The sequence below is a fragment of the Ferrovibrio terrae genome, from assembly GCF_943372915.1.
In the GTDB taxonomy this organism is placed as follows: domain Bacteria; phylum Pseudomonadota; class Alphaproteobacteria; order Ferrovibrionales; family Ferrovibrionaceae; genus Ferrovibrio; species Ferrovibrio terrae_A.
The window spans coordinates 1-56,361 of sequence record NZ_CALSAN010000007.1; the positions used below are offsets into that span (position 1 = coordinate 1).

53 protein-coding genes (1 of these 53 only partly in view) are annotated in these 56,361 nt (G+C 62.7%); 15 read left to right on the forward strand and 38 right to left on the reverse strand.

Going from position 1 to position 56,361, the window contains the following annotated elements:
* Positions 1-517 (reverse strand): thiamine phosphate synthase (locus tag AAG821_RS06590; RefSeq protein ID WP_341916236.1); only part of this gene is annotated, 517 nt, incomplete at its 3' end.
* 89 nt (positions 518-606) lie between these two features.
* Between AAG821_RS06590 and AAG821_RS06595 the strand changes: the two genes are divergently transcribed.
* Positions 607-1,317 carry a YggS family pyridoxal phosphate-dependent enzyme gene (locus AAG821_RS06595; RefSeq protein WP_341909526.1) on the forward strand — a complete coding sequence of 237 codons (711 nt, stop codon included), beginning with the start codon at positions 607-609 and terminating at the stop codon, positions 1,315-1,317.
* Here AAG821_RS06595 and blaOXA read toward each other — a convergent pair.
* From blaOXA to AAG821_RS06615, 4 genes are all read right to left on the reverse strand, one after another.
* A complete protein-coding gene (blaOXA, locus tag AAG821_RS06600) occupies positions 1,314-2,069 on the reverse strand; it encodes a class D beta-lactamase (RefSeq protein WP_341909525.1) in 756 nt (251 codons plus the stop codon). The two genes, AAG821_RS06595 and blaOXA, sit on opposite strands and share 4 nt — an antisense overlap.
* Before the next feature lie 61 nt (positions 2,070-2,130).
* Positions 2,131-2,400, reverse strand: coding sequence for a hypothetical protein (locus AAG821_RS06605; RefSeq protein WP_341909523.1), 270 nt, complete (start codon positions 2,398-2,400; stop codon positions 2,131-2,133).
* Positions 2,401-2,490: 90 nt separating this feature from the next.
* Positions 2,491-4,065 carry a phosphoglycerate dehydrogenase gene (gene serA / locus AAG821_RS06610; RefSeq protein ID WP_341909521.1) on the reverse strand — a complete coding sequence of 525 codons (1,575 nt, stop codon included), beginning with the start codon at positions 4,063-4,065 and terminating at the stop codon, positions 2,491-2,493.
* Positions 4,066-4,150: 85 nt separating this feature from the next.
* A complete protein-coding gene (locus AAG821_RS06615; RefSeq protein WP_341909519.1) occupies positions 4,151-5,323 on the reverse strand; it encodes a phosphoserine transaminase in 1,173 nt (390 codons plus the stop codon).
* A 217-nt stretch (positions 5,324-5,540) separates the two neighbouring features.
* On the opposite strand from AAG821_RS06615, the gene AAG821_RS06620 reads away from it, so the two are divergent.
* Positions 5,541-7,499, forward strand: coding sequence for a sulfatase-like hydrolase/transferase (locus AAG821_RS06620; protein WP_341909518.1), 1,959 nt, complete (start codon positions 5,541-5,543; stop codon positions 7,497-7,499).
* A gap of 10 nt (positions 7,500-7,509) precedes the next feature.
* Here the strand turns inward: AAG821_RS06620 and AAG821_RS06625 are convergent, their stop codons facing one another.
* From AAG821_RS06625 to AAG821_RS06635, 3 genes are all read right to left on the reverse strand, one after another.
* Entirely contained in the window at positions 7,510-8,049 is a 540-nt protein-coding gene (locus tag AAG821_RS06625; protein ID WP_341909516.1) for a hypothetical protein, read from the reverse strand.
* Between the two features lie 175 nt (positions 8,050-8,224).
* Positions 8,225-9,202, reverse strand: a complete 978-nt coding sequence (locus tag AAG821_RS06630) for a tripartite tricarboxylate transporter substrate binding protein (protein ID WP_341909514.1) — start codon at positions 9,200-9,202, stop codon at positions 8,225-8,227.
* Between the two features lie 145 nt (positions 9,203-9,347).
* Positions 9,348-9,935, reverse strand: a complete 588-nt coding sequence (locus AAG821_RS06635) for a TMEM165/GDT1 family protein (protein WP_341909512.1) — start codon at positions 9,933-9,935, stop codon at positions 9,348-9,350.
* A gap of 359 nt (positions 9,936-10,294) precedes the next feature.
* Here AAG821_RS06635 and AAG821_RS06640 point away from each other — a divergent pair, with 359 nt between their 5' ends.
* Positions 10,295-11,842, forward strand: a complete 1,548-nt coding sequence (locus AAG821_RS06640; protein ID WP_341909510.1) for a YifB family Mg chelatase-like AAA ATPase — start codon at positions 10,295-10,297, stop codon at positions 11,840-11,842.
* 54 nt (positions 11,843-11,896) lie between these two features.
* Here AAG821_RS06640 and AAG821_RS06645 read toward each other — a convergent pair whose 3' ends face one another.
* From AAG821_RS06645 to AAG821_RS06655, 3 genes are all read right to left on the reverse strand, one after another.
* Complete coding sequence (locus tag AAG821_RS06645) at positions 11,897-12,400, reverse strand: chemotaxis protein CheW (protein WP_341909508.1); 504 nt, start codon at positions 12,398-12,400, stop codon at positions 11,897-11,899.
* Positions 12,400-14,241, reverse strand: coding sequence for a methyl-accepting chemotaxis protein (locus AAG821_RS06650; protein WP_341909507.1), 1,842 nt, complete (start codon positions 14,239-14,241; stop codon positions 12,400-12,402). Before AAG821_RS06650 ends, AAG821_RS06645 begins: the two co-directional genes overlap by 1 nt.
* A gap of 244 nt (positions 14,242-14,485) precedes the next feature.
* Positions 14,486-15,358 carry a bile acid:sodium symporter family protein gene (locus AAG821_RS06655; RefSeq protein WP_341909505.1) on the reverse strand — a complete coding sequence of 291 codons (873 nt, stop codon included), beginning with the start codon at positions 15,356-15,358 and terminating at the stop codon, positions 14,486-14,488.
* 231 nt (positions 15,359-15,589) lie between these two features.
* On the opposite strand from AAG821_RS06655, the gene AAG821_RS06660 reads away from it, so the two are divergent.
* Positions 15,590-16,498, forward strand: coding sequence for an EamA family transporter (locus AAG821_RS06660; RefSeq protein ID WP_341909503.1), 909 nt, complete (start codon positions 15,590-15,592; stop codon positions 16,496-16,498).
* Between the two features lie 4 nt (positions 16,499-16,502).
* Here AAG821_RS06660 and AAG821_RS06665 read toward each other — a convergent pair whose 3' ends face one another.
* Positions 16,503-16,985 (reverse strand): PAS domain-containing protein, encoded by a 483-nt coding sequence (locus AAG821_RS06665; protein WP_341909501.1) that lies wholly within the window; start codon positions 16,983-16,985, stop codon positions 16,503-16,505.
* 331 nt (positions 16,986-17,316) lie between these two features.
* Here AAG821_RS06665 and AAG821_RS06670 point away from each other — a divergent pair, with 331 nt between their 5' ends.
* Positions 17,317-18,354, forward strand: coding sequence for an NAD(P)/FAD-dependent oxidoreductase (locus AAG821_RS06670; protein ID WP_341909499.1), 1,038 nt, complete (start codon positions 17,317-17,319; stop codon positions 18,352-18,354).
* Here AAG821_RS06670 and AAG821_RS06675 read toward each other — a convergent pair.
* The 6 genes from AAG821_RS06675 to AAG821_RS06700 all read right to left on the reverse strand — a co-directional run bounded on the left by AAG821_RS06675 (position 18,351) and on the right by AAG821_RS06700 (position 27,019).
* The gene (locus AAG821_RS06675; RefSeq protein WP_341909497.1) at positions 18,351-19,907 is read right to left on the reverse strand and encodes an acyl-CoA synthetase; all 1,557 of its coding nucleotides are present in this window, start codon (positions 19,905-19,907) and stop codon (positions 18,351-18,353) included. The two genes, AAG821_RS06670 and AAG821_RS06675, sit on opposite strands and share 4 nt — an antisense overlap.
* 1 nt (position 19,908) lies before the next feature.
* Positions 19,909-21,441: a long-chain fatty acid--CoA ligase gene (locus tag AAG821_RS06680; protein WP_341909495.1), complete on the reverse strand. Its 1,533-nt coding sequence runs from the start codon at positions 21,439-21,441 to the stop codon at positions 19,909-19,911.
* 132 nt (positions 21,442-21,573) lie between these two features.
* Positions 21,574-22,443 carry a GNAT family N-acyltransferase gene (locus tag AAG821_RS06685; RefSeq protein ID WP_341909493.1) on the reverse strand — a complete coding sequence of 290 codons (870 nt, stop codon included), beginning with the start codon at positions 22,441-22,443 and terminating at the stop codon, positions 21,574-21,576.
* A gap of 166 nt (positions 22,444-22,609) precedes the next feature.
* Positions 22,610-23,995 (reverse strand): AmpG family muropeptide MFS transporter, encoded by a 1,386-nt coding sequence (locus AAG821_RS06690; RefSeq protein ID WP_341909491.1) that lies wholly within the window; start codon positions 23,993-23,995, stop codon positions 22,610-22,612.
* 3 nt (positions 23,996-23,998) lie between these two features.
* The gene (locus AAG821_RS06695; RefSeq protein ID WP_341909489.1) at positions 23,999-25,900 is read right to left on the reverse strand and encodes a propionyl-CoA synthetase; all 1,902 of its coding nucleotides are present in this window, start codon (positions 25,898-25,900) and stop codon (positions 23,999-24,001) included.
* 129 nt (positions 25,901-26,029) lie between these two features.
* Positions 26,030-27,019 (reverse strand): nitronate monooxygenase family protein, encoded by a 990-nt coding sequence (locus AAG821_RS06700; RefSeq protein WP_341909487.1) that lies wholly within the window; start codon positions 27,017-27,019, stop codon positions 26,030-26,032.
* Between the two features lie 151 nt (positions 27,020-27,170).
* Between AAG821_RS06700 and AAG821_RS06705 the strand changes: the two genes are divergently transcribed.
* Positions 27,171-28,127 carry an alpha/beta hydrolase gene (locus tag AAG821_RS06705; protein ID WP_341909485.1) on the forward strand — a complete coding sequence of 319 codons (957 nt, stop codon included), beginning with the start codon at positions 27,171-27,173 and terminating at the stop codon, positions 28,125-28,127.
* Here the strand turns inward: AAG821_RS06705 and AAG821_RS06710 are convergent.
* The 4 genes from AAG821_RS06710 to ribA all read right to left on the reverse strand — a co-directional run bounded on the left by AAG821_RS06710 (position 28,103) and on the right by ribA (position 32,276).
* Positions 28,103-29,254 carry a hypothetical protein gene (locus AAG821_RS06710; RefSeq protein ID WP_341909483.1) on the reverse strand — a complete coding sequence of 384 codons (1,152 nt, stop codon included), beginning with the start codon at positions 29,252-29,254 and terminating at the stop codon, positions 28,103-28,105. The genes AAG821_RS06705 and AAG821_RS06710 overlap by 25 nt on opposite strands.
* A 40-nt stretch (positions 29,255-29,294) precedes the next feature.
* Positions 29,295-29,801: a L,D-transpeptidase family protein gene (locus AAG821_RS06715; protein WP_341909482.1), complete on the reverse strand. Its 507-nt coding sequence runs from the start codon at positions 29,799-29,801 to the stop codon at positions 29,295-29,297.
* A gap of 52 nt (positions 29,802-29,853) precedes the next feature.
* The gene (locus tag AAG821_RS06720) at positions 29,854-30,942 is read right to left on the reverse strand and encodes a hypothetical protein (protein WP_341909480.1); all 1,089 of its coding nucleotides are present in this window, start codon (positions 30,940-30,942) and stop codon (positions 29,854-29,856) included.
* Positions 30,943-31,163: 221 nt separating this feature from the next.
* On the reverse strand, positions 31,164-32,276 hold the full coding sequence (gene ribA / locus AAG821_RS06725; protein WP_341909478.1) for a GTP cyclohydrolase II: 1,113 nt from the start codon (positions 32,274-32,276) through the stop codon (positions 31,164-31,166).
* Here ribA and AAG821_RS06730 point away from each other — a divergent pair.
* The 5 genes from AAG821_RS06730 to AAG821_RS06750 all read left to right on the forward strand — a co-directional run bounded on the left by AAG821_RS06730 (position 32,275) and on the right by AAG821_RS06750 (position 38,540).
* Positions 32,275-33,297: an alpha/beta hydrolase gene (locus AAG821_RS06730; protein WP_341909477.1), complete on the forward strand. Its 1,023-nt coding sequence runs from the start codon at positions 32,275-32,277 to the stop codon at positions 33,295-33,297. The two genes, ribA and AAG821_RS06730, sit on opposite strands and share 2 nt — an antisense overlap.
* An 84-nt stretch (positions 33,298-33,381) precedes the next feature.
* Positions 33,382-35,859 carry a patatin-like protein gene (locus AAG821_RS06735; protein ID WP_341909475.1) on the forward strand — a complete coding sequence of 826 codons (2,478 nt, stop codon included), beginning with the start codon at positions 33,382-33,384 and terminating at the stop codon, positions 35,857-35,859.
* A 95-nt stretch (positions 35,860-35,954) separates the two neighbouring features.
* Complete coding sequence (locus tag AAG821_RS06740; RefSeq protein ID WP_341909473.1) at positions 35,955-36,833, forward strand: peptidylprolyl isomerase; 879 nt, start codon at positions 35,955-35,957, stop codon at positions 36,831-36,833.
* A gap of 26 nt (positions 36,834-36,859) precedes the next feature.
* Positions 36,860-38,095, forward strand: a complete 1,236-nt coding sequence (argJ, locus tag AAG821_RS06745; protein WP_341909471.1) for a bifunctional glutamate N-acetyltransferase/amino-acid acetyltransferase ArgJ — start codon at positions 36,860-36,862, stop codon at positions 38,093-38,095.
* Positions 38,076-38,540 (forward strand): (deoxy)nucleoside triphosphate pyrophosphohydrolase, encoded by a 465-nt coding sequence (locus tag AAG821_RS06750; RefSeq protein WP_341909470.1) that lies wholly within the window; start codon positions 38,076-38,078, stop codon positions 38,538-38,540. The genes argJ and AAG821_RS06750 overlap by 20 nt, the downstream gene beginning before the upstream one ends.
* Here AAG821_RS06750 and AAG821_RS06755 read toward each other — a convergent pair.
* Positions 38,537-38,971, reverse strand: a complete 435-nt coding sequence (locus tag AAG821_RS06755; protein ID WP_341909468.1) for a VOC family protein — start codon at positions 38,969-38,971, stop codon at positions 38,537-38,539. The two genes, AAG821_RS06750 and AAG821_RS06755, sit on opposite strands and share 4 nt — an antisense overlap.
* A gap of 87 nt (positions 38,972-39,058) precedes the next feature.
* Here AAG821_RS06755 and AAG821_RS06760 point away from each other — a divergent pair, with 87 nt between their 5' ends.
* A complete protein-coding gene (locus AAG821_RS06760) occupies positions 39,059-39,667 on the forward strand; it encodes a TetR/AcrR family transcriptional regulator (protein ID WP_341909466.1) in 609 nt (202 codons plus the stop codon).
* On the opposite strand, the gene AAG821_RS06765 is transcribed toward AAG821_RS06760, so the two are convergent.
* Positions 39,664-40,560, reverse strand: a complete 897-nt coding sequence (locus tag AAG821_RS06765; protein ID WP_341909464.1) for a methyltransferase domain-containing protein — start codon at positions 40,558-40,560, stop codon at positions 39,664-39,666. The two genes, AAG821_RS06760 and AAG821_RS06765, sit on opposite strands and share 4 nt — an antisense overlap.
* Before the next feature lie 34 nt (positions 40,561-40,594).
* Between AAG821_RS06765 and AAG821_RS06770 the strand changes: the two genes are divergently transcribed.
* The gene (locus AAG821_RS06770) at positions 40,595-41,686 is read left to right on the forward strand and encodes a patatin-like phospholipase family protein (RefSeq protein ID WP_341909461.1); all 1,092 of its coding nucleotides are present in this window, start codon (positions 40,595-40,597) and stop codon (positions 41,684-41,686) included.
* A 1-nt stretch (position 41,687) separates the two neighbouring features.
* Here AAG821_RS06770 and AAG821_RS06775 read toward each other — a convergent pair whose 3' ends face one another.
* The 9 genes from AAG821_RS06775 to AAG821_RS06815 form a co-directional block, all read right to left on the reverse strand.
* Positions 41,688-42,323, reverse strand: a complete 636-nt coding sequence (locus AAG821_RS06775) for a 2-dehydro-3-deoxy-6-phosphogalactonate aldolase (protein WP_341909459.1) — start codon at positions 42,321-42,323, stop codon at positions 41,688-41,690.
* Positions 42,320-43,210: a 2-dehydro-3-deoxygalactonokinase gene (locus AAG821_RS06780; protein ID WP_341909457.1), complete on the reverse strand. Its 891-nt coding sequence runs from the start codon at positions 43,208-43,210 to the stop codon at positions 42,320-42,322. Before AAG821_RS06780 ends, AAG821_RS06775 begins: the two co-directional genes overlap by 4 nt.
* Positions 43,211-43,222: 12 nt before the next feature.
* Positions 43,223-44,296 carry a sn-glycerol-3-phosphate ABC transporter ATP-binding protein UgpC gene (gene ugpC / locus AAG821_RS06785; RefSeq protein ID WP_341909455.1) on the reverse strand — a complete coding sequence of 358 codons (1,074 nt, stop codon included), beginning with the start codon at positions 44,294-44,296 and terminating at the stop codon, positions 43,223-43,225.
* Positions 44,297-44,336: 40 nt separating this feature from the next.
* The gene (locus AAG821_RS06790) at positions 44,337-45,179 is read right to left on the reverse strand and encodes a carbohydrate ABC transporter permease (RefSeq protein ID WP_341909453.1); all 843 of its coding nucleotides are present in this window, start codon (positions 45,177-45,179) and stop codon (positions 44,337-44,339) included.
* Positions 45,176-45,970, reverse strand: coding sequence for a sugar ABC transporter permease (locus AAG821_RS06795; protein ID WP_341909451.1), 795 nt, complete (start codon positions 45,968-45,970; stop codon positions 45,176-45,178). Before AAG821_RS06795 ends, AAG821_RS06790 begins: the two co-directional genes overlap by 4 nt.
* Positions 45,971-46,076: 106 nt before the next feature.
* Complete coding sequence (locus AAG821_RS06800; RefSeq protein WP_341909450.1) at positions 46,077-47,471, reverse strand: ABC transporter substrate-binding protein; 1,395 nt, start codon at positions 47,469-47,471, stop codon at positions 46,077-46,079.
* Positions 47,472-47,644: 173 nt separating this feature from the next.
* Positions 47,645-49,423 carry an IlvD/Edd family dehydratase gene (locus AAG821_RS06805; protein WP_341909448.1) on the reverse strand — a complete coding sequence of 593 codons (1,779 nt, stop codon included), beginning with the start codon at positions 49,421-49,423 and terminating at the stop codon, positions 47,645-47,647.
* A 28-nt stretch (positions 49,424-49,451) separates the two neighbouring features.
* Entirely contained in the window at positions 49,452-50,348 is an 897-nt protein-coding gene (locus tag AAG821_RS06810) for a DMT family transporter (RefSeq protein WP_341909445.1), read from the reverse strand.
* A 2-nt stretch (positions 50,349-50,350) separates the two neighbouring features.
* Positions 50,351-51,058: a GntR family transcriptional regulator gene (locus tag AAG821_RS06815; protein ID WP_341909443.1), complete on the reverse strand. Its 708-nt coding sequence runs from the start codon at positions 51,056-51,058 to the stop codon at positions 50,351-50,353.
* A 140-nt stretch (positions 51,059-51,198) separates the two neighbouring features.
* Here AAG821_RS06815 and AAG821_RS06820 point away from each other — a divergent pair, with 140 nt between their 5' ends.
* The gene (locus tag AAG821_RS06820) at positions 51,199-52,146 is read left to right on the forward strand and encodes a sugar kinase (RefSeq protein WP_341909441.1); all 948 of its coding nucleotides are present in this window, start codon (positions 51,199-51,201) and stop codon (positions 52,144-52,146) included.
* Positions 52,147-52,151: 5 nt separating this feature from the next.
* Here the strand turns inward: AAG821_RS06820 and AAG821_RS06825 are convergent, their stop codons facing one another.
* From AAG821_RS06825 to AAG821_RS06845, 5 genes are read right to left on the reverse strand one after another with little or no spacing between them, the layout of a single operon-like run.
* Entirely contained in the window at positions 52,152-53,000 is an 849-nt protein-coding gene (locus AAG821_RS06825) for a fumarylacetoacetate hydrolase family protein (RefSeq protein WP_341909439.1), read from the reverse strand.
* A gap of 20 nt (positions 53,001-53,020) precedes the next feature.
* Entirely contained in the window at positions 53,021-53,770 is a 750-nt protein-coding gene (locus AAG821_RS06830; RefSeq protein WP_341909680.1) for an SDR family oxidoreductase, read from the reverse strand.
* A gap of 19 nt (positions 53,771-53,789) precedes the next feature.
* Complete coding sequence (locus AAG821_RS06835; RefSeq protein ID WP_341909437.1) at positions 53,790-54,998, reverse strand: UxaA family hydrolase; 1,209 nt, start codon at positions 54,996-54,998, stop codon at positions 53,790-53,792.
* Positions 54,995-55,303, reverse strand: a complete 309-nt coding sequence (locus AAG821_RS06840) for a UxaA family hydrolase (RefSeq protein WP_341909435.1) — start codon at positions 55,301-55,303, stop codon at positions 54,995-54,997. Before AAG821_RS06840 ends, AAG821_RS06835 begins: the two co-directional genes overlap by 4 nt.
* Entirely contained in the window at positions 55,290-55,955 is a 666-nt protein-coding gene (locus AAG821_RS06845) for a hypothetical protein (RefSeq protein WP_341909433.1), read from the reverse strand. The genes AAG821_RS06840 and AAG821_RS06845 overlap by 14 nt, the downstream gene beginning before the upstream one ends.
* Before the next feature lie 158 nt (positions 55,956-56,113).
* On the opposite strand from AAG821_RS06845, the gene AAG821_RS06850 reads away from it, so the two are divergent.
* A protein-coding gene (locus AAG821_RS06850; protein ID WP_341909431.1) for a hypothetical protein crosses the window boundary here: on the forward strand, positions 56,114-56,361 show its 5' portion. Its footprint extends 580 nt past the window's final position; 248 of the gene's 828 nt are visible here — the first part of the coding sequence; the start codon lies at positions 56,114-56,116; the stop codon falls past the right edge of the window.

Here is a 56,361-nt window from a genome sequence, read left to right on the forward strand (position 1 = left end):
TGGCGGCGGTTCCTTTTTGGGGGATATGCCGCAGCCGTCTGGCGCTGGCAGTGGTAATGCCGCCCAGCGCATAGACCATCAGCCCCCGGTGTCGTGCGAGCGTGGCCAGAGCGGCGAAGCGCAGCACCCCCAGCCCTGCCGCACCCGGATGGCTGGCAGTGGCAAAAACCGGCGAAATCAAAACCGCATCCACACCTGTGAGTGCTGCCCGCCGCACTGCACCGGCATCATGGGCCGCGGCGGTCACCTGCCCCAGGCCGGCACGCCGCGCTGCTGCCGTCCGGCCAATCAGCCCCTGTGGCAAATGCAGGCCATCGGCATGCACGGCACGGGCGAGCCGCACATCCCCCGCGATCAGCAGCACCAGGTCCTGACGGCGGCATAGCGCAGCGACCTGCCGGGCCAGCGCCAGCCGCCGGGCCGGCGCCAGTTCGTAATGGCGGAACAGCACGCCTTCGCCCCGTCGCAGGCGCCGGATCGCCGGCAGCGGATCGGGTAAACGCCTGGCATCTGTCACCAGCCAGCGCAACGGCCAGGCCTCAGGCTTTCGCCGTGATGCGGGGGTTGCTAGCGTGCGGCCCTGTTGTTTCATTTTTACAGCGTGCCATGCCCCAGTCTCCATCGGAAGCATCTGACCTTGCCACCACCCTCGACGGGCGCCTGGCCGCCATCCGGCAGCAGATCGCTGCAGCTGCCGAGACGGCGCAACGTAAGCCCGATGCCGTGACCCTGATCGCGGTGGCAAAGACCTTTCCCGCCGAAGCGGTAATCGAGGCACTGGCCGCCGGCCAGCGCCATTTCGGCGAGAACCGCGTGCAGGAAGGCATGGCCAAATATCCAGATCTGCGGCCATCGCATCCCGACCTGGTTCTGCACCTGATCGGCCCGCTGCAGACCAACAAGGTGAAACAGGCCGTGGCCCATTTCGACGTGATCCACACGCTGGACCGCCAAAGCCTGGCTGAGGAACTGGCCAAGGAATTTGCCAAGAGCGGCCGCCGCCTGCCCTGTTTCATCCAGGTCAATACCGGCGAGGAACCGCAGAAAGCCGGTTGTGGACCGAAAGAGGCCGACGCCTTCATCGCCGCCTGCCGCGCGCTGGACCTGCCAGTGGTCGGCCTGATGTGTATCCCGCCGGCTGAGGAAGAACCGGCCCCGCATTTCGCCCTGCTGAACAAGATCGCCCGGCGCAACGGGCTGGATCAGCTCAGCATGGGCATGAGTAGCGATTTTGAAACCGCCGTGATGCTGGGGGCCACCCATGTGCGCGTGGGCAGTGCCATCTTTGGCGGCCGCAGTTACCCGCCCGCAGGTTAGCTTCCGGCGAGCTTTGGCAGATCGACGAGCAGGCTGTCGCGTGCCTGCGGACCTGCGCCCATTGCAGGGCCACCATCCAGCCTTCTTAGACGGGCGAAAACCACAGTTCGCTCTCCCGGCTTTTCGGCCCAGCCGACGAACCAACCAAAGGGCTGCATGCGATCCACATTGCCGCCGATGCCTCTCTGGTAGCCGCTGCCGGTCTTACCGCGCAGGGTCCAGCCATCAGCAGTGAATACCGGCAGGCTCGTCATTGCCTTCTCCTGCGCTGCCCGCGACGCCGGCAGCCTGCGATCCAGAAGCCTGCGCAGGAAAACAATCTGCTCGCGTGGCGAGATCTGCAGCGAGGAATAACCGAGCCACGCCTGGGTCAGGCCGTTCTTTTTGCCCGGATCGCCGGAGAGGTCACGGTTGCCGTAATCGAAACCATCGACATAGCGTTGGAAGGCCGGCATGCCGAGCTTCAGGGTCAGCTGCTGCGAATACCAGACGATGGATTCCTTCAGCCAGTATGATGGGTTGGCATCCTGCCGCGCCTCTTCCCGTGACACGCGATACTCCCGGCGATATGGCCATACCGGTTTGTGAGTATCTTGCAGGATGCCTGCATCGAAGCCCATCACCGCCAGCGGCAACTTGAAGGTCGATGCCGGGCTGATCCGCGATGCACAATCGCCACTTTCATGCAGCACATTGCCATCGATGGCATTCACCACCAGCGTGCAGATAGCAGCCGCCGCCGCATTGTACATGCCAAACAATACCAGGCCGCATACAGCAGCCAGAGCCTTTAACATCGGCAGTCGTGTGGCGTCAGTTTTTCTTGGTGGTGCCACCGGATGCCAGCGTGACACTGTCGCCGGTGATGACGAAGGTGACCGAGCCATCGCTGGTCTTATAGGTCCACTGTTCCAGCGGACCCAGCTTCTGCAATTCGGTCGGCTTGCCGAGCGCCTTCTCCAGCGCCGCCTTGGTCTTGGCCGGCTCGGCCTTCTTCAACGCCTCTTCGGTCGAAGGCGGCCCACAGGCGATCAATGCCAGCGGCAGGGCAAGCGTGAAAGCTAAGCGGGCCAAGCGAGCCATGATCATACTCCTGAAATAAAAGGGGGCCGGGTTAGTTAAACGGCCAACCCGGCCCACGTAAAGCAGTAAAGGATTGTTTTAGGGCTTGACTTAGAACTGCAACGGCGTCGCCTGCCGGACGCCCGGGATCGCCTTCACCTTGTCAGCCACCGCCGCCGGGATCGGGCCATCGACCTCGACCAGGCAGATCGCTTCCTGGCCGCGCGCGGCGCGACCGAGATGGAAGGTAGCGATGTTGATGCCGGCATCGCCCAACACGGTGCCCAGCCGGCCGATGAAGCCCGGCTTGTCCTCGTTGGTGACGTAAAGCATGTTCGGGCCGAGTTCGGCATCGATGTCGATGCCCTTGATCTCGACGACACGCGGATTCTTGTTGGCGAACAGCGTGCCCGAGAGATGGCGCACCTTGTCGGCATGGATGGTGACGCGCATCAGGGTCTGATAATCGCCCTCGCGGTCATGCTTGACCTCGGAGACCTCGATATTGCGCTCCTTGGCCACCAGCGGTGCGTTGACCATGTTGACGCTGCTGAGCTGGCGGCGCAGCAGGCCTTCCAGCACGATGGCCGTCAGCGGACGCGTATTCAGCGTCGCGGCATGGCCTTCGTATTCGATCATCACCTTGGTCAGGTTCGCCTCAGCCAGCTGGCCGACGAAGCTGCCGAGCTGCTCGGCCAGCTTCATATAGGGGCGCAGCTTCGGCGCATCCTCGGCCGAAACCGACGGCATGTTCAGCGCGTTGGTGACGGCGCCCGACAGCAGGTAATCGGCAATCTGTTCCGCTACCTGCAGCGCAACGTTTTCCTGTGCTTCGTTGGTCGAGGCACCCAGATGCGGGGTGGCGATAAAGCGCTCATGGTTGAACAGCGCGTTTTCCTTCGCCGGCTCGGTGACGAAGACGTCGAAAGCAGCACCGGCCACCTGGCCGCTGTCCAGCGCGTCCTTGAGCGCTGCCTCGTCGACCAGCCCGCCGCGGGCGCAGTTGATGATGCGAATGCCCTTCTTGGCCTTGGCCAGCGCCTTGGCATCCAGGATGTTCTTGGTCTGCTCGGTCAGCGGGGTATGCAGGCTGATGAAATCGGCACGCGCCAACAGTTCGTCCAGCTCGACTTTCTCGATGCCCAGCGAAGTCGCACGTTCCGGCGTCAGGAAGGGATCATAGCCGATGACGCGCATCTTCAGACCCTGGGCGCGGTCAGCGACGATGGAGCCAATATTGCCACAGCCGATCAGGCCGAGCGTCTTGCCATAGAGCTCGACGCCCATGAAGCGGTTCTTTTCCCACTTGCCGGCCTGGGTGGAGCGGTCGGCCTGCGGGATTTCGCGGGCCAGCGCCATCATCATGGCAATGGCATGCTCGGCGGTGGTGATCGAATTGCCGAATGGGGTGTTCATCACGCAGACGCCGCGCGCGGTGGCAGCCGGAATATCGACATTGTCGACACCGATGCCGGCCCGACCGACCACCTTCAGCTTCTTGGCGGCTTCCAGCACCTTGGCCGTCACCTTGGTGGCGGAGCGAATGGCCAGGCCATCATAATCGCCGATGATGGCGAGCAGTTCCTCGGGCTTCAGGCCCGTCTTGATATCAACCTCGACACCGCGCGACTTGAAGATGTCGACGGCGGCGGGGCTCAGTTCGTCGGAGATCAGAACCTTGACCATGGGATAGTCCTCAGATTTTCAAAAATGGGGAAGAGGAACGGGCGCAGCCCAGAAAGGCTTCTTGGAACTGCGCCCGTGAATGGGTTCAGGCGGCGACGGCCGGCTTGTAGGTCGCCTTCACTTCCGCGAAGGCCCAGTCGAGCCAGGGGCAGAGCGCGGCCACATCGGCGGTCTCCACCGTGGCGCCACCCCAGATGCGCAGGCCCGGCGGGGCATCGCGATAAGCGGCGATGTCCATGGCCACACCTTCCTTCTCCAGCAGAGACGCGATCTGCTTGGCGGCAGCTTCCTGGTTCTTGGCATCCAGCGCCGTAAACCAGGGATCGACCACCTTGAGGCAGATCGAGGTGTTGGAGCGCACGGCGACGTCACCGGCGAGGAAATCGACCCAGGCGGTCTTGGCAGCCCAGTCGGTGATCGCCTTCAGGTTGGCTTCCGAGCGGGCGATCATGCCCTTCAGGCCACCGACGCTCTCGCCCCATTTCAGGGCATCGAGAATGTCTTCGACGCAGAGCATGGACGGCGTGTTGATGGTTTCGCCCTTGAAGATGCCTTCGATCAGCTTGCCATCCTTGGCCATGCGGAAGATCTTCGGCAGCGGCCAGGCCGGGGTATAGCTTTCCAGGCGCTTCACGGCGCGCGGGCTCAGCACGATCATGCCGTGCGCCGCTTCGCCGCCGGTCGCCTTCTGCCACGACCAGGTGGTGACATCCAGCTTGGCCCAGGGCAGATCCATGGCGAAGACGGCCGAGGTGGCGTCGCAGATTGCCAAACCCTGGCGGTCATCGGCGATCCAGTTGCCGTTCGGCACCTTCACGCCAGACGTCGTGCCGTTCCAGGTGAAGACAACGTCGCGGGTCCAGTCGACCTGTTTCAGGTCGGGGATTTCGCCATAGCCGGCCTTGAGTGTGCGAACATCCTTGAGCTTCAGCTCCTTGGCGATATCCGAACCCCAGCCGGCGCCGAAGCTTTCCCAGGCCAGCACATCGACGCCGCGCTCGCCCAGCATGGACCACAGGGCCATCTCGACGGCACCCGTGTCGGAGGCCGGCACGATGCCGATCTTGTAGTCGGCCGGAATGCCGAGCAGCTTGCGGTGATTTTCAATCACGTCCACCAGGCGCTGCTTGCCCTCTTTCGAGCGATGCGAGCGGCCGACCAGGGCGTTCTTGAGGATTTCGGGGGTCCAGCCGGGGCGCTTGGCGCAGGGGCCGGAGGAGAAATGCGCGGAATTGGGGCGCAGAGCAGGCTTAGTCATCTGTCTATCCTTCCAGATAGTAAGCGCCCCGTTGGGGGGGCGTGTCCCGCGGCCCTTCTACCCGGAGTCGGGGGGCGGGCGCAACGGTTGAATCCGTCCTTGTGTGGTGATGCGGAAAATGTGCCTCGCTTTCACAGGGTTAGCGGGTCGCGGCCTGCAAGCTGGCTGTAAGGCCTGCATGATCTAACCGGGCGTCCCCTCCCAGAACCGGTTGGTCATGACCCCTGCTTTTTCCCCGCCGCGCCTGCGTTTCTGGCTGCTGTGTATTGGCATCTTCATCGGCTTGGCCGCCGCCGTCCGCATGGTGCTGACCATCTGGGTGGCGCGCGACACCCCTGACTCCATGCTGTCATTTGTCACCGTCTGGCTGATCGGCTTGCTGGACGACACTGCCACCGGCATCCTGCTCGGCCTGCCGTTCCTTGCCGGGCTTTATCTATTTGCCCGCCCGCTGAAATGGCGTCCCGGAAAAATCTTCGCCCATCTGCTGTTGATCCTGCTGCTTGGCGTGGCCGTTTTCAGTGCCGTCGCCGAGCTGTTCTTCTGGGAAGAATACAACAGCCGCTTTAACGGTATCGCGGTCTACTACCTGATTTTCCCCAAGGAAGTGATCGGCAATATCCGCGAGTCCTTCGACTTACGCTATTACCTGCCACCGATCGGCATCATCGTGCTGGTCGTCTATGCCTTTCTCTGGCGTCGCCTTAATCGCGCGCTTGATGCCCCTTTCATAGCCAACGAGCGCCGCCGCGGCCTTACCCTTGCCGCCATAGCGACGGCAGTGGCGGTTCCCTTCATCATATCCGGTCCCTATGAACCAGTAGCAGCGCGAACCGCCAACGAACTGGCGGTGAATGGCATACACAGCATGCTGAATGCCTATTTCACCAATGACAGTAAATACGACGGCGTCTATGCCGGGATCGACGAGGCAGAGGCGCTTCCACTGGTTCGCGAGATGGTGCAACAAAACAATACCGTCAACCTCGCCGCACCGGGCGAGCGCAGCCTGCGCCGTCGCGTCGACAACGGACCGACACCAGCCAAAAAGCTGAATGTGGTGCTGATCCTCGAAGAATCCTTCGGCTCGGTCTACTTCGAGGACGTTTACCAGGACAAGCAGCGCGACTACTGGAAAACGATCTCGCCAAACTGGCACCGCCTGGCCGAAGATGGCCTGCTGTTCACCAATATCTATGCCACCGGAGATCGCACCGTGCGCGCATTGGAGGCAATCTTCACCTCCTTCCCGCCCATTCCTGGTATTTCGACGGCGCGTCGTGACGGTTCGGAAGGCATGAATTCACTGCCATTTCTTCTGAATAAGTTCGGCTACCGCACGGCCTTCCTGTACGGGGGGCCGACCACTTTCGACAACATGGGCTATTTCTGGAAGACCATCGGCTTCGATCAGGTGCTGGGCCAGAGCGATATCGCCGACCAGGGCTTCAAGACGATCTGGGGGGTGGCCGATGAGTTCATGTTCAAGGAAGCCCTCGCACGCATCGACCAGATGGCGGCAGAACCGGGGCCGTTCTTTTTCGCCAGCCTGACTGTCAGCAATCACCGCCCATTCATGTATCCCCAAGGCCGGATCGACCTGAAACCCGCCCCTAACAAGCGCGATCATGCTGCCGCCTATGCCGACTGGGCACTGGGCCAGTTCATCGATGCGGCCCGCAAGAAACCTTGGTTCGACGACACCATTTTCGTGATGATCGGCGATCACGGCCCCAAGGTCTGGGGTGCGGCGCAGATTCCTGTACAGGCCTTCCGCGTACCACTGATCTTTCTGGCGCCGAAACACATCATGCCACAGCGCAACCCGGTCCTCGGCTCAAGCATGGATGTCGGCCCCACCCTGCTCGGCCTGCTTGGCCTGAGCTACGACAGTCCGTTCTTCGGCGTCGATCTGCGCCGGGTGCCGCCGCGTGGCGGGCGCATCGCCATGGCACATAATTTCGATGTCGCATTCGGCGACGGAAAGAATGCCGTGGTGCTGACACCGAAGGGCGCTCTGCGTCCCTATAGCATGCAAACCGGTCCGTTCCAGCTGGACCCGGTCACGCCGGAAAATGTGCCGCCGCTGATCCTGAAACAGGCGGTGGCGCAAACCCAGACCGCGCATCGCATGTTCTATGCGCGGCAATATCACGAATTGTCTGCAGGTCAGTAAACAGACCGGCTCAGGTCAGGCGCGCGTTGGCATCTGCTGCCAGTTCCATCAGGCGCGGCGCGCGATCGGAGACCTCGCGCAGGATGGTCTCGGCCACCACAAGGCGCTTACGCGCATCCTCGTCCAGCACGCCTTCGATATGTTCGCGATCGATGCGAGCAACGGTTTCATGCAATTCCCAGATGGTGGCCAGGAAGACTTTCTGGGTGCCGACCGGCAGCACCTCGGCGCCTTCGAGTGCCGGGAAAACCCGCAGCACCACATCGATCTTCATGCGCAGCAGGTCGACAATCAGCTGGCTGTGATACTCGCGCAGCTGGACTGCGGCATCCTTCTCCGCATTCTCCATGCGGTCTTCGATCAGCACCAGCACGCCCTCAATCTCGGTGAGCGCGTCGCGGTATTCGTAATAAGGTTCGTAGGTGGCCTTGCTGATCCGCTGGATGGCATCTTCGGCCATCCTGCGCGCACGCTTGGTCTGGCGTTTCAGCGCATCGAGCAGGGTCTCGATCTCGGGCTTCCGGTAGCTCTTGCCGGCAATCTTGGTCATCGTCTGCGTTCTCTTGCCCGCGACCCCATGGCGGTCGGCGCGTGTCTGCATACTAGTCGAATCACCGGACGCGCAGCCACCGGCATATTCGTGACAGTTCATACAAAAACGGTCGCCCGAGAATGTCGGGCGACCGTGACGTCAGAATCAGCAAGATTCCAGCGCGTATTTGCGGTCAGTCAATGCGCGCACCAGACGCCTTGGCCACTTCAGACCAGCGCTTGATCTCGGTGCCGAGGAAGCTGCCGAAGGCGGCACCCGTCATGTTGGGCACCTCGGAACCGTTGTTCTTCCAGATCTCCTTCACCTCTGGCGTGTTCATTGCTGTGGTGACTTCCTTGGCCATGCGATCCACCACCGCAGCCGGGGTACCCTTTGGCGCCCACATGGCATACCAGGTCGAGACCTCGTAACCATCGAGGCCGGCTTCCTTCGCAGTCGGGACATCGGGGAAAGCGGCCGAGCGCTTGGCCGATGCCACCGCCAGCGCCTTGATGCGGCCGGCCTTGATCTGCGCTGCCGAGGATCCCAGGCCATCAAAGATCATCTCGATACCCTGGCCGCCGACGAGATCCTGCATGGCCGGACCGGCGCCACGATAGGGCACATGGGTGATGTCGGTTTTGGTCAGGATCTTGAACAACTCGCCGGCCAGATGATGCGAAGTACCATTGCCGGCCGAACCGTAGCTCAGCTTGCCCGGCTTGGCCTTGGCCTCGTCAATCAGCTGCTTCAGCGTCGTGGCCGAGGTGCGGCTGGTATTGATCACCACCACCTGCGGCGGCTGCGCCAGCAGCGCGACCGGCACGAAATCCTTCTCGATATCGTAATCCAGCTTCGGATAGACCGAAGGCGCGATGGCATGGTGCGCACCGCCGATGAAGAAGGTGTAGCCATCCGGCGCCGCACGCGCCGCTACGCCGGCACCCACGGTGCCGCCGGCGCCGCCGCGATTGTCGATCACCACCTGCTTGCCGAGCTGGTTGCCCAGATGCGCCGCCAGCGGTCGGGCGAAGGCATCGGTGCCGCCGCCGGCCGGGAAGGGCACGACAAAGGTGATCGGTTTCTCGGGCCATGCCTGCGCCTGCACGCCATGCGCGCCGAAGGTCGCTGCGGCCAAGACCGCCACCGTTAACGTCAGAATCTGCCGCATAATGTCTCTCCCTTCCAAGCGAGCCGGTTCAATCCGGCTGTCGCGCGTTTCCTCAGGATCAAGACTCTTAAGGCAAAGCTGCCGGCAGACCAACAATTTCGTTGGACCTGCAACCGTTTTGCACTGCACACCGATGCCGAAATTTTCACCCCGCCAGCAACACCGCCAGCGCAAGCAGGACAAAGGCGCCGGCAGCGATGTAGCGGACCTGGACCAGCGGCAGTCGGCGCAACAGGGCTTCGCCAAAGAAAACCACCGGCACATTCGCCAGCATCAGACCCAGGGTGCTGCCGAGGGTGATCACCAGCACGGCATCGAAACGCGCCGCTAATGCAGTGGTGGCCAGCTGTGTCTTGTCACCGATCTCGGCCAGAAAAAACAACACCAGCGTGGTGAGGAAGGCACCCCAGCGCCCGGCCTTGGGCGCGGCATCATCATCCAGCTTGTCCGGGATCAGAGTCCAGACAGCCATGGCGACAAAGGACGCAATCAGCACCCAGCGCAGCACGCGTGGTTCCAGCAGGCCTTCGATCCACACGCCAAGCGCCGCAGCCGCAAGATGGTTGGCAATTGTGGCCGCCAGGATCCCGGCCATGATCGGCCACGGCTTTTTAAAACGCGCGGCCAGCAGCAGCGACAGCAACTGCGTCTTGTCGCCGATTTCGGCGATGGCGACCACGCCGGTGGTCGTGAGGAACGGGCCGGCGAAATCTGGGGCAATGTCTGAAAACACGGGGCAGCTCGAAACGGACCGGGCGGCGATACTGGCCATAGGCTGTCCCGTCGCCGCCCGGTCCGGGATGCAACGGTACAAGCCTAAGGTCTCGCCATACCGAAGTGGATTCGGTCCGAAAGCGCCAAGGCAAGAGGGCTGGTCTCCGCTCGCCTAGTCTGTTGACGCTGTCCCCGCTCATCTTCTGCAAGACGGCGGACGGCTACTCCCCAAAGGGTGCGGTGCAGGTGTAGCGCGAATACTCCGCGCTGCCAAGATATGCGGTGGCGCATACGCCTCTATTCGCTTCGCGCGAGAAGAAAGCCCGCAGCGCAATCGGAAGTATTGGCGTTCCGCGGAACAAACGATAAACTGCCGGAATGGTCGCACGCTGCCGTACCGTCGCATTCCAGGGCATCGAGGTGATGCCGGTCGAGGCGCAGGTGCAGCTTGCCAACGGCCTGCCGGCTTTTGCCGTGGTCGGCCTGGCCGACAAGGCGGTGGCGGAAAGCCGCGAACGCGTGCGCGGCGCCTTGGGTGCCATCGGGCTGGCCCTGCCGCCCAGGCGCATCACGGTCAATCTCGCGCCGGCCGACCTGCCCAAGGAGGGCAGTCATTACGATCTGCCCATCGCGCTGGCTCTGCTGGCCGCCATGGGCGTGCTGCCGCCCGATGCCCTGGACGGCTTTGTGGCCCTGGGCGAACTTGGTCTCGACGGCGCCATCGGCCCGGTGACCGGCATTCTGCCTGCAGCCCTTTCCGCCCATGCCAATGACCGCGGCCTGATCTGCCCGCAGGCGCAGGGTGGCGAGGCGGCCTGGGCCGGCGATGCAGCCCGGGTGCTGGCTGCACCATCGCTGCTGGCCCTGATCAATCATTTCAAGGGCAGCCAGGTGCTGCCCACGCCACAGGCCGGCATCGCGGCGGAAGACGACCGCGCCCTGCCCGACCTGCGCGACATCAAGGGACAGGAAAGCGCAAAGCGAGCGCTGGAGATCGCCGCGGCCGGCGCCCATAACCTGCTGCTGATCGGCCCGCCGGGTGCGGGCAAATCGATGCTGGCGCAACGCCTGCCCGGCATCCTGCCGCCGCTCGATTCCGCCGAGATTCTTGAGGTCAGCATGATCGCCTCGCTGGCCGGTCAACTGGCCGAGGGCAAGCTGACGCGGCGGCGACCGTTCCGCGCGCCCCATCATTCGGCGTCAATGGCAGCCCTGGTCGGTGGCGGCCATCGCGCCAGGCCGGGCGAAGTGAGCCTTGCCCATCTGGGCGTGCTGTTCCTCGATGAGCTGCCGGAATTCAATCGCCAGTCGCTCGATTCCTTACGCCAGCCACTGGAAAGCGGTGAGGCCGTGGTGGCGCGTGCCAATGCGCATGTCAGCTATCCGGCCCGCGTGCAGCTGGTGGCCGCGATGAATCCGTGCCGCTGCGGCCATCTCGGCGATCCGGCACAGGCCTGCAGCCGGGCACCAAAATGCGCCGGCGACTACCAGGCGCGCCTGTCCGGCCCGCTGCTCGATCGCATCGATCTCACGCTGGAAGTGCCGGCCGTCAGCCCCGATGATCTCAGCGCACCGCCACCTGGCGAGAATAGCGCCACCGTCGCTGCCCGCGTGGCGCAGGCCCGTGCCATCCAGCGCGACCGCTACTCCCGCACCGGCAGCGGTGGATTGTCGAAAGACGGCCGCAGCGTGATCCGCACCAATGCTCAGGCCGATGGCCAACTGCTGGAGCTGATTGCAGCCCCCGACGATGCCGGGCGCAACCTGCTGACCGAGGCTGCCAAGGCGATGCATCTGACGGCGCGCGGCTATCACCGCGTGCTGCGCGTGGCCCGCACGCTGGCCGACCTGGATGGCAGCGACAGCGTGCGCCGGAGCCACGTGGCGGAAGCGCTGAGTTATCGCAGGCTGGGGTTTGTGAGGTAAGAAAAAGGGCGCCGTTGCCGGCGCCCTTTACAGGTTTTGCTCACGACGACTCCGTCATGCCGCGATTTTTTCCGTCTCACGAATATGATCCGGAATGCGGGAGCCAACCAGGATATCCAGATCGAGGAACGAGACCATTCGCGACTCGCGTGCAAGAAGCGCAGTCAGAAATGCGTTCTCATCCTCCATCCCCGTTTGCGGCACCGGCTGCAGCTCGCCCGCTGTCGCGGAGAGAATATCCGAGACGGCATCGACCAGCAGGCCATAGAAACCAGCAGCGGCCTCAACCACAATCACAACATGTGTGGCGGTCGGCGAACTGCGCTCGGCCCCAAGCCGGATACGCAGATCATAGATCGGCACCACCTGGCCCCGCAGATTGATGACACCCCGAACTGCAGGCGGGCAATTCGGCAGCGGATTTTCCACTGTCCAGCCGCGGATTTCACGGACGGCCAGAATGTCGATGCCATATTCCTGGCCGGCAGCTGCGAAAGTGAGATACTCCCGCTCGGCATGACTGAGCATGCCACCGTCAGAAGCGACAACCGCGCCCATCAGAATTGCTCCCACGTGCTGTCCTGCGGCTTGACCGCAGCATTGCCATTGGTGGCGACCACTTTAATCACTTTGGCCATCTTCTGGGCCGGGCGCTTGTCGGCCGATTTTTGCGGCAACCGGGTAACTGTGGCAGAAGTACTACGCTGCACGGAACCTGCTTCAGCACTCTGGCCGTCGATCTTGTAGCGCTGCACAAGCTCAGCCAGTTCCTGCGCCTGGCTGGAAAGCGACTGCGCCGAGGCAGAAGTCTCTTCAACCAGAGCGCCATTGCGCTGGGTCATCTCGTCCATACTGCCGACCGCCGTGTTGATCTGCTCCAGGCCCGTCGACTGCTCACGGCTGGCCGCCGCAATTTCAGCCACGATGTCAGACACCTTCTTGATCGCGCCGACAATCTCGGTCAGCGATCCCCCGGCCTGATTGACCAGGGCGGCACCGGTCTTGACCTGCGTATTGGAGGCCTGGATCAGCGCCTTGATGTCCTTTGATGCATTGGCCGAACGCTGTGCCAGCGCACGGACTTCCTGGGCGACCACAGCAAAGCCCTTGCCGGCTTCGCCGGCGCGGGCGGCTTCCACCGAAGCATTGAGCGCCAGCAGGTTGGTCTGGAAGGCAATCTCGTCGATCAGGCCGATGATGTCGCTGATCTTCTGTGCGCTTTCCTCAATGCGCGTCACTGCCACAACGGCGTCCTGCACCACAGAACCGCCCTTCTCGGCCGTATCGCGGGCCGCAGAGGCGAGCTGATTGGCAGCCTGGGCATTATCGGCGTTCTGCTTCACAGTCATGGTCACTTCATGCATCGACGCGGCGGTCTCTTCGATGCTGGCGGCCTGTGATTCAGTACGGCTGGCCAGATCCTGGCTGCCCGTGGAAATCTCGTTTGAAGCGGCGGCGATGGTGTTGGACGCCTCACGAATGCTGCTGATGATCGTGGTCATAGCGTCGACCAGATCGTTGACCCCCGCGCACAGCGAACGGATTTCGCCGGTCTTGCCATCGAGATCGATCCTCTGGGTCAGATCGTTGGCCTTCGTTGCATCGACCACGTCCTGAACCTGCTGCACTGCGAGCTGGGTCATCTGCGCCAGACGGGTCTGTGCCGTGATGTCGGTGGCATACTTCACCACTTTGTACGGCCGGCCATTGGCGTCCATGATCGGATTATAGCTGGCCTGAATCCAGACTTCCTTGCCGCCCTTGCCAATGCGCTTGTATTGCGCGGCATCATACTCGCCACGACCGAGCTTGGCCCAGAAGTCACGGTATTCCTGGCTCTCACGCAACGCCGGCTCGACGAACAGGCTGTGATGGCGCCCCTTCACCTCATCGAGCGTATAGCCAAGCGTGTTCAGAAAGTTCTCGTTGGCATGCAGAATCTTGCCGCTCAAGTCAAACTCGATCACCGCCTGCGCCTTGCTGATGGCGCTGAGCTGGCCTTCGTAGTTGGCCATCAGCATTTTCTGCTCGGTGATATCAGAGGCGAATTTCACCACTTTATAGGGCTTGCCGCTGCTGTTGAAGATCGGGTTGTAGGTGGCCTGGATCCAGATTTCCTTGCCGCCCTTGCCGATGCGCCTGTACTGCCCCGCATCGTATTCACCGCGCCCCAGCTTGGCCCAGAAGTCACGATACTCGGCGCTGGCACGATAGGCCGGATCGACGAACAGGCTGTGATGCTGGCCCTTCACCTCGTCCAGGGTATAGCCGAGCGCATTCAGGAAGTTCTCGTTGGCATGCAGGATCTTCCCGGTCAGATCGAACTCGATCACCGCCTGCGCCTTGTTAATGGCATCGAACTGGGCCCTCAGATCACTTGAGCTGGGCCCCTTGGACATTCCGAACATTTTCCACCTTTAGGCTTTTGATGCCGGATCCCTCCCGGCTAGGTGGAAGCATCAAGCCTAAAAATGTCGGGTGTTTCGAATTACAAACCTGTAATTATTGGCGGATTATCAGGAATTAACATCATTAGCGAATCACTGCCATTCCTTCGTAGCGCCCGGTCGCATGTCTACTATAGCGCGCGCTGTGGCCATGCGGCGGACGCACTGAGTTAGAGAAGCCGGGTTAGTGCGCTGACTAGGTATTGTGGACCTCGGTAAAGCGCCGCATGCCAAAAGCGAAGACCAGCCCGCCGGCATACATCAGCACGCCATAGAGGCCGCCGGGTATCGCCAGCGCATCATCCTGCAGCACGGTGCTGGCAATCACGATGGCGAGTGTCGCATTCTGGATCGCGGTCTCGATCCCCAGCGTGACCGACTGCCGCCGCGACAGCTTTGCCAGTCCGGCGACTGCGAAGCCGCAGGCCAGCATGACCAGGTTGAGCGTGAGGGCAAAGCCCGCCAGACTGCCGAGATTGTCGCGCAGCAGAGCCCAGTTCTTGGCCACCGCGCCCAGCACGATCAGGATGAACAGGATCGCCGCCAGCCGCGTCGCCCGCGGTTCCCAGCGCAGCGCGCCGGCCGACCAGCGATGACGCACCAGCATGCCGAGTCCCACCGGCACGCCCAGCATCAGGAAGATCTGCCCCATCATCAGGCCGACCGGAACGGAAACGGTCTGCGCAGCGCCAGAAAAATGCTGCATCGACCAGATCACAATCGGCGGCAGCGTGAAGATCGTTGCCACACTGGCCACCGCCGTGAAGCTGACCGCCAGCGCCACATCGCCGCGCGCGATATAGGTGAGCAGGTTGGAGGTGGTGCCGGTCGGACAAGCGGCCAATATCATGAAGCCGATGGCGAACGTGCCGCTCAGGCCGAAGGCCTTGATCAGCAGGAAGCAGATCACTGGCAGCAGTATGAAGTGGCACAGCACGCCCACCAGCAGCGCGCGCGGTTGGCGCACGATGCGGACAAAATCGGCCAGCGTCAGGCCCAGCCCCAGCGTGAACATGATGAATGCGAGAATGGCCGGCAGCAGAATGCCGGTAACGATATCGCCGTCCATGGCGCTCCCTCCCTGCCGTCTATAGCGGCATTGTGCGGGCGGTGTCGTGGCACCGCTCGCATCACGATACGCGATGCAGGATGCGGTTTCCACGCCTGCCTTGGCGCATTGTCGGGGTGCAATCGCAGGGTCGCAATGCTTCGGCCGACACCGTAGCATTGGCCGATGCCTCCGCCCGACCGGCATGCCATGGTGCGGCCGAAGCCCAGATATCCAGGATCAGTATCTCTCATGACCGTTGCCGCCGCAGTCCAGCCCCGCCCATTGATGATCGAATTCCTGCTGCTGGCCACGCTGGCGACGCTGTGGGGTGCGTCCTACACCTTCATCAAGCTGGGCGTGCAGACCATTCCGCCGGTGACTCTGATCGCCGCCCGCACGGTGATTGCTGGTGGCCTGTTACTCCTGATCCTGCGCCTGCGCGGGATCGGCCTGCCGCGCGATGCCGCCACCTGGCGCCATCTGGCGATCCAGGCCTGCATCAACTCGGTGCTGCCGTTTACCCTGATCGCCTGGGCCGAGACCCGCATCGAGGCCGGCCTTGCAACGATCCTGAACGCCACGACACCGATCTTCGCCTTCCTGATCACCTGGGCGGTCACCCGGCATGAGGCCGTATCGGCACGCAAGCTGTTCGGCACCATCATGGGACTGGGCGGCGTCTGCCTGATTATCGGTGTCGGCGTGTTCACCGATCTGGGCAGCGACCTGTGGGGCCAGCTGGCCATGCTGCTGGCCTCGCTATCCTATGGCGCCGCGGCCATCTACGGCCACAATTTCAAGCATCTCGATTCGATGGTGCCGGCAACCGGATCGCTGCTCTGCGGCGCTGTTGTGATGGTGCCACTCAGCCTGATCATCGATCAGCCCTGGACGCTGCAGCCGTCGCAGGCCTCCCTGCTGGCGCTGATTGGCCTCTCGGTGTTTTCCACCGCACTGGCTTTCGTGATCTACTTCCGCCTGGTACGCACGCTGGGTTCGGTCGGCACAACTTCGCAGGCCTATCTGCGCATCCCGATCGGGGTTGGCATCGGCGTGGTGTTTCTGGGTGAGAGCCTGGCCGGCTCAGCCTGGATTGGCCTGGTGTTCGTGATCGTCGGCGTGGCGGCCATGTCGCTGCCGGCGCGCAGCAAGGCGTGACAATTCACGCGGCTTCGGCGGTATCCGACAAGTAAAGTGCGCCGAGAATCTTGGTCACGGCGCCACCTTCCATCAGCGGCAATGCCAACTTGTCGACCTGCAGATATTCACGGGCCGAAGGGCTGATGCGCGAGGCATAGACCGGTGCGCCGACACGCACCACCTGGCGATACTCGTCCAGCGGCTTGTCGCCGATCCGTCCCGCCGCATCGCTGACCGTCTTGCCCGTCAGGTCGAAACCGAAAATGCCGACCAGTGCCGTACCATAGAGGCGATAGCGGTATTCATAATTGTCGAGGCAATCGAGCAGCATCAGATGTCCAAACCACGGCCGCAATTCTTCCAGCGTGAAATCGCTGCGCGGCGGCGCCTGTCGGCTGCCCCGTTTGGCATTCCACAAATCGTAAAGCGCACGCAGTTTGGGATGGGTGATGGCGACATCGGTCATGTCGTCATGATAGGTGAAAATCCGGCGTTTGAACTGCATGAACATCGGAGCGCCTCGGTTGCTCGCTGAATCAGATGCTTGGCGTCGGTTCTGGACAGCAGAGCGGAGGGTGAATGACTGTACCCAGTGGTTTTTCGATTAGATCACAGCCTGCGCGCGAAAAATTTGGTAACCGTCCGCTCAGCCAGCGAACCTCGACTTTGAGCCGTCAGGGGGGCGTCTGCGGCATCAAAGCCAGAGCCCGGCCCCGAATCGGCCGTTTTCCGGCCTGCCGCAGGGTAGCCCTACCGCCCGGAAGCCGCTAAATAACCTGCCTCACCCTCGGCGCCCGGGCCCTGGGCCCGTCAACGGCACGGATACGTCCGCAGCAATGGCCATTCAGAAAACAGATGTCGCAATCATCGGTGCCGGCCCTGTCGGCCTGTTTGCCGTTTTCGAATGCGGCATGGTGGGCCTGAGCTGCCATGTGATCGATGCGCTGGATGCCCTCGGCGGCCAATGCAGCGCCCTGTATCCTGAAAAGCCGATCTATGACATTCCCGGCTTCCCACGTATCAGCGGCGCCGGCCTGGTGGAACAGCTGGAACAGCAGAGCGCGCCCTTCAAGCCGGTCTACCATCTGGGCCAGTGCGTGGAAAAAGTCGAGCAGCCGCACGGCAACGGTGGCGGCTTCCGGCTGACCACATCGAAGGGCGGCGTGATCGAGGCCGGTGCAGTCATCATCGCGGCGGGCGCCGGCGCTTTCGGCCCCAATCGGCCGCCACTGGATAATATCACCGCCTTTGAAGGCCAGCCCGGCGGCACCGGCGTGCATTACCTGGTGCGCCGCGCCGAGGATTTCCGCGCTCGCAGGATCGTGATTGCCGGCGGTGGCGACAGCGCGGTGGACTGGGCACTGGCCCTGCATGGCATTGCCAGGCAGATCTGGTTTGTGCATCGGCGCGACCAGTTCCGCGCCGCGCCCGACAGCGTCGCCAAGCTGCGCGCGCTCAACGGCCATGGCATTGATATCGTCGTGCCCTATCAGCTGGACGCACTGGAAGGCAGCAATGGCGTGCTGACCGGTGTGACCGTGAAATCCCTGGAAGGCGATAGCCAGCGGCTGCCCGCCGATGCCCTGCTCGCCTTCTTCGGCCTGAAGAGCGATCTTGGCCCTATCGCGCAATGGGGCATTGCGCTGGAGCGCCATCACCTGCCGGTCGATCCGGCCACCTGCCAGACCTCGGTGCCCGGAATCTTTGCCATCGGTGATGTGGCGACGTATCGGGGCAAATTGAAACTGATCCTGACAGGCTTTGCCGAGGCCGCATCAGCCGCCCATGCCATCTATCCGCTGCTGCATGGCGGCCAACCGCTGCATTTCGAATATTCGACCTCGAAGGGCGCGCCCGGCAATCCCAAAGCCTAGACGATCCGGCTGGTACGATTGCCCCAGTAGCGGTCCTTGATCAGACGCTTGTACAGCTTGCCGGTGGCATGGCGCGGCAGGGCTTCCTCGAAATCGATCGAGCGCGGGCATTTGATGCTGGCCAGATGCTGGCGGCAATAGGCCAGCAGTTCCTCGGCGAGCGCCGGCCCGGCATCCGCCATGGTGACCGGCTGCACCACGGCTTTCACCTCTTCACCGAAATCCTCATTGGGCACACCGATCACCGCCACATCGGCAACCTTGGGGTGCTCGATCAATACATTCTCGGCTTCCTGCGGATAGATATTCACGCCGCCGGAAATGATCATGAAGGCCTTGCGGTCGGTCAGGTAGAGATAGCCTTCCGCGTCGAGATAGCCGACATCGCCTAGCGTGCTCCAGCCCTTGTCGTTGAAGGCCTGCTGCGTCTTGCCGTCATCGTTGTGATAGGTGAAGGGCTGGCCATTGGCGAAATAGACCAGACCGGACTCGCCGACACCCAGCTCCGCGCCGCTTTCGTCATCGACGATATGCAGTTCGCCGATGATAGCGCGACCGACCGAGCCCTTGTGCCCCACCCATTCCTGGCTGGTGATGAAGGTCATGCCATTGCCTTCGGAGGCGGCGTAATACTCAAACAGTACCGGTCCCCACCAGTCGATCATCTGCTGCTTGGTGGCAACCGAGACCGGCCCGGCGCCATGGATGGCGACGCGATGCGAGCTGAGATCGTAGCGGCTACGCAGCTCTGGCGGCAACTTCAGCATGCGCACGAACATGGTCGGCACCCAGTTGCTGTGCGTGACCTTGTACTTTTCAATCAGGCGCAGGGACTCCTCGGCATCGAAGCCCTGCATGATGACCAGCGTGCCGCCGACCTTCGACACCAGCATGCAGTAGCGCAGGGGCGCTGCATGATACAGCGGTGCCGGCGACAGGTAGACCATGTCTGGACCATAGCCATAAAGGCTGTAACCGTTATCGACGAAATAACTGCGTGCCCCGACCGGATCGCCATTGATCGGCCGCTTGATGCCCTTGGGCTTGCCTGTGGTCCCCGAGGAATAGAGCATGTCGCGGCCCTGCATCTCGTCAGCAATCGGCGTTGCCGGCATGGCCGCCACGGCAGCTTCCCAACTGTCGTAGCCCTCTGCCAGGCCGCCGATCATGAAGAAGTGCTCGACGCCCTTGCACTGGGCGCGCAGTTCCGCCGCCATGGCCTGAAAGTCGCTGGTGATCACCAGAACGCGGGCACCGGCGTCGCTGACGACATAGGCGATCTCAGGCGCGCTCAGGCGGGTGCTGATCGGTGTGTAATAGAGCCCAGCGCGGTCGGCGCCGAAACAGACTTCGAAAAACTCCGGCCGGTTCTCGATCACCAGTGCCATATGGCTGCGATGGCCGAGCCCGAGCTTGCGAAACAGATGGGCGGCACGATTGGAGGCGGCTTCCAACTGACCGAAGGTTGTCACCTCTCCCGTCTCAGCGATGATGATCGCGGGCTTGGCAGGTGTCTTCTTGGCATGCTCGGTGATGTAGACGAGATTCGACAATTCAAGCTTCCTTCTGCAACACGGCACGCAACTCGGTCTTCAGCACCTTGCCATAGTTGTTTTTTGGCAGCGCCGGCACAAATCGATACTGCTTCGGGCGCTTGAAGCGGGCGATATGGTCTAGGCAGAGCGCGTCGAGTGCCGCCGCCGTCGGCGCCGCACCACGACGGGCGACCACGAAAGCAATCACCTCCTCGCCCCAGTCGGCATGCGGCTTGCCCACCACCGATACTTCATCGACATCGGGATGGCGCAGCAACACCTCTTCCACCTCGCGCGGATAGATGTTGCTGCCGCCGGAAATGATCATGTCCTTGGAGCGATCCTTGAGGGTCAGGAAGCCGTCATCGTCGAAACTGCCGACATCCCCGGTATGCAGCCAGCCACCGCGCAACGCCTGCGCGGTGGCGTCCGGATTGCGCCAGTAGCCGGCCATGACCACCGGGCCGCGGCAGATCACCTCGCCCACTTCGCCGTTGGGCAGCGGGTTATCGTCGGCATCAACCACACGCACCTCGACATCGGTGCGCACCGTGCCGGCCGAACCGAGCCGGGCCAGATAGCGCGGATGGCCATAATCGACATGCATGCGCTTGTCCATGCCGGTGATGGTCATCGGCGCCTCGCCCTGGCCATAGATCTGCGCCAGCTTGGGCCCCAGCACACGCATGGCCTCCTGCAGGTCGGCGACATACATCGGTCCGCCGCCATAGACGATGGTTTTCAGATTGGCGGTATCGGCACCGGCGATCTGCGGCGCATGGATCAGGCGATGCACCATGGTGGGCGCAAAGAAGAAGCTGCAGCCCGGCCAGTGCGCGATCAGATCAAGCGTCTCGGCCGGATCGAAGCCGCCGGATTCCGGGATCACCTGATTGGCACCGCGCGCCACATGCGGCAGGCCATAAAGGCCGGAGCCATGGCTGATCGGGGCGCAATGGATGATGCAGTCCTGCGGGTCGATATGATCGACATCGGCGAAATAGTTCATCACTGCGGCCCACAGATTGCGATGGGTCAGCATGGCGCCTTTGGGGCGACCGGTGGTACCTGACGTGTAAAACAGCCAGGCCAGATCGTCGGGCGTTACCTCGGCCATCGGCGTGGCTGCTGCATCATACAGCGCGGTATAGGCCGGTGTTTCCAGAACGATCAGGCCATGCAGGCCCGGAATATCTTTTGTCAGCCGCGCCAGGTCATCGGCCAGGGCGGCGGAGACGACCGCCAGCTTCGCCTCGGCATTCTCGATGATCCAGGCAACCTCGCGCGCATGCAGCTTGGCATTCACCGGCACGGCGGCAATGCCGGCATGCCAGAGCGCAAACATCAGCTCCCAGTATTCGGGACAATTCTTGAGCAGCAGCGCCACACGGTCGCCGCGCTGTAGCTTGCCGGCTGCGACCAGCCCGGCAGCCAGCCGAGGCACCCGCTGGCCCATCTCGGCGTAGCTGAGCCGCACAGCACGGCCGACGGACAAAGCCGGTCGTTCGCCCCAGATTTTGGCTGCCCGATGCAGCAGATGCGCCAGATTCATGGTCGCCCCGGACTGTTTCCTCCGGGCTATGTTACGCAAACAGCCCCGGGGCCAACAGGCCCCAGCGGGCTGCACAAACAAAAGCGGCGCCGGTAGACGGCGCCGCGGGTATCGATCCGGTATTTACGCCGATCAGGCGTGGTATTCGGTCACGATCAGGCCTTCGTCAGCCGAGAAGCGGTTCTGGTATTTCGGGGCGATGCGATCCACCGGCAGCAGGATGAACACATCGGTGGTGCCGAACTGGTGGTCGATCACAGCGCCATCGCCGATATAGGCGCCCAGCCGCAGATAGCCTTTGATCAGGGGCGGCAGCGCATGCAGTGCAGCGCGCGGGCTGACCTGATCGGCCGGCATCAGATTCATTGAGACGAACCGCTCCGGCAGGGCACGCACACGCCATTCCTGCGGCGGCAGATGGTTATGGTGCAGGTAGCTGAGCGCCAGCGCATGGTCTTGCGGGTTGGTGCCCGGGAAGGAGGCACAGCCGAACATGAAGCTGATGCCATGATCGGCGACATAGGTGGAAATGCCGCGCCACAGCAGCTGGATGGTGGCGTTGGTGCGATAGTCGCGATGCACACAGGAGCGGCCGAGTTCCAGCAGGCCGCCGCCGACACCGACATAATCGAGCATGATCTGCAGGTCATATTCCGACGCGGAATAGAAGCCGCCATGCAATTCGGCAAACTGGCGCCGCAACAGACGATAGGTGCCTACAGCCTGTTCGCCTTCGGGGCGGCGACGGTCGAACACCATGAGGTGATCGCAAAGGCGATCGAACTGATCAAAGTCAAGACCAAGACGGGCCATCTCCGGCGAAGGCTCCGCTGCCATTTCCTCATAGAACACCTGATAGCGCAGACGCTGGGCCGCGGTGATATCTTCGGGGCTGCGCGTAAGGCGCACCTCGAACCGGCCGTCGGCAGACGTGCACTGCCAGCCGCTGCGTGAAGCGCGGGGCTGTGGGAGGGTCGACGGGACGGAGAGAGGCAACTGCATGTTCATACTCCGACTATCGCTATACACGATGATGCAATAGTGTCAAATCTATGACACATATATTAAAACGCGTATTCAAGGGAAATATGTTGCGGTCACACAGCGACTGCAACCCCTAAATATAGCGTCTGCCTGTGAAGCGGCGCCGAAGCGATTCGGCTGCGGATCAATCCTCGGCTGCGGCGGTGACACTGCCGGGCCGGCGCGTATCCAGCCGGGTTTCAGCGCCACGGCGGGTGAGCCATGCCAGCAGGGCAAGACCCGGCAGGGCGGCCAGGGTGGTCAGCACAAAGAAAAGCGGCCAGCCGAAGGCGCCGGCCAGGAAGCCGGCATAGGATGACAGCAGGGTGCGGGCCACCGCGGTCAGCGAAGACAGCAGGGCGTATTGCGTGGCCGTGTAGGCAACGTCGCAGAGCGCCGAGAGATACGCGACCAGCACTGCCGTACCCATGCCGCTGGCCAGATTTTCCACACCCACCGTCAACGCCAGGAACCACAGATCGTGACCCCGCATGGCCAGCACGGCAAACAGCAGATTGGAGCCCATCTGCAGCAGGCCGCAGACCCAGAGCGCGCGGTAAAGCCCGACCGCCTGCATCAGCCAGCCACCGAGAAAAAGCCCGAGCATGGTGGCGCCAAATCCATAGAGCTTGCCGATCTCGGCGATCTCGGACTTGGTGAATCCGATATCCAGATAGAAACTGGTGGCCAGCACGCCCGCCAGGCTGTCACCCAGCTTGAACAGCATGACGAACAGCAGGATACCGACCCAGCCTTTGCGCGACATGAACTGCAGGAACGGCCCGGCGACGCTGGCATAGAGCCAGGCCATCGCGCCGGCGAGCGGCCCCGACAGATGCGGTCGGGTCGCCAGCCAGGCCTGCGCTTCGGCAAACCGACGCTCGGCATCGCCGCGCGGTTGTGCCTGCGGCTCGCCAACCAGCAACACCGTCACCGCGCCGATCACCAGCAGCGCAGCCATGGCGAGATAGACCAGCGGCCAGGCGAACTGGTCGGCGAGATACAGCGCACCGGCCGAGGACACCAGCATGCCGATGCGATAGCCAAACACGATGGAGGCCGCACCAGCGGCAAGCTGGCGTTGCTCCAGGATTTCGACGCGCCAGGCATCGATGACGATATCCTGGGTCGCCGAGGCAAAGGCAACAGCGACGGCGCAAAGGGCCGTGACGGCTAGCGCCTGGCCGGGATTGCTGAAGGCCAATGCGACGATTGCGGCCATCAATATGGCCTGCGCGAAGATCAGCCAGCTGCGCCGCCGGCCCAGCCAACGCGTCAGAAGCGGCAATGGCAGCCGATCGACCAGGGGGGCCCAGAGGAATTTCAGCGTATAGGGCACGCCGACCAGCGCGAATAGCCCGATCGACTGCAGTGAAACGCCGGATTCCTTCAGCCAGGCCTGCAGTGTCTGCCCGGTCAGCGCCAGCGGCAGGCCGGAGGCGAAGCCGAGGACCAAAATCGCCAGCACGCGGCGGTCGCGATAGACCGCCAGAGCCGCGAGCGAAGCAGAAACACGCGTGCCCAGCGTCACCGATCAGGGCCGCTTGGCATAGCCGAGCGGCTGCAGCACCTCGGAGATCTCGCCGAGGATGGCGGGATCGTCGATGGTGGCAGGCATGCGATAGTCCTGCGCGTCGGCGATTTTCTGCATGGTGCCACGCAGTATCTTGCCCGAACGCGTCTTCGGCAACCGTTTCACCACGGCGGCCTGCTTGAAGGCAGCCACCGGCCCGATTCGGTCACGCACCAGTTGCACCAGCTCGCGCAGGATCTGGTCCTCCGGCTTGGTCACGCCGGCCTTGAGCACCACGAAGCCGAGCGGCACCTGGCCTTTCAGCTGGTCGGCCACACCCACCACGGCACATTCGGCGACATCGGGGTGCGAGGACAGCACTTCCTCCATGCCACCGGTAGACAGGCGGTGTCCGGCGACGTTGATGATGTCGTCAGTGCGGCTCATGATGAAAATATAGCCATCCTCATCGATGAAGCCGGCATCGCCGGTGTTGTAGTAACCGGGAAACCGCGCGAGGTAGCTTTTCTTGTAGCCCTCGTCGTTCTGCCACAGTGTCGGCAGGCAACCTGGCGGCATCGGCAGCTTGATAACGATATTGCCGATATCACCAGCCTTGACCGGATGGCCGTCGTCATCCAGCACCTGAACATCGTAGCCCGGCACGATGCGCGTCGGCGAACCATGCTTCACCGGCAGAACCTCGATACCCATGCAGTTGGATGCTACCGGCCAGCCTGTCTCGGTCTGCCACCAGTGATCGATCACCGGCTTGTGCAGATTGTCCTCTGCCCATTTCACCGTATCGGGGTCAGCGCGTTCGCCAGCCAGGAACAGGGTGCGGAAGTGGCTGAGATCATACTTCTTCAGCAGCTCGGCTTTTGGATCTTCCTTCTTGATTGCACGGAAGGCCGTCGGCGCCGTGAACAGCGCCACCACCTTATGCTGCTCGATCACGCGCCAGTAGGCGCCGGCATCCGGCGTGCCGACCGGCTTGCCTTCGTAGAGCAGCGTGGTGCAGCCATAGAGCAGCGGCGCGTAAACGATGTAGGAATGCCCGACCACCCAGCCGACATCCGAGGCGGCCCAGAAAACCTCGCCGGGATTGATGCCGTAAATATTTTTCATCGACCAGTGCAGTGCCACCATATGGCCGCCATTCTGGCGCACGACACCCTTGGGAATACCGGTGGTGCCAGACGTATAGAGCACATAGAGCGGATCTGTGGCCTGCACCGGGACGCAATCGGCCGGCTGCGCTTTGGCGATTTCGGCATCGAAATCGAAGTCGCGGCCCGCCGTCATCGGCCCGGCATATATCGGCCGCTGGAACACCAGGCAGGCGGCTGGTTTATGCGCGGCCATATCGATGGCCTGATCGAGCAACGGCTTGTATTCGACCACGCGGCCAGCTTCCAGGCCGCAGGAGCTGGCAATCATTAACTTCGGCTTGGCATCGTCGATGCGGGTGGCCAGTTCACGCGGCGCAAAGCCGCCAAACACCACGGAATGCACCGCGCCGATCCGGGCGCAGGCCAGCATGGCCATCGCCGCTTCAGGCGTCATCGCCATGTAGATGATGACGCGATCGCCCTTCTGCACGCCATGCGCCTGCAGCACACCGGCCAGTTTGGCCACCTTGTCGCGCAGTTCCAGCGTGGTGAAGCGGCGGATCGTATTGGTGACCGGTGAATCGTAGATCAGGGCGATGCGCTCGCCATGGCCGTCCTCGATATGGCGATCAAGCGCGTTGTAGCAGGTGTTGCATTCAGCGCCGGCAAACCAGCGGTAAAACGGCGGATTGGATGCATCCAGCACGCGGTCCCAGGGCTTGGACCAGCGCAGGGCCTTTGCTGCCTCGGCCCAGAAACCCTCAGGGTCAGCTTTTGCTGCTGCGTAAACCTGTTCGTAGCGGCCAGACATCCGCCCCTCCCTGCTTTTGTTCTTTGCACGATCTATAGCAGATCGTGCCCATCGCAGGCCATGGGGGCAGGGTTAAGACCCTCGTCTAAGTCGGACGGTCCGGTAGCGAGGCGCTATTCTGCCGTCGGCTTATTCGGCAGCCTGCGCAGCACGGCTGCCGCCGACCAGCTCGGCCTTGGCGCTATCGTATTCGCGTTTCAGGCGGGCGACCAGATCGGCAACGCTGGGCACATCCTCGATCAGGCCGACGCCCTGGCCCGCACCCCAGATGTCACGCCAGGCCTTCGACTTGGAGCTGCCGCCGGAACCGAAGCTCATGGTGCTCTTGTCGGCTTCCGGCAGGTTATCGGGGTCCATGCCGGCGGCGATGATGCTTTTTTTCAGGTAATTGCCATGCACGCCGGTGAACAGCGAGGAATAGACAATGTCGCCGGCCGCCGAGTCGATCAGCATCTGCTTGTAGCCCGGCACCGCATTGGCTTCCTGGGTGGCGATGAAGCGCGTGCCCATATAGGCGAAATCGGCACCCATCGCCTGCGCGGCCAGGATATGGCGGCCATGGGCGATCGAGCCCGACAGCGCCAGCGGACCGTCGAAGAACTGCCGCACTTCCGAAACCAGCGCAAACGGGCTGAGCGTACCGGCATGACCGCCGGCACCGGCGCAAACCAGAATCAGGCCGTCGACACCGGCCTCCAGCGCCTTCTTGGCATGGCGGATATTGATCACGTCATGCAGCACGATGCCGCCATAGGAGTGAATGGCGTCCACCACTTCGTTCGGCGCGCGCAGGCTGGTGATGACAATCGGCACCTTGTATTTGACGCACATCTCGACGTCATGCTGCAGCCGGTCGTTCGACTGGTGCACGATCTGGTTGACGGCAAACGGCGCCACCGGTTTGTCCGGATGCCGGGCGCGATATTCGTCCAGTTCGGTGGTGATGCGCTGCAGCCACTGTTCCAGCACTTCCGCCGGCCGTGCATTCAGCGCCGGGAAGGAACCGACGATGCCAGCCTTGCACTGGGCGATCACCAGTTCGGGACCGGACACAATGAACATCGGCGAGCCGATGACCGGCAGCGAAAGACGGCCCTGAACGACGGCAGGTAGGGTCATGGGTTTCCTCCAAGGAAATTCGTTGGCTGGATGATCGGGCAGGCCCGCGGTGCCGTCAATCCGGTCAAGTGCGAATCCCTCACATTGACGTTACGGCAGTCATCCATCCGGCTACGCCAGCCGTACAAGCTGACAAACGGCAAAGGTACAAATGCTTACAGCCCTGATCCTTCTTGGTGTCGCCCTGTTCGGCCTGGGGGCCACCAGCGAACACCTGACGGCACAGGCAGAACAGGATTTCCCCCCAACCGGCCGGCTGATCGAGGCCGGTGGCATCCGCCAGCACATCATCGAGCGCGGTGAAGGTGCGCCGCTGGTGATGATCCACGGTGCCTATGGCTTTGCCGAGGATTTCGCCATCAGCCTGATGCCGCAGACGCAGCAGCATTACCGCTCGATTGCGATCGATCGTCCAGGCCATGGCTATACCGAACAGGGCAATCCCGATTATGCCGCTACGCCCGATGGCCAGGCGCGCTATCTTCACGCCGCGCTGAACACGCTCGGCGTGAAAAAGCCGATTCTGCTCGGCTTCTCCTATGGCGGCGCGGTTGCGCTGAGCTATGCGCTGCAATACCCCGATGCGGTTGCGGCACTCGTGCTGGTCAGTCCAGCCTCGCATCCCTGGCGACAGACGGCCGCCCTGCCCTTCGGCATTGCCGATGCGCCATTGATCGGCCCGGTGCTGAAACACACCATCGTCGCACCGGTCGGCGCCATGCTGAAGGAAAGCGCAGTGGACTCGGTATTCGCACCCGAGCCGGTACCGGGTGCATTCCGCAAAACACCAGTGGCCCTGAGCCTGCGGCCGGCTGATTTTGCCGCCACGGCGCGCGAAGTGCGCGCGCTGGATGATTTCCTGCGCGGGCAGGCCCCGCACTATTCCGGTCTGCGGTTGCCCGTGGTGATTGTCGTCAACGATGCCGACCGTTCGGTGTCATCGTTTATCCACGGTCGCCCGCTGGCAGCCGCGATCCCCGGGGCTGAACTGGTGGTGACCAATGGCGGCGGGCACCCGTTGCATTTCTCACGCCCGGCCGCCGTTCTGGCCGCCATCGACCTGGCAGCGACCAAAGCCGGTTATCAGTCGGCCACCCGCAGGAAATAGCCGGAATTCTCGGCGGCGCCGGGCCGCGACCGGTCGATACGAATCACTTTGAGGCGATCATCGGGTTCCATCTCGAAACGGAAGGTGATGTTGCCCGGTCGCTCATAGGCTTCCCCTGCCGGTACCAGATCCATCGCGCTGGATTCCGGTTTGTCACCGTTGATACCCTTGCCGAGCAAGTATTCGGCCCGCAATCCGCCCGCCCGCGATGCAATCGCCATGGCAGCAAAGCGACCCGATTTCCAGGTACCCTGCCAAAGACCGGTGAAGGGCGTGTCTGCCGCCGGCACAGCCTTCGGCAGTTTGATACCGAAGACTGCAGCACTGGCATGACCAGTTTCGGTGCAGCTCGGCTGTCGCCCGGTTTCGAAGAAATGGTCCAGGCAAGGGCCATAACGGCGCGCGAATTCCCAGCCCAGCCCGCCAAAATGCGACTGCATGTTGGCATAGGCTGGCTGGTCGATGATGAAATTCGGCACGCCCAACTCGGTCAGCCGCCTGGCAGCATAGGGCCCGCGCACATGCGGTTGCTTGGTTTCATACCAGTCATCACCGGTGAAAAATCCGGCAGCCACCCGGATGCCAGTGTCCTTGTAGGGCTCCCAGAGCGTGCGGATATAGAAATCGTTCTGGCGCCAGTCACTGGAACGGCCGTAATCGCCAAAGCCGGCCGGAGCCAGTGGCAGGATACCGAGGATATCGGCCTTGTAGCTGCCGGTCTGGATCGAAGCGAAAGCACCGCGCGACTGCCCGAACAGCAAGATGCGGCGATACCCCATCGCCCTGGCGCGCTCGATGCTATGCAGCATCACCACCGGCACCTGGCCGCCAATCACGTTGGTATGGCGCCGTAGATTGTAGGCGTCCCAGCCCGCCTCGGCGAAATACTGCACAATCGGCGGTACCTTCTCGAGCGCCATCTTGCTGGAGTCGTAGCCGCCATTCCAGATCACCAGGCCGCGCGCCTTGTCGGGCCCACGCGGATGATCCTTCGGCGCATGGTCGCCGGGAAACACTGCCGGTTCGAACCAGTAATGCGTGCCTTCGACGAAACTCTGCGCAAAGGTCGTTGCTGTCAGCAGCATGAATGCCGCAATACCAACCGCAATCGCTCCCGCCAGACGCATGCCCTGCCCGCCCTGCTTTGCCGGATCAGCTTAGGCGATTCTACGCGCGCAGGTACAGATGGGTTGTCGGCTTGACCACCGCCAGCAGGGCCAGCAGGTCCGGCAGTGCCAAAGCGACACAGCCTTCTGTGCCACTGTAATCGGGCCGCGCGACATGCAGGAATATGGCGCTGCCCAGGCCCGGCACCGGCGGGTCATCATTATGCCCCATCACGGCAATCACGTCGTAGACATGATCCTCGCGCCAGAGTTTTTCATGACTCGCGGCATAGGGCAGCGTGACAAACCGATTATAGGCCGGATCGGCAGGGTCGTCGCACCAGCCGTCCTGCCGGGTCAGTGCCTGCAGCGGCAGGCGGGTCTCGGGTGGCGCCAGGCGATCAGCCCGATAAAACACCTGGCGGATCGGGTAGCGGCCGAGCGGTGTCGCACCATCGCCCTCGCGCTTGTCGGCCTCTGGCCGCACACCGCCCTTGCCCAGCGCACAACGAAAGCGCAGACCGCCGAATTGCAGGATACCGTCAGGGGTGACGAGAATGTCGCTCATGCCGCGATCAAGCGGTATTCAGAGCAACGATGCAAGAGGCTGCAGCCTTGGCTTATTGAACGATGCCGGCACGGCGGTTCTTCTGGTCCTGCATCTCGAAATACTTCTGATAGGCTTCGCTGGCACGGTTCGCCCATTCGGCCTGTGGATCGCTGCTCTGCTGGATCTGGGCGGCGGTTGCGGCAGTGGCGGCCTGCGGCGAGGCCGCATAGGACGCACCGCGGGTGATGCCAAATTTCGAGGCGCCATTCTGTTGCGTCACCGGCGAAGTGCCGACAGCGCGGCTCGGTGCCGGCGCACCGCTGCCCACCGTCGGGAAGGCCGGGAACCAGGTGCGGCCATCAGCCGTGCGGATGGCATTGTCAGGCATGGGGCCGGCATTCGAGTTGGCAGCCGCAGTGTTGGTCTGCATCGGCCCGGCATTGCGCGACTGGGACGGCTGCTGCAGCAGCACCTGATTGGCTGTGGCGGTATTTGCGGCGGTGGACTGCGCATTCGCCTGCTGGGTCGCCGCAGTCTGCTTGAGGGCCTGGAACAGATCGGCGGGCAATTCCACCGGTCCGTTCGGCCGCGGCGCCGACTGGCCTGCAGCATTATCTGCCAACTTGCGGCCACGCCCATCATCGGCCGTCACGCCAAGCTTGAGATCCTGGGCGGGCAATGCCCCGGTCACTCCCTGTGCCTGTGCGGCCTGCAACTGTGCACCCTGCGCCTGCAACCCCGCCAATTCGCCCTGCGTCATGCCATTGGGCGGCTGCGTTGCATCTGCCAGTGCCGTTGCCAGCACATCCTGGTTGCCCGGCCCGATATTGATACCCAGCGCGGCCAGGGCATGTTCACCCGGATCCTTGCCGGTGGTCTCTTCAACCATGCCGCTGACCATCGAGACGGCCAGACCGATCGGACCGCCGAACAGGCCACCACCGATAATGCGCGCGCCGGCATCGATCTTGTCGCCGGTGATGGCGCGATAAACGGTCGAAACGACTGGGATATGCTGCAGCGGATTGATGATGTCGAGCAGGTCCCCGAAGGTGAATCCGTCCTTGCCAAACAACGGACGGCTGTCTTTGGCCTCGGTGGTGCTGTTTTCGCTGCTGACCTGAGACGCCGCGGTCGGCACTGCACCCAGAACTTCCATATCCTGGCCCGACGCACCCTGCGCAAACCGATCCCGCGCCGGGGGCCTAAAGGCCGTCGGCTGGGGCACCGGGGGGGTGCTGTAGGCGGTTGCAGGGATCGGGCTTGGCATCATGGTCCTTCCTCGGACCCAAGATTTGCAAGCCGCGGGCCAAGATTCAGCCGAGAGAATTCATATAGTTAACGGCTAAATCGACGTAGCCCGGCAATTCCTGCCGGGCGTCAGAGGTAATGGCCGGAGCGTTTGCGCTTGGCGGCCAGATAGGCCTCGTTATGGGCATTGGAGGGAAATTTGTGGGGCACCCGCTCGGCCACGTCGATCCCGCAGGCGGCCAGGCCCGTCACTTTTTCCGGGTTATTGGTCAGCAGCCGCACCCGGTTGAAGCCAAGCCGCTGCAGCATGCGGGCAGCCGGCAGGAACCAGCGCTCGTCGGCATCGAAGCCAAGCCGCTGATTGGCATCCACTGTATCGAAACCCTGGTCCTGCAGCTGGTAGGCGCGCAGCTTGTTCACCAGGCCGATGCCGCGGCCCTCCTGGGCCAGGTACAACAGCACGCCGCCGCCGGCCGCGCTGATGGTGCGGATGGCGCCACGCAGCTGCTCGCCGCAATCGCAACGCAGGCTGCCCAGCAGGTCGCCGGTGAAGCATTCCGAATGCAGCCGCGTCAGCACAGGTGAGGAAGGATCAGGCGCCCCGATCACCAGGGCAAAATGCTCCTGCCGGCCATCGGCCGGGCGGAAGGCGAAGAGCTGGGCATCCTCGGCATCCATCACCGGCAGGCGCGCCTGGCTGACCGGGACCAGGGTTTCCGCTGCAGCCATGTCGTAACCTGCCACAGCCTCGGCCGGCAGGCTGTGAATATCGGCAGGCGGCACGGCATCGGCGGGCAATGCGATATGAACAGCGGCCGGCAGCAAATAGGCGGTCTTGGCCAGTTTCACCGCCAGACGCGCGGTTTCCGGCGCCGCCGCCTTGAGCCGCGTGAACGGGCCACGCAGCGGCGCCGCCAGATCACGGCTGGCATCGGCCAGATCGCGGATGAGGGAAGCCTGTTCCTCTGGTGCAGCCGGCAGGTCACGCAAGGGTAACAGAAGCATGTCATGCCCGGTGGGGCCGATATGCAGCACGGCGGCGCGCGAGGCAGGCAGCACCAGGGCCGCTGTATTGTCCCACTGCCGCAGTTCGGCCAGAGTCGGTTCGGTCAGGGTTTCGGCGGCCAGCACGATGGCGCGCTCGCCCAGGCTGCCGGTCAGCAGCACCGGACGCCCACGACGCAGTTCGTGGCCGGCGCGATCGACGGCAATGGTGGCAGCGGAAGGGGAAAGAGCAGTCATGACCGATCCGATGTACGACTCTGGCGGCAGCCGGGCAAGCCACCGGACCAAGGATGAGCCCCGGGGTGATGCCGGTTACACCGATCCACTGCCGCCGGGAAATGCCGAATTCGCCCCCTGGGTCGCCCCCAGCCTGCAGGCCCGCCTGATCGCCCGCGGCCTGCGCCGTTTGATCAAGCCACGCCGCGTCAACCGCATGGATGTGCCGCTGATCCGTGCGCTGATGGGGGCACTGACCCGCAGCCGCCCCCTGCCCGGCATCACGGTGGAGCGGGTCAAAAATCCCGTGCATGGCGAATGGCTGCGACCACGGCAGGCCCGGCGTGGCCGTGCGCTGCTTTATCTGCATGGTGGTGGCTACATCGCCGGCAATCCGCGCACCCATCGGGCCATCACTGCGCGCCTGGCCCATCGGCTGGGGGTTGCCGTCTTCGCCCTGGATTACCGCCTGGCACCCGAGCATCCCTATCCCGCAGCACTGGACGATGCTCTGGCCGCCTGGCGCTGGCTGTTGGCCGAGGGCTGGCGGGCCGACCGTCTGTGGCTGGCCGGAGACTCGGCCGGCGGCGGCCTGGCCCTGGCGTTGATGCAGGCCTGCAAGCAGCAGGGCCTGCCGCTGCCGGCCGCGGCGACACTGTTTTCACCCTGGACCGACCTGACCTGCAGCAGCCCCGCAATCACCGAGAATGCCGCGCGCTGCGCCTGGTTCACCGCCGATCACCTGCAGTTTGCCGCCGGGCTCTATGCCGGGAGCCATGATCGCGCGGAGCCGCTTCTCTCGCCACTCTATGGCGATCTGGCTGGCCTGCCGCCCCTGCAGCTGCATGTCAGCGATAGCGAGTTGCTGCGTGACGACTCCCTGCAACTGGCGGTGAAGGCCCAGGCGGCTGGCACACCGGTGCGCCTGCGGATGTGGCACGGCTTGCCACATGCCTGGCCGAACTTTGCCGGCCTGATGCCCGAAGGCGATGCCTGCCTGGAGGATGCCGCCAGCGCCCTGCTCGCTCTCTCCGTGTCATGACGAGTCGCCGCTTGAGCCCGGGGCCATAGCAAGGCAGACTCAAGGCTGTAGCCGCGCAGCCGCGGCAGGACCGGGGAGACCTGCTTGCAGGAAAAGGAACTGCGCCTCGCGCTGGTATGTTTCGGCGGCGTCTCGCTCGCCATCTACATGCATGGCGTGACCAAGGAAATTCTCAAGCTGGTGCGCGCCTCGCGGGCCTATCACGCATTGCCCAAGGGCGCGGCGCGGGAAACCGCCAGCTTCGCCGATCATGTGCATCCCAGCGATACCGAGTATGACAGCGAGCATGCCTATTTCGAGCTGCTGCAGGAAATCGGCAAGCATGTCGATTTGCGCGTTGTCGTCGATGTGATCGCCGGCGCCTCGGCCGGCGGCATCAATGGCCTGATCCTCGGTCGCGCGCTGGCACATGACCTGCGCATCGACCATTTCCGCAACCTGTGGCTCCGCGAAGCCGATGTCGAACGCCTGCTCGATACCGAGAAACGTGCGAGCCAGTGGAGCAAGGCCTACATGCGGCCCTTGCTATGGCTGGCGGCGCGCTCGCGTTTCGGCCGTCTGCTGCTTGGCGATACCGAAATCTTCAACAAGATTTCCCTGTTCACCCGCTCCCGCTGGTTCCAGCCGCCTTTCGACGGCACGCATCTGCTACGCCAGCTGATGGCTGGCCTGGAGGCCATGGGCGATCCGGCGAAACCCGGCGACTCGCTGATGCCGACCAATCTGGCACTCGACCTGCTGGTGACACTGACCGATTTCTACGGCTTCCTGCAGCATATCCCGATCCACGATCCGCCCTATGTGCGCGACCGCGAACATCGCCACACCTTGCGCTTCGGCTACCGCCGCTGGCCGAGCGGCGAAGAACAGTCCGATTTCACTCGCGCCGATGCACCGGCGCTGGCCTTTGCCGGCCGCGCCACCTCGGCATTCCCCGGTGCCTTTCCGCCGGCACAGATCGGCGAGGTCGACCGGCTGCTGGCCGAACAGGGCCGGCAATGGGAGAATCGTACCGCCTTCATCGCGCGCAATTTTGCAGATTATCTGCGCGCCGATCTCGACCCTGAGCTGACCTCCTTCGTCGATGGTGGCGTGCTGGCCAACAAGCCGTTTGCGGCGGCGATGAAGGCGATCCGTGGCCGCCCGGCCTATCGCGAGGTCGATCGCCGCCTGGTTTACATCGATCCGCAACCGTTACGCCCCGCGCCGCCACCGACCGGCCGCATCCCCGGCTTCTTCCGTGTGTTGAAAGGGTCACTCAGCGATATCCCGCGCAATGAGCCGATTGCCGATGAACTGATCGGCGTCAGCCGTTTCAATGAACGCGTGCGCCATCTGCGTGGCGTGATCGAGGCGACGCAGCCGCAGATCGCGGAACTGGTGGAAGAAAGCGCGCCGCAGCATCTGGATACGCCGCTCAGCGAGATGGAAATCCGACTCTGGCGCATGCAGGTGAGCGAGCGCGCCGTGCGCGAAGCCGGATTTGCCTATGAAGGCTATGTGCGCCTCAAGCTGGGCGCCGTGCTGGACTTTGTCACGCGCCTGGTCTGCGATGCCTGTGACTATGGCGAGCGCTCGACCGAGGCGCAGTGGACGCGACAGGCCCTGCTGCACTGGGCCGAGGACCGTGGCGTCTGCTATACCGTCAAGCAGTTCGAGCGCGCCAAACCCGGGGCCGGTATCGATGCCCTACCCCGCTGGGTCCGCTTCCTGTTGCGTTTCGATGTCGCCTTCCGACAGCGTCGCGTGCGCTTCCTGGTGCAGCAACTCAATCAGCTCTATGGCAAGCTGGCCGATGCGGACCACCGCGGCCTGAAAGCCGAGCAGCTCGACAAGCTGAAGCGCGCACTCTACGAGGCGCAGGAAACCCTGCGCCACCTCAGCGGCGCCGATTGCCTGTCGGTCGCAACGGTCGACAGTGTCAAGGCATTGTTCTTCCGTCGCGTCGCGCTGCAGCAGGCCGATCATATGGCACAGGACGCGAAAGCTTTCGCGCGCGCCAATCTGGTTGCCATCGATACCGCCATCGACGCCATGGCCAATGATATCGATCTGAACCGCCGCACCGACCAGCTGGACGGATTGTTTGCCGATTTGCAGCCGCAGGACTGGAGCAGCAAGGCCAGGCGTGATCTCCTGGTCAGCTATATCGGCTTTCCGTTCTGGGACGTGCTCACCTTCACCATCACCAACTGGCGCGACCTCGGCGAGTTCAACGAAATCCGCATCGACCGCATCAGCCCGGAAGATGCCGTGGCCATCCGGCGCGGCAGCACGTTAAAGGGCGTCAATCTCGGGCGCTTTGGCGGTTTCTTCAGCCGCGTGCATCGCGAGAATGACTACCTTTGGGGCCGGCTGCATGCCGCCGATCGCCTGATCGACATTGTCTACGACGCCGCCAGCGGGCCAGGCCAGCAGATCCCGCTCGACCGTATGGCGATCAAACTGAAAGCCTTCCGCATGATCCTTGATCGCGAGGCGGCGAACCTGGCTGTCAGCCAGACGCTGATTGCCGATCTGCGCCTGGAACTGGATGCCATAGCGGCCGGGAAAGCCGCCTGAATCGCCGTTTCCGCGCCTTGTCCGGGCGGCAATTTGGCGTATGCTCGGCGGCCAATTTCAGCCAAGCGACCAATTTCAGCCAAGCGAGCCGTGCCGTGACCCGTTCAATTCCTGCCGTCCTTTTCCTTGCCGCCGCCGTTGCGGTTGCCAGCCCGCTTGCGTTGGCGCAGCCGGCCAAGACCGCCGATGACCCGGTGGTTGCCCGCGTCAACGGCCAGCCGATCCTGCGATCGGCGGTGATGGAGTTTTACAACCAGCTGCCGCCGCAAATGGCGCAGATTCCGATCGAGCAGATCCTGCCTGGCATCATCAACGAGCTGGCGGCCCGCCGGCTGCTCGGCGACGCCGCCGAGAAGGCCAAGCTGGGCGACGATCCGGCCGTCAAGAAGCAGCTGCAGTCCGCCCGCGAACAGGTGCTGCAGCAGGCCTATCTTGACCGCAAGGTGAAGACGGAAGTGACTGAAGCCAAGATGAAGGCCCGTTACGAGGAGCTGATCAAGCAGCAGCCGCCGCAGGAAGAAGTGCATGCGCGCCATATCCTGGTCGCCAGCGAGGCTGATGCGAAAGCCGCACTCGAGGAAGTGAAGAAGGGCGCCGATTTCACCGAAGTATCCAAAAAGCGTTCGACCGGCCCGACCGCCGCCACCGGCGGCGATCTCGGGTTCTTCACCAAGGACAAGATGGTGCCGGAATTCGCCGAAGCCGCCTTCAAGCTCCAGCCCGGCCAGGTTACCGACGCACCGGTGAAGAGCCAGTTCGGCTGGCATGTGATCAAGGTGGAAGCCCGCCGCAAGTCGGACCCGCCGAAGTTCGAGGATGTGCGCGGTCAGGTCTATGACATGATGGCCGGCGAAACTGTGGAGAAGCTGGTCGCCGATCTACGCAAGACCGCCAAGATCGAACAACTCGACTGGCAGCAGCCGGGCGGCAGCAAGCTGCCGACCATCGCGCCCGCTGAGCCGAAGAAAAAGTAATACCGCCAAGTCCCAGGAGCATACCGATGGCCGCGCATCCGGTTTCACCGCTGGCACCGTCCACCTATCCCGAACTGCCGGTCGTGGCCGGAGCACGCTTTGCCACCGCCCTGTCCGGCATGCGCTACAAAGGCCGCGAAGATCTGCTGCTGATCGAATTCGCGCCCGGCACAACAGTGGCCGGCCTGTTCACGCGCTCCTCCATGCCCGGTGCGCCGGTGGAATGGTGCCGCAAGGTGCTGCCCAACGGTGCGGCCCGCGCGCTGGTGGTGAATGCCGGCATCGCCAATGTGTTCACCGGCAAGGCCGGTGCCCAGGCGGTGAAAGCCACCGCCGATGGTGCCGCCAAGACGCTCGGCTGCAAGGCCAATGAGGTCTATCTGGCATCGACCGGCGTAATCGGCCAGATCCTGCCGGCCGAGAAGATCGTGGCCCAGATGCCCAAACTGAAAGCCGGGCTGAAGGCCGAGGGCTGGATGGCCGCTGCCAAGGCGATCATGACCACCGACACCTTCCCCAAGCTGGCCGGCGCCACCTGCAAGATCGACGGCAAGACCGTGACGATCAACGGCTTCTGCAAGGGCTCAGGCATGATCGCGCCGGATATGGCGACCATGCTGGCCTTCATCGTCACGGATGCAAAGTTGCCCGCCGATACGCTGCAGGCACTGCTGAAGGCGGCCAACAACCAGAGCTTCAACTGCCTGACGGTGGATGGTGATACCTCGACCTCAGACAGTGTATTGCTGTTCGCCACCGGCAAGGCCGGCAATGCCCTGCATGCCAAGGCATCCGACAAGCGGCTGGCCGACTTTCGCCGCGCATTGACTGCCGTGATGAGCGACCTCGCCCAGCAGATCGCCCGCGATGGCGAAGGTGCCCAGAAGCTGGTGACCATCGACGTTACTGGCGCCAAGAGCGACACCTCCGCGCGCATCATCGCCCGTGCGATTGCCAATTCGCCACTGGTGAAGACGGCGATTGCCGGCGCCGATGCCAACTGGGGCCGCATCATCGCGGCGGTCGGCAAATCAGCCGAACCAGCCAATCGCGACAAACTGGTGATCAAGCTTGGCGGCAAGCCAGTGACCAAGAACGGCATGGTGCGGCCTGATCACGACGATGCGGCCGCGACCAAGCATTTCAAGAGCCGCGATGTGCGCATCGAGGTGGATGTGGCAGTCGGCAAAGGCACGGCACGGGTCTGGACCTGCGACCTGACGCACGGCTATATCGATATCAATGCCGACTATCGCAGCTGACGACCCGCTCTGCCCCGGCGACGCCTCGGCCCTGCTCGCGCCCAAGCCAGTCGTTCTGGTGGTTGCTGTCGCCCTGGTGGATACCGACGGCCGCGTGTTGCTGACCCAGCGGCCACCGGGCAAAAAGCTTGCCGGCATGTGGGAGTTTCCCGGTGGCAAAGTTGAAAAAAACGAAACCCCGGAAGCCGCATTGATCCGCGAGCTGCATGAAGAACTGCATCTGGATATCAGTGCGGCCTGCCTGGCGCCTTTTGCCTTCGCCAGCCATGCCTATGACGACTTCCACCTGCTGATGCCGCTCTATGTCTGCCGCCGCTGGGCCGGCCAGCCACAGCCGCGCGAAGGCCAGGCGATGAAATGGGCGCGGCCGATCAAGATGGCCGAACTGCCGATGCCGCCGGCCGACGTGCCGCTGGTGGCGATGCTGCGCGACCTGCTCGGCTAGCCGGATATCCTTTCCAGAACTTCGGGCTTGTATTGGGCTGCGAATTCTTCCGACGGCGCAATCGGCTTGATCACATCCACCAGCACACCGCTGGGGTCGGCGACAATGAAATGGCGCTGGCCGAAGACCTCGTCGCGCAGCGACAGGCGGATATTCAAGCCCGCTCCCTGCGCCTTTTCATAGGCCGCATCTACATCCTCGACCTCGAAGTTGATCAGCATGCCCTGGGCCGGCTTGCGGTATCCTTCGGGAATCGTCGGATGGCTGTGGTCGAGTATGGCAAGATGGACGCGCGAATCGCTCCGGCTGGTCAGATGGACATACCAGTCGCTCTCGAAGGCCGGGGCAAAGTCGAAATGGGTTTCATAAAACGCCCGGGTCTCGGCCAGGACGGCAGTGCAGATCACGGGGTAATAGCTGGTGAGTTTCATGGCGGCCTCCTGGACGGACGAACGGGTGATGGATGAGCAGGCTGGACAACCTGCTGCGGGCCAGATATAAACATACAGGCTGTATGTATGCAAGAAAAACGTCAGACCAAGGCTGAAAAACATGCCGCGACGCGGGCCGCCCTGCTGGCCACTGCGCGCGCCCTGTTTGCCGAAAAGGGCTATGCCGCCACCGGCACCGAAGAGGTGGTGGCGCGGGCAGCCGTGACCCGTGGCGCGCTCTACTACCACTTCACCGACAAACAGGCGCTGTTCAGCGCCGTGGTCGAGCAGGTGGGGCAGGAGGTGCTGGATGAGATTGAAAGAGCCGCCAGCAAGGCTAAATCACCGGTCGATGCACTGGTTAAAGGCACGCAAGCGTTCATGGATGCCTGCCTGCAGCCGGCAGCCCGACAAATTTACCTGATCGACGCGCCATCGGTGATCGGCTGGCAGCGCTGGCGCGAGATCGATGCACGCCATGGCATGGGCTCGTTACGGCAGGGCATCGAGGCGGCATTGGCCGAGTTGCCGCGCAGTCAGCGGCTGCCAGCCGAGGCGCTGACTTATCTGTTGAGCGGTGCGATGAACGAGGCTGTGCTGTGGCTGGCCGAGGCCAAGGACGATGTGGCTGCACGCAAGGCCGCTGACGCGACGCTCAAACGCATCCTGGAACTGCTGTTCACGCCAGAGACCTAGTTGGACTTTGGCGGGCCGCCGACCGGATAGGCCACGGTGCCAAGCGCATCCGACAGACGATGCGTGGCCTGGCCGGGCCGTAATGGCTTCTGCTGGCTGTCATGCGGCGACCAGCCGGTGAGCGTGATCACCTCGAAGGTCGCCGGGATGCGGCCATCGGCACCGGCAAAGCGCTGCTGATACAGCTCCGCCATGCGAAATAACGTCGACCGACGGGTGAAGTGCTTGCGCCGATCATGCACCGCATTGCCCTCGCCCATGCCGCGCAGGTCGCGCATCAGACTGAAGGCATCGGCATAGGTAACCGGAATGACCTCGCTGTCGGCAACCGGCAGAGCAAAACCGGCGCGCTGCAGCAATGCCGCACCATCCAGAGTCTCGGCCATCGGCGAGACCCGTGGGCTGGCACCGCCCTCGACTTCAGCCTCGGCCGCCAGCCAGGACTGCCGCAGTTCGGTCAGCGTCGCCCCACCCAGCATGGCGCCAAGGAACAGGCCATCAGGTTTCAGCGCCCGACGGATCTGGATCAGGGCGCCCGGCAGATCGTTGACCCAGTGCAGATTGAGCAACCCGACCACCAGATCGAATTGCCCCTCGCCAAACGGCAGAAACTCTTCGTCGCCGATCACATGGCAGCCGCCACCCGGTACCGCATCCATGCTCACAAGAGTCTCGATCTGGCCACGGCCAGCCAGATGCGGCTGCAGCCAGGCTGCATTGCAACCTTGAACCAGTGCTCGGGGAAAGCTGCGCCGCACATCGTCCAGGCGGTCGAGCAGGCGTTCGGCCACGGCCGCGCGCAGGAAATCGAAATCGCCGGCGCCCCCCCCTATCAAACGCTGGCGCTGACGCCGCTTGGCGCCGCGGTCGAAGACCTGCATAGTGTCGTTCATTGCTGCATTTTGCCACGGGCCAACGCACCTCGCCATGCCGGTACGGACAAAAATTAAGAAGGCCATCGCCAAGGCGGTCAAAGCGGCAGCATCCCAGCCGGCGCGGCGGACGCAGAAGCGCAAGCCACTCAATCTCGCCTTGCAGGGCGGCGGCACCCATGGCGCCTTCACCTGGGGGGTACTCGACCGGCTGCTGGAAGAAGATTGCTTTGAGATCGAAGGCATCAGTGGCACCTCGGCCGGTGCGATGAATGCCGCCGTCATGGCCTATGGCCTGCATAAGGGCGGCCCGACCATGGCACGTGCCAGCCTGCAGGAGTTCTGGAAGCGGGTGGCCGATGCAGCAGCATTGTCACCCTTCCGGCCGACCATGCTGGATCAATGGTTCAAATTCGGTGGCATCGACTATTCGCCGAGCTACCAGCTGCTGGAAATGAGCACCAAGCTTGCCTCGCCGTACCAGACCAATCCGAACAACAAAAATCCGCTGCGCGGCATCCTGGAAAAGACCATCGACTGCGACAGCCTGCACGATTGCAGCTCGGTCAAGCTGTTCGTCTGCGCCACCGATGTACTGGAAGGCAAGATCAAGGTTTTCCAGAACCGCGATGTTACCATCGATGCCCTGCTCGCCTCCGCCTGCCTGCCGCAGCTGTTCCAGGCCGTGAAAATCGGCAAGAGCTACTACTGGGATGGCGGCTTCATGGGCAACCCGCCGATCTTCCCGATCATCTATAATTGCGACAGCCGCGATGTACTGATCGTGCAGATCAACCCGATGCGGATTCCCAGCGTCCCGAAAACCCCACAATCCATTCTCGACCGCGCCAACACCCTGAGTTTCAACTCCAGCCTGGTGCGCGAGATGCGTGCCATTGCCTTTGTCACCCGGCTGGTTGAATCAGGTTTCGATGATGGCGGCCGGCTCAAGCACATGCTGATCCATACCATCGACGCCGAGGAGCAGCTCGCCGCTTATGGTGCCACCAGCAAATACAATGTCGAATGGGGCTTCCTGCAGAAACTCCATGCGCTGGGCCGGCGCCAGGCCGGCACATTTCTGCGCAAGCATCTCAACGATATCGGCAAGGCGTCCACCACCGATATCGTGGCGAAATTCCTGTAAATTATTCTGCCGCGACCGCCGGCTGGATCACCCGCATCACCGCGCGGGCCCGCTTAGCCACCTTTTGCGGCGTGAAGCCGGGCTTGTAGATCGAACCGCCCAGACCGAAGCCAGCCGCACCCGCTTCCAGCCAGGGATCCATGTTGTCGGCATTGATGCTGCCGACCGGAATCACCGGCATGGTGCTGGGCAACACGGCCCGCAGGCTTTTCAGCACCGCCGGCGAGAAAGCCTCGGCCGGAAACAGCTTGAGCCCATCGGCGCCGGCCTGGATCATGGCAAAAGCTTCCGTCGGTGTGGCAAAGCCGGGGATAGAGATCATGTCGAGCACCTTGGCCTTCTGCACGACATCGCCGCAGGCATGCGGCGACACCACCAGCTGGGCACCTGCCTGGCAGATGCGCTTGACCATCGTGCAGTCGACCACGGTGCCGGCGCCGATCAGCGCCTGATCGCCATAGCGCTTGGCCAGATTCTTGATGCTGGTCAGCGGATCGGGCGAATTCAACGGCACCTCGATGATGCGGATACCGGTCTCGATAAGGGCGGCGCCGATATCCACCACCTCCTCGGGCTTCACGCCACGCAGAATGGCGACCAGCGGGCAGGCCTGCAGCCAGCTTGAAAGTTCCTTCATGGCGTCCTCCTCGCCGTTAGCAACCCCAGGCGATACAGCCCGGTTGCCGCAGCATCTTCCGGCGCCACATCGGCATCCATGCCGAGGAAGGCGAAAGCCTTCCGGTAACGCATCGTCAGCACGCCGGTTCCGACGATGACGACCTTTCCAGCCCAGGCGGTCGCCCGCAACTCATGGCCGATCAGGATACCTGAAAGATAGTGCGTCGCAGCCACCGCGGAAAGCTCATTAAACAGCCTTCGCGTGCGCACACTGAACAGATGGTGCAGCAGGCCGTCCGGCTGGCCGGATAGGGCAAGGCCGGCTTCAAAGGCCGCGGTATCCAGGTCCGGGCCGTTTTCCGCCTGTAACATCGCGGCGATCAGGCCATGGCTGCTCAGCAGGGCGAAAACTTCGCCAGTCATCGCCGTGGCAAAATCGGTGATGCGACCACCGCGGATTTGGACATGCTTGGAATGGGTGCCGGGTAAGCAGATCGTGACATCGCCGGCCAGATCGAGACCGAAAATCTGGGTTTCCTCGCCGCGCATGACATCGGGGATGCCATCCTTATTGCGGCAGGACAGGCCGGGCACGATATGCGCCAGGCGCCCGCCGCCAAGCTCGACCGGACATAGCTTGCCGGACAGGTCCGCCAGGCTGGCCGGACATTCGGCGTAAGGAACCTCGCGCCAGCCCTGCCGGCTGCCCACCATGCCGGACAGCAACACGGTCGCGGCCGGGTCGGCCTGCAGCCAATCGCCAATCTGCTGCTGCAGGACGGCGGCATAGTCGGTCGGCGTCAGGCTGACGATGCCGGAGGCAGCAACACGGCGTTCCAGGACCGTGCCATCGGCCGCCATGCGATAGGCACGAAAGCCGCTGCTGCCCCAGTCTATCCCGATCATGCCAGCTGCTGCTCAGGCCGACAGGCGTCGCCCTGTAGCAGAATCGAAGAGATGCACGCGATCGAGTTGCGGCATCAGATGCATCTTGCCACCGGGATTGAACCCGTGCCGCTCGCTGAAAACACCGCAAATCTGCGCGCCGCTGAGGTCGGCATAGACAAAGGTACTGGCGCCGGTCGGCTCAACCACGCCCACGGTCACCGGCAGCCCCTGGCTATCCGATGGCGACAGATGCTCGGGCCGGATGCCATAGACCACTGCCTGGCCATCCTGGCCGATGATGTTGCCATTGAGCGGCAGATCGATGCCGGCATCGGTGGATACCCAGCTGCGCGCCGCATCGCGGCGCAACGTGCCGCGAATCAGATTGATGGCCGGCGAACCGATGAAGCCGGCGACGAACAGATTGGCGGGGCGGTCATAAAGCTCAAGCGGCGTGCCGATCTGCTCGACGATGCCGTCATGCATCACCACGATGCGGTCCGCCATGGTCATCGCCTCGATCTGGTCATGGGTGACGTAGATCGAGGTGGTTTTCAGCTGCTGATGCAGGGCCTTGATTTCAGTGCGCATCTGCACGCGGAGCTTGGCATCCAGGTTACTGAGCGGTTCGTCAAACAGGAAGACCTGCGGATTGCGCACAATGGCACGCCCCATGGCGACGCGCTGGCGCTGTCCGCCCGACAGCTGTTTGGGATAACGGTCCAGCAGGGCATCGAGACCAAGAATCTCCGAGGCACGCTTGACCCGCTCGCCGATCGTGTCCCGATCGGCTTTGCGCAGCTTCAGCGAAAAGCCCATATTCTCGCGCACCGTCATATGCGGATAGAGCGCATAATTCTGGAACACCATGGCGATATCCCGGTCTTTCGACGGAATTTCGTTCACCACCCGCTCGCCGATGCGAACGATGCCACCCGAGATCTCCTCCAGACCGGCGATCATGCGCAGAAGCGTGGACTTGCCGCAGCCGGACGGGCCAACCAGAACGACGAACTCGCCATCCGGGATCGCAATATCGATGCCGTGGACCACTTCCAGCGCGCCATAGCGTTTGCGCACCGCTTCCACACTCACGCTCGCCATTTCAAACTCCCTGTTACTCTTTTTATTGTCGTCGCAAGAATTACGACTTCACTGCCCCCGCAGTGAGGCCGGACACCATGTAACGCCGGAACACGTAGTAGATCGCCGCCGGCGGCAATGCATAAACCGCACCCGTCGCCATCAGCACATTGAACGGCGCATCGTCGGTGGTGAGAAAATGACCAAGCGCCACGGCCAGGGTGATATCCTTGTCCGCCGACAGCAGCAGGAACGCATAAAGATACTCGTTCCAGGCCAGCAGCAGGGCATAGGTACCAATCGCCACCAGCGACGGCGCCATCAGCGGCAAATAGATCAGGCGGAAAATCTGCAGCGGGCTGGCGCCATCGATGCGAGCGGCTTCGTCCAGTTCATAGGGCAGCTTGTCGGCATATTGCTTCAGCACCCAGATGGCATAAGGCGAAGCGAAGGTCACCATGGTCAGGATCAGCGACCATTGCGTGTTGAGCAGGCCATAGACGCCCATCACCTTGTACATCGGGATCGCCAGGAAGGCCGGCGGGATCAGATAGGTCGCCAGCGCCATATTGGAGACCAAGCGGCCGCCGCGCACCCGCAGACGGCTGATTGCAAAGGTGGCGGTGGAGGCAATGACCAGCGTGATGACACAGACCATCACGGCGACGAAAGCGCTGTTCCACAATTGCTGCCAGAAATGCTCGAGATAGTAGTGACCCTGCTTTACGACGGTCTCGTAATTTTCCAGCGTCGGACGCGATGGCCAGAGCGCGCCGGCAAAGGTCTCCACGCGCGGCGTGATCGACATGACAAACAGATGATAAATCGGGATCAGCGTCCAGACGAAGATGATGACTCCAAGCAACATCAGGCGCGCTTCAACTAGGACTTTACGCAGACTCATGGCTGCTCGCCTTTTCTCATCCGCCGCAGCATGAGCACCAGCAGCGGCAGCATCACCGGCAGCGCCACGACCACGGTGGTGACACCCACCTCGACTTCCGACATGCCGAAGGCATACCGAATGCCCAGCGTGGCGAGCGTCTGTGTCGAATCAGCCGGCCCACCGCCTGTCAGCAGATAGATCGAGTTGAAATCGCCCAGGCTCATGATGGTCGAGAGCAATGTGCAGGTGATGTAGAGATTCCGCATGCTCGGGAAGGTGACATAGAAGAATTTCTGCAGCGGACTGGCGCCATCGACATCGGCGGATTCATAGAGATCCTTCGGGATCGCCAGACGGCCGGCCAGCATGATCAGGGTCCAGAACGGCAGATATTTCCAGATATGCACCAGGGAGATCATCCCCAGTCCACTCCAGCGGTCGAGCAGCCAGTTCGGCCCGTCTTCCAGCGTGAGGCGGAAGATCAGCGAATTGAGCATGCCCCACTCGGCATTGAGCATCCAGCGGAAGGACAGGATGGTGGGAATCGAGGGAATCGCCCAGGGCAGGATGAAGATCACGCTGAGCCAGCGAATCCAGCGCTTCTCATGCACGAAGAAGCCGGACAGCAGCAAGGCCAGGAACAGCTTGATGTTCACCGCCACGCCGAGGAAGACCACAGTGTTGACGATGGTGCGCGTGAAGACCGGATCGGTCCAGAGCCGCACATAGCTTTTGGGATTGGTGCCCAGGATCAGGCCATAGCCGACCGGGTAGATCACCAGGGTGAGGAACAGAACGATATAGGGCACGAGGAAAATGAGACCCCAGATCGCCTCTTGCGAGAGACGACCTGGGGCCTTTTCCCCGGCTTGCACGTCGATAACAGCAACCACGACGATCAGCCGCTACTCAGACTCAGCCTTCGACCAGCTGCTTGATGCGGGCGAACATCTCGTCGACCGCCTGCTCGGGCGAAACCTTGTCCTGGACGACGCGCGACATGGCACGACCCCACACATTCTCCGCATTCACCGTGGTGAACTTGTAGTTATAGACGAACGGGAACGGCACGGTCGGCTGCTTCACGAACTGCTGGTACACATTCTTGCGATGCTGGTCTTCCTGCCAGAAGGGGCGTTCCGCCGCTTCCTTGGTGACCGGGAACCAGCGCCCGAGCGAACCCTCGGTATAGGGGATCAGATTCTCGGGCTGGGCCAGGAAAGCGAGGAATTCCTTGGCACGCTTCTTGTTCGGCGCATCGGCAAAGGCCACCGCCAGCTTGATCGACACCAGATTCGGCAGTGGCTGCCCATCGGGCTTGGCCGGCCAGTTGGTGGTGCGGATCAGGTCATAGTAGTTGGTCTTAGCCTGGTCGCGATCCTTCTGCTCCTTGGCATTCATCATGTCGTCCATGTGCTTGCCGGGCAGCGAGATGGTCGCGTTATGCGTCATCGGGGTTGTCTTGTTGTGGAAGGCAACGTTGTTGTCGACATCCTTCCACGACAGCGAACCGGGCGGGGTGCAGCCCTTGACCACGATATCCGTGTAGTCCTTCAGCGCGGCAACCATGCCCGCCTTGATCTTCGGATCGGTGATCAGCAGCTTGCCGTCCTTGTCGACCGGCATCGCGTTATAGGCATTCACATAGGAAAGGAAGCTGTAGAAGGTATCCGAAGCTTCCACTGACGAGGGGTGGCCGATGCCGTAGACGCGCTTGCCCTTGGCGCGCAGGCCGGGCTGCACCTTGTCACACCAGAAGGACCAGTAGCCCTTCCAGTCCTTCGGGATGTCGGTTTCCTTGAAACCGGCTTCCTCGACCATGTCCTTCCAGTAATTCGCATGCATGGTCTGCTGGTAGATCGGCATGCCGTAATAGGCGCGCTTGCCACCCGGACCCTGCAGGAAAGCCGTATCCAGCACGCCGGCCAGGAACTTGTCCTTGTTCGGCGTGATGACATCCGACAGATCTTCCAGCTTGCCTTCATAGGCCCACTTGCCGGCCGTGCGGAAATCGAAGGTCCAGCCGAAAGCCACGTCCGGCGGGGTCTTGGCTTCCACCGCCGACACGGCCTTGGTGATGATGTCTTCGACACCGAACAGGCTGAGTTCGACGGTCACGCCGGTCTTCTGCTTGAAGCGGTCAATCACCGCATTCAGCGCGACGTCCTCCGCCGGGTAGAAGCCCTTGTTGAACCAGACGGTCAGCTTTTCCTGGGCCTGTGCAGGCATTGCACCGGCCAGAACCGCGCCGCCCAATACCGCGCCGGCGAGAATCCGACCCGCGGTTTTACGCATGGTTGACTTACGCATTTTTATTCCTCCCTGCCTGACCCGTTGTGGGTTTTTCTATCGGTTACCGATGCAACGCGGCATTCTTCGTAGCATCTTATATATCAGTTTAACCAGCGGAACGCGCCCTGCCAAGCCCCCATTGCCGCCTTTCATTCACGGGCGGAACAGGCGTTGCAAAGAGCATTATTCCCTTAGTGGTTATGCCGCGGCACACCAAAGGTTTCGGCAATGCGCTGGTAATCCGTGGCGAAATCCAGACAGCCGCCTGTGGACAACTGACCCACATGCTGGCGTTGCAGTTCCTGCCATGGCGTCTGGTTCACCAGCTTCGGCGGAACCCAGGCCTTGCGGCGGCGCTCCAGCTCATCCTTCGGAATTAAAATGTCGGCACTCCGCTTGTTCAGGTCGATGCGGATCCGGTCGCCGGTCTGCAGCAGCGCCAGGCCGCCGCCAATGGCGGCTTCGGGCGAAGCATTGAGGATGGAGGGGCTGCCCGAGGTGCCGCTCTGGCGGCCATCCCCGATGCAGGGCAACAGATTGATGCCCTGTTTCACCAGCCGATCAGGCGGCAGCATGTTCACCACCTCGGCCGCACCCGGATATCCGATCGGGCCGGTATTGCGGATGACGAGGATGCTGTTCTCGTCGACCGGCAGCTTGGGATCGTTGATCCGCGCGTGGTAATCCTCCGGTCCCTCGAAGACAATGGCTGTGCCCTCGAAGGCATTGGGATCGCCCGGGCGTTCGAGATATTTCTTGCGGAACTCGGCCGATACCACCGAAGTCTTCATCACCGCCGAATCGAACAGCGTCCCGGACAGCACGGCAAAACCGGCCTCCGGCAGCATAGGCTGATTGTAGGGCTTGATCACGTTGCGGTCCTCGCAGACCGCGTCTTTGACGTTCTCGCCCATGGTCTTACCATTCACGGTGAGCGCATCGGCATGCAGCTTGCCGGCTTCCAGCAGTTCACGCATCACCACCGGCACGCCGCCGGCATGATGGAAGCCCTCGCCCAGATATTCGCCGGCCGGCATCAGGTTGACCAGCAGCGGCGTGTCGTAACCGACTTTATCCCAGTCCTTCACATCCAGTTCGACGCCCATATGGCGAGCAATGGCATTCAGATGCGGCGGGCAGTTGGTCGAGGCGCCCAGCGCACTGGCCGCCACGATGGCATTCTCAAACGCCTTGCGGGTCATGATCTGCGACGGCTTGAGGTCTTCATGCACGATCTCGACCGCACGGCGGCCGGTCTCGTAGGCCATCTGGGCACGCTCGCGATACGGCGCCGGAATAGACGCGCAGCCGGGCAGCGACATGCCCAGTGCTTCCGCCATGCTGTTCATCGACAACGCCGTACCCATGGTGTTGCAATGGCCCGGACTGGGCGCAGATGACGCCACCATTTCAAGGAACTGGTCGTAATTGATGCGGCCCGCCGCAAGCTCCTGGCGCGCGAACCAAACGACCGTGCCCGATCCGGCGCGGGTGCCCTTGTACCAGCCATCCAGCATCGGCCCACCCGACAGCACGATCGCCGGGATATCCACGGTGGCAGCCGCCATCAGCATGCCCGGCGTGGTTTTGTCGCAGCCGGTGGTCAGCACCACGCCGTCGAGCGGATAGGAATACAGCAGCTCGGCCAGGGTCAGATACAGCAGATTGCGATCCAGCGCCGCGGTCGGCCGCTTGCCCGTCTCCTGGATCGGATGGGTGGGGAATTCAAACGGAATGCCGCCGGCATCGCGGATCCCTTCGCGCACACGCTTGGCCAGTTCGATATGATGGCGATTGCAGGGCGATAGGTCACTGCCGGACTGGGCGATACCGATGATCGGCTTGCCGCCACGCAGCTCGGCCAGGGTGAGGCCGAAATTCAGATAGCGCTCGAGATATAGCGCGGTCATGCCCGGATCATGCGGGTTGTCGAACCATTCGCGGCTGCGCAGTTTTTTCTTCTCGGTCATATGGGGCTCCCTCGAACCAAATCGAACTTTATGTCGTCTTCACCTGTCGTTCGCGATGCAGGACGAACAATCCGCTCGCAACGATAATTCCAGCACCCAGCAGCATCAGTGGCGTCGGCAGGTCGGCAAAGAACAGCCAGCCCAGCAGGATCGCCCAGAGCAGCGAGGTGTAGGTATAGGGCACCACCACGGCGGCGGGTGCCAGCCGCAGGCCCTGGTTCACGCAGGCATGGGCGCCCGTCGCCACCACGCCGATCAATACAAGATAGCCGATGCCGGAGGCATCGATCGGCGCCCAGCCCCAGGGCAGGGTCAGCAGCCCGGCGGCACCGACGGCCAGCGTGTGATAGACGATCAGCGACAATGCCCCGGTCTGCCGCAGCTGGCGCGTGACGATCATCATCAGCGCATAGGCTGTGGAGCCAGCCAGCGCGATCAGCGCCGGCGCTGTAAACATGCCGCCTTCGGGCTGCAGCACCAGCAGCACGCCGATGAAGCCGACCGCCACGGCCACGCCGCGACGCCAGCCGACCATTTCACCCAGCAAGGGGATTGCCAGCACCGTGACGATCAATGGCGTCGCCTGATAGACCGACATCACATCGGCTAAAGGCAGATAACGGACCGAGAGATAGAAACAGGCGACTTCAGCGACGATCAGCATCAGGCGCACGATCTGCCGGCCCGGCTGGGCCAGCACGAATACCTCGCGCCAGCCGGTCTTGTGTACCAGAGGCAGCAAAACGACCAGCGCCGCCGCTGAGCGGATGAACAGCAGCTGGCCGACTGCCACGCTGGCCACCATCCATTTGCCCAGCGCATCATTGAAGGTGAACAATGCCGTGCCCAGCAGCATGAACAGGATGCCATGCCAGTGACTGGTCTCGGCTGGACTGCCGGCGTTACTCAAGGCACGCTCGGCCATGACTAGCTGCTCCGCCTGTCCCGGCCGCGCGCCTGTTCATGCAGGATGATCTGGTAGTCGCGCGAGGCAGCGCGGATATGGACGCCCAACAGAGTGAGCGCCTTGGTACGCTCCTTGGCGCGCAGCAGCTTGACGATATTCTGATGCTCCGCGAGGGAGTCCTCGACCGTTCGGCTTTTCGAGGTGACGCTGGCGCGCAGGGCCTGGATTTTCATTTCCAGCTGCTGGTGCGCCTGGGTCAGGAAACGGTTGTTCGCCCGAGTCAGAATATGCAGGTGATATTCGGTATCCAGCCTGCGATAGGCCGGGATATCACCATCCGCCACCGCCTTGGCCATGCGCCTTACATTCTGTTCCAGGGCGTCCAACAGCCCGGCCTCGTCATTGGCCAGCGCATCGCGCAGCGCGGCGGCTTCCAGGATGACGCGGTACTGACACATCTCGGCTGCTTCTTCGGGCGCCAGCGAAAAGACAAAACTGCCGCGCTGCGGCTGGATATCGACCAGCCCCTCCAGCTTGAGCTGCAGCAAAGCTTCGCGCACCGGTGTCTTGGAAATGCCGAGCTGGGCCGCCAGAACATTTTCCGACAGCGCCTCTCCCAACATCAATTCGCCATTGGTAATCCGCCCCCGGACATGGTCCTTCACCAGTTCGGTGAGGGACTTCGGGCGCTCCAGCCGTGTGGTGCGGGCTGCGCTCTGTTTTGCCATGACGGACGGACCTTTCCTGCCAGCCCACAGCGTAGCAGCGCCGTCTGGGCCGGTTCAAGCAGGATAGTATCTGATATGCCAGTTGACTTGCCCTGCGGTGCCTCTCGGGTTAGGAAGGATCGACAGGAGGCGCAACCGGAATGGCATTCGACATTCTCTGCCTCGGCGAAGCCATGGTCGAGTTCAACCAGACGGGCGGCGCCGAGAGCGACCAATACTTGCGCGGCTATGGCGGCGACACCTCGAATTGCGCAATTGCTGCAGCGCGGCAAGGTGCCCATGTCGCCTATTGCACCCTGGTCGGTCAGGATCCGTTCGGCGACCTGCTGCTCGAGCTGTGGCAACGCGAACAGGTTGATACCAGCCCGGTCGGTCGCCGTGCTGATGCGCCGACGGCAATTTACTTTGTCACCCATGGCGAGGCCGGCCACACCTTCACCTACTTCCGCAAGGACTCAGCTGCCAGCCGAATGACCCCGGCCGACCTGCCCGGCGACATACTGGAAAGCACCAAGCTGCTGCATGTGTCAGGAATTACCCTGGCGGTCAGCGAGTCCCTGCGCGACACGGCCATGACCGCGATCAATCGCATGCGCAAGGCGGGGCGCAAGGTCTCCTTCGACACCAACCTGCGGCTCAAGCTCTGGCCGCTGGAAACGGCGCGTGCGACGATCCATGCCGCGCTCAAGCTCAGTGATATCGCCCTGCCGAGCCTGGAAGACGCCACCGCGTTGAGTGGCCTCAGCGATCCGTTGGCGATCCTCGATTTCTATCGCAACATGGGCATTCCGCTGGTGGTACTGAAATGCGGTGCCGATGGCGTGCTGGTGGCCAACAGCGAGGGCCGCTGGCGCCTGGTCGGCCATCGCGTGCCGACCGTGGATGCCACGGGCGCCGGGGATTGTTTTGATGGCGCATTTCTTGCCGAACTGGTGCGCGGCGCTAGCCCGCTGGATGCCGTTACTTACGCCAATGCGGCAGCGGCATTGACCACGATCGGCTACGGCGCGGTTGCTCCGATTCCGCGCCGTGCCGCCGTGGAGGCCTTCTTCCAGTCGGTCGGGCGCAATGCGCCCGGACCGCTCTAGGAAACTCAGCCCTTATAGTTCCGCGCCGTCTGGTGCTGCTCACCCAGCCCCTGGATGCCGAGATGGATCTTGTCGCCATCCTTCAGATACAGCGGCGGCTTCTGGCCCATGCCGACACCCGGCGGAGTACCGGTTGAAATGATATCGCCCGGTTGCAGCGACATGAACTGGCTCAGATAACTGATCAGGTAACGCACGCCATAGACCATGGTCTTGGTCGAGCCGTCCTGGAACCGCTTGCCGTTGATGTCGCAGAACATCGAGAGATTCTGCGGATCGGGCACTTCATCAGCGGTTACCAGCCAGGGGCCAATCGGGCCGAAGCTATCGGCGCTCTTGCCCTTGGTCCATTGCCCGTGACGCTCGATCTGGAAGGCACGTTCCGACACGTCATTGATCAGGCAATAGCCGGCAACATGCTTCATGGCATCGGCTTCGCTGACATAGCGCGCCACCGAACCGATCACTACGCCCAGCTCCACTTCCCAATCTGTCTTCTGGGAGTTCTTCGGGATGATCACATCGTCATTCGGCCCGGTGATGGCTGAGGTCGCCTTCATGAAGATGATCGGCTCCGGCGGCACGGTGGCGCCGGTCTCGGCAGCGTGGTCGGAATAGTTCAGGCCAATGCAGATAAACTTGCCGACATGGCCGACGCAGGGGCCGATGCGCGGATTGCCCGAAACCACCGGCAGTGCCATCGGATCGAGCGATTTGAGCTTGGCTAGACCTGATGGGCTGAGTGTCGCACCGGCGATATCGGGCACCACGGTGGACAGATCGCGGATGGCGCCCGAAGCATCGAGCAGGCCAGGCTTTTCCTGGCCCGGCGGGCCGTAACGCAGCAGTTTCATCGTCGTTTCTCCTTGTCAGATCAGATCGACCAGCCGCCATCGATCACGTGGATCGTGCCGGTGGTGAAGGCGGATTCATCAGCCGAGAGATAAACCGCCAGGGCGGCGATTTCCTCAGGTGTGCCGAGCCGGCCAAGCGGCTGGCGCGCAACGAAACCGGCACGCGCCTGCTCGACGCCGCCGGCTGCAGCAGCCTGGCTGGCGATGCGGTCGTCCAGCGATGGCGTCTGGATCGTACCCGGACAGATCGCATTGGCGCGGATGCCATGCTTGATGAAGTCGGCGGCGATTGATTTGGTCAGGCCGATCACGGCCGCCTTGGTGGTGCCATAGACAAAGCGGTTGGGTGCACCCTTCACCGAAGAGCAGGCCGATGACATGTTGACAATGGAGGCGCCCTTGCCGCTGGCGATCATCGCCGGCAGCAGAGCCCGGGTCAGGCGATACATGGCACGCACATTGAGGTCGAAGGAGAAATCCCAGTCCTTTTCCTCGGTCTCCAGGATAGTGCCGTGATGAACGAAACCGGCGCAGTTGAACAGCACATCGACAGCACCAACCTCCTTGGCGAAGGCGGCAATGGCGCCCGTATCCATCACATCCAGCTTGCGGGTGCGGATATTGGGCAGGCTGCCGAGTTCTTTGAGCTTTGGTTCATTCACATCGGTGGCGATGACCGTGGCGCCCTCGCGCGCAAAGGCGATGGCCGAGGCGCGCCCGATGCCTTGTGCCGCCGCCGTTATCACCGCTGTCTTGCCTTCCAAACGCATCATGATCTCCTGTTTACTTTTATGCCACGGCCGGCAGGCAGGCCGGGCCGATCGGTTCGAAACTCTTGTAGGTGAGGATGAATTCCTGATGGCCGAGGCCTTCGGATTTTGTGGCAGCGCCGGCGCCCACCTGTTTGACCAGATCGAAGATTTCGCGGCCCACAGTATCCAGATCGGCCGTGCCTTCCAGAATCCGTCCGGCATTCACATCCATATCTTCGGCCATGCGTGCATAGGTGCGTGGATTGGCGCAAACCTTGATCACCGGTGCCAGAGCTGAACCGACAACGGAACCCCGGCCCGTGGAAAACAGAATGACATGCGAGCCGCAGGCGATCAGCTCGGCGATTTCTGCATTGTCGCTGATATTGGGGAAGCCGAAGCGCACCTCGCCATCGGGAACGACATCGAGAAGATAGAGGCCGCCACGGGGCGGAATATCACCGGGCTTGATGATGCCACTGATCGGCGAAGCCCCACTCTTGGCATAGGCGCCCAGCGATTTTTCCTCGATGGTGGTCAGCCCCCCATCGGCGTTGCCCGGTGCGAAACTGGGGTAGCCGAGGGTTTCGTAATAACGTGCAGCTTTCGCCACGCAGGCCTTGAGTTCCCGCCCCAGCTCCGGCGTGACCGCACGTTCGGCCATCCAGTCTTCCATGCCGATCAACTCGCCGGTCTCCTCGAAGATCGTCGCCGCCTTTTCCTGCACCAGGAAATCGAAAGCGCGGCCCATCGCCGGATTGGCGGTCAGGCCCGATGTGGCATCCGAACCGCCGCAGATGGTGCCGACCACCAGTTCCGACACAGCCATAGGTTCTGTCGGCTGATTGCTGAGCGACTTCAGCTGTGCCTCGACCCAGGCACGGCCCTTCTCGATGGTCGAGCGGGTGCCACCATTCTCCTGGATCGCCAGCAGTTCCACCGGACGGCCGCTATCCTTGATCGTGCGCTCCAACAGCTTCTTGTTGAAGCCCTCGCAACCCAGCGACACCAGCAGCACGGCACCGACATTGGGATGCGTGCACAGGCGCTGCATCATTTTCAAGGCATAGGCATTGGGATAGCAGCCGGGAAAGCCGATCACATGGGCGCCGGCCTCGCGGTAAGGCCAGGCGATTTCCTTCGACACGTGATGCGCGCATTCAACCAGATAGGCGACCGCCACATAATTGCGGATACCCTTACGCCCATCGGCCCGGCGCCAGCCACGCATTGCAGTTTCGCTCATGGCGCAGCCTCCACGGCAACGGTATTCGGCATGTAGTCGCTGGCGACATTGTGGTTATGCACGTATTCGCCCAAGGTAATTGCGGCTGTCGCACGGCCGATCGGCGCGCCGTATTTGACGATCTTCTCGCCAGGCGCGATATCGCGCAGCGCGATCTTGTGCCCAAAGCCTAGCGCGCGCTGCAGCGTTACCAATCGACCGGCCACGGACAGGCTCGTATCGGCAGCGATCTCGGAGCGGGCGACAGCGATATTGTCGCCCGGCGCCAGCACCAGCAGACGCGGATCGGTCTCAGAACTTGCCATAGCGCTTGTAGGCCTCCTGCGGGTCCATACCGGCCATGATGTTGCGACGGACCTCGCCTTCGGTGCCCATCACCTCCTCGGTGCGGGCGATCACAGCGCTGGCCATCGCAGCCGGAATGATGACGATGCCGTCGCGGTCGGCAATCACGTAGTCGCCGGTGCAGACCGTGACGGTGCCGATGGTGATCGGCGCGCCGAAACTGTCGGGCACCCAGCGCGCAACGATGTCAGATGGCGTGTAGAAACTGCACCAGGTGGGAAAGCCGATCTCGTCGATCATCGCGGCATCGCGACAACCGCCATCGACAATGTAGCCGCGCACGCCCTTGAGCTGCAGCGCCGAGGCCGACAGCTCGCCCATCAGCGCCACTTCCTTGTTGTTCGGCTGGCAGATCACCACCTTGCCACCGAGCGCCTTGGACAGCACGCCGGTCCATTCCAGCAGGGTTTCATGGGCCGATTTGGTGCGGTCGATATGACCGCTGACCGTCCAGACCTGCCCGGCCAGGGTGTGTTTGATGTTGAGCGGGCGGATATCGTAAGGCAGCAGGCAGTTGTCGTGACCCTGGGCACGCAGCACATCATGGACGGCGGAGGCGTAGCAGCGGCTCAAACGCTCCGCCAGCGGATCAGCCGGCAGGGTCTCGGACATTTTCACTCCCATCTGATATATCAGTTGCAGGAACTTTAGCCAGATTCCCCGGCCCTGACTAGTCACGGCCTGATGACGGTTGAAGCGCCGGGGTCAGCGGGCGGATAATCGGCCGGCAAAGCTCGGGGACGGCAGGCAACACCGGAAGGACCAAAGCCATGATGAAGAAAATCGCTCTTGCCTTTGCCATCGTCGTCATCGCCATTGCCGGCGCGGCTTATTACTTCGCCTCCAATATCGACAGCGTGATCAAGGCGATGGTCGAGCGTTACGGCTCGGAAGCCACGCAAACCAGCGTGACGTTGAAATCGATCAAACTGTCCTTCAAGGAGGGCAGCGGCGAACTCAACAATCTGGTCGTGAAGAACCCCAAGGGTTTCAGCAGCAACGACGCCATCTCACTGGG

Excerpts from the sequence above, each read along its gene's own strand:
- AAG821_RS06650 (WP_341909507.1), bottom strand. The coding sequence starts at position 14,241 with ATGTCCAAGGGGCCCAGCTCAAGTGATCTGAGGGCCCAGTTCGATGCC.
- AAG821_RS06820 (WP_341909441.1), top strand. The coding sequence starts at position 51,199 with ATGGCATTCGACATTCTCTGCCTCGGCGAAGCCATGGTCGAGTTCAAC.
- AAG821_RS06720 (WP_341909480.1), bottom strand. The coding sequence starts at position 30,942 with ATGGAAGTTCTGGGTGCAGTGCCGACCGCGGCGTCTCAGGTCAGCAGC.
- blaOXA (WP_341909525.1), bottom strand. The coding sequence starts at position 2,069 with ATGTACAATGCGGCGGCGGCTGCTATCTGCACGCTGGTGGTGAATGCC.
- AAG821_RS06825 (WP_341909439.1), bottom strand. The coding sequence starts at position 53,000 with ATGAAACTGCTGCGTTACGGCCCGCCGGGCCAGGAAAAGCCTGGCCTG.
- AAG821_RS06625 (WP_341909516.1), bottom strand. The coding sequence starts at position 8,049 with ATGACCAAGATTGCCGGCAAGAGCTACCGGAAGCCCGAGATCGAGACC.
- AAG821_RS06645 (WP_341909508.1), bottom strand. The coding sequence starts at position 12,400 with ATGGGCGCGGTTGTCGCTTCTGACGGTGGCATGCTCAGTCATGCCGAG.
- AAG821_RS06730 (WP_341909477.1), top strand. The coding sequence starts at position 32,275 with ATGACCGATCCGATGTACGACTCTGGCGGCAGCCGGGCAAGCCACCGG.
- AAG821_RS06665 (WP_341909501.1), bottom strand. The coding sequence starts at position 16,985 with ATGCAGTTCAAACGCCGGATTTTCACCTATCATGACGACATGACCGAT.
- AAG821_RS06640 (WP_341909510.1), top strand. The coding sequence starts at position 10,295 with ATGGTCGCACGCTGCCGTACCGTCGCATTCCAGGGCATCGAGGTGATG.
- AAG821_RS06805 (WP_341909448.1), bottom strand. The coding sequence starts at position 49,423 with ATGACCGAGAAGAAAAAACTGCGCAGCCGCGAATGGTTCGACAACCCG.
- AAG821_RS06755 (WP_341909468.1), bottom strand. The coding sequence starts at position 38,971 with ATGAAACTCACCAGCTATTACCCCGTGATCTGCACTGCCGTCCTGGCC.
- AAG821_RS06605 (WP_341909523.1), bottom strand. The coding sequence starts at position 2,400 with ATGGCTCGCTTGGCCCGCTTAGCTTTCACGCTTGCCCTGCCGCTGGCA.
- AAG821_RS06680 (WP_341909495.1), bottom strand. The coding sequence starts at position 21,441 with ATGAATCTGGCGCATCTGCTGCATCGGGCAGCCAAAATCTGGGGCGAA.
- AAG821_RS06715 (WP_341909482.1), bottom strand. The coding sequence starts at position 29,801 with ATGAGCGACATTCTCGTCACCCCTGACGGTATCCTGCAATTCGGCGGT.
- AAG821_RS06770 (WP_341909461.1), top strand. The coding sequence starts at position 40,595 with ATGCCGGTACGGACAAAAATTAAGAAGGCCATCGCCAAGGCGGTCAAA.
- serA (WP_341909521.1), bottom strand. The coding sequence starts at position 4,065 with ATGGTCAAGGTTCTGATCTCCGACGAACTGAGCCCCGCCGCCGTCGAC.
- AAG821_RS06655 (WP_341909505.1), bottom strand. The coding sequence starts at position 15,358 with ATGGACGGCGATATCGTTACCGGCATTCTGCTGCCGGCCATTCTCGCA.
- AAG821_RS06685 (WP_341909493.1), bottom strand. The coding sequence starts at position 22,443 with ATGCAGTTGCCTCTCTCCGTCCCGTCGACCCTCCCACAGCCCCGCGCT.
- AAG821_RS06800 (WP_341909450.1), bottom strand. The coding sequence starts at position 47,471 with ATGCGTAAGTCAACCATGCGTAAAACCGCGGGTCGGATTCTCGCCGGC.
- AAG821_RS06695 (WP_341909489.1), bottom strand. The coding sequence starts at position 25,900 with ATGTCTGGCCGCTACGAACAGGTTTACGCAGCAGCAAAAGCTGACCCT.
- ugpC (WP_341909455.1), bottom strand. The coding sequence starts at position 44,296 with ATGGCGAGCGTGAGTGTGGAAGCGGTGCGCAAACGCTATGGCGCGCTG.
- AAG821_RS06765 (WP_341909464.1), bottom strand. The coding sequence starts at position 40,560 with ATGAACGACACTATGCAGGTCTTCGACCGCGGCGCCAAGCGGCGTCAG.
- AAG821_RS06595 (WP_341909526.1), top strand. The coding sequence starts at position 607 with ATGCCCCAGTCTCCATCGGAAGCATCTGACCTTGCCACCACCCTCGAC.
- AAG821_RS06760 (WP_341909466.1), top strand. The coding sequence starts at position 39,059 with ATGCAAGAAAAACGTCAGACCAAGGCTGAAAAACATGCCGCGACGCGG.
- AAG821_RS06620 (WP_341909518.1), top strand. The coding sequence starts at position 5,541 with ATGACCCCTGCTTTTTCCCCGCCGCGCCTGCGTTTCTGGCTGCTGTGT.
- AAG821_RS06835 (WP_341909437.1), bottom strand. The coding sequence starts at position 54,998 with ATGAGCGAAACTGCAATGCGTGGCTGGCGCCGGGCCGATGGGCGTAAG.
- AAG821_RS06830 (WP_341909680.1), bottom strand. The coding sequence starts at position 53,770 with ATGCGTTTGGAAGGCAAGACAGCGGTGATAACGGCGGCGGCACAAGGC.
- AAG821_RS06615 (WP_341909519.1), bottom strand. The coding sequence starts at position 5,323 with ATGACTAAGCCTGCTCTGCGCCCCAATTCCGCGCATTTCTCCTCCGGC.
- AAG821_RS06840 (WP_341909435.1), bottom strand. The coding sequence starts at position 55,303 with ATGGCAAGTTCTGAGACCGATCCGCGTCTGCTGGTGCTGGCGCCGGGC.
- AAG821_RS06660 (WP_341909503.1), top strand. The coding sequence starts at position 15,590 with ATGACCGTTGCCGCCGCAGTCCAGCCCCGCCCATTGATGATCGAATTC.
- ribA (WP_341909478.1), bottom strand. The coding sequence starts at position 32,276 with ATGACTGCTCTTTCCCCTTCCGCTGCCACCATTGCCGTCGATCGCGCC.
- AAG821_RS06845 (WP_341909433.1), bottom strand. The coding sequence starts at position 55,955 with ATGTCCGAGACCCTGCCGGCTGATCCGCTGGCGGAGCGTTTGAGCCGC.
- AAG821_RS06790 (WP_341909453.1), bottom strand. The coding sequence starts at position 45,179 with ATGAGTCTGCGTAAAGTCCTAGTTGAAGCGCGCCTGATGTTGCTTGGA.
- AAG821_RS06700 (WP_341909487.1), bottom strand. The coding sequence starts at position 27,019 with ATGACCCTACCTGCCGTCGTTCAGGGCCGTCTTTCGCTGCCGGTCATC.
- AAG821_RS06815 (WP_341909443.1), bottom strand. The coding sequence starts at position 51,058 with ATGGCAAAACAGAGCGCAGCCCGCACCACACGGCTGGAGCGCCCGAAG.
- AAG821_RS06705 (WP_341909485.1), top strand. The coding sequence starts at position 27,171 with ATGCTTACAGCCCTGATCCTTCTTGGTGTCGCCCTGTTCGGCCTGGGG.
- argJ (WP_341909471.1), top strand. The coding sequence starts at position 36,860 with ATGGCCGCGCATCCGGTTTCACCGCTGGCACCGTCCACCTATCCCGAA.
- AAG821_RS06630 (WP_341909514.1), bottom strand. The coding sequence starts at position 9,202 with ATGCGGCAGATTCTGACGTTAACGGTGGCGGTCTTGGCCGCAGCGACC.
- AAG821_RS06750 (WP_341909470.1), top strand. The coding sequence starts at position 38,076 with ATGCCGACTATCGCAGCTGACGACCCGCTCTGCCCCGGCGACGCCTCG.
- AAG821_RS06710 (WP_341909483.1), bottom strand. The coding sequence starts at position 29,254 with ATGCGTCTGGCGGGAGCGATTGCGGTTGGTATTGCGGCATTCATGCTG.
- AAG821_RS06780 (WP_341909457.1), bottom strand. The coding sequence starts at position 43,210 with ATGATCGGGATAGACTGGGGCAGCAGCGGCTTTCGTGCCTATCGCATG.
- AAG821_RS06775 (WP_341909459.1), bottom strand. The coding sequence starts at position 42,323 with ATGAAGGAACTTTCAAGCTGGCTGCAGGCCTGCCCGCTGGTCGCCATT.
- AAG821_RS06810 (WP_341909445.1), bottom strand. The coding sequence starts at position 50,348 with ATGGCCGAGCGTGCCTTGAGTAACGCCGGCAGTCCAGCCGAGACCAGT.
- AAG821_RS06670 (WP_341909499.1), top strand. The coding sequence starts at position 17,317 with ATGGCCATTCAGAAAACAGATGTCGCAATCATCGGTGCCGGCCCTGTC.